This window comes from Pseudomonas sp. S3E12 (genome assembly GCF_001702295.1).
Taxonomy (GTDB): domain Bacteria; phylum Pseudomonadota; class Gammaproteobacteria; order Pseudomonadales; family Pseudomonadaceae; genus Aquipseudomonas; species Aquipseudomonas marginalis.
In genome coordinates this window covers 288,358-346,028 of sequence record NZ_MBDT01000029.1, presented here as the reverse complement: position 1 = coordinate 346,028, position 57,671 = coordinate 288,358, and the positions used below count along the sequence as shown (strand labels likewise).

50 protein-coding genes (2 of these 50 only partly in view) are annotated in these 57,671 nt (G+C 62.3%); 26 read left to right on the top strand and 24 right to left on the bottom strand.

Annotated elements, in window-relative coordinates; genetic code table 11:
• Positions 1-936, top strand: the 3' portion of a protein-coding gene (locus tag BB029_RS23115) for an iron ABC transporter permease (RefSeq protein ID WP_065940912.1). It extends 75 nt beyond the left edge of the window; 936 of the gene's 1,011 nt are visible here — the last part of the coding sequence; its start codon lies beyond the left edge, outside the window; its stop codon occupies positions 934-936.
• Positions 937-939: 3 nt separating this feature from the next.
• On the opposite strand, the gene BB029_RS23110 is transcribed toward BB029_RS23115, so the two are convergent.
• Complete coding sequence (locus tag BB029_RS23110; RefSeq protein WP_168166833.1) at positions 940-7,500, bottom strand: DUF4329 domain-containing protein; 6,561 nt, start codon at positions 7,498-7,500, stop codon at positions 940-942.
• 312 nt (positions 7,501-7,812) lie between these two features.
• Between BB029_RS23110 and urtA the strand changes: the two genes are divergently transcribed.
• From urtA to ureC, 11 genes are all read left to right on the top strand, one after another.
• The gene (gene urtA / locus BB029_RS23105) at positions 7,813-9,078 is read left to right on the top strand and encodes an urea ABC transporter substrate-binding protein (RefSeq protein WP_027607732.1); all 1,266 of its coding nucleotides are present in this window, start codon (positions 7,813-7,815) and stop codon (positions 9,076-9,078) included.
• Between the two features lie 139 nt (positions 9,079-9,217).
• On the top strand, positions 9,218-10,720 hold the full coding sequence (gene urtB, locus BB029_RS23100; RefSeq protein WP_065940910.1) for an urea ABC transporter permease subunit UrtB: 1,503 nt from the start codon (positions 9,218-9,220) through the stop codon (positions 10,718-10,720).
• Positions 10,720-11,787 (top strand): urea ABC transporter permease subunit UrtC, encoded by a 1,068-nt coding sequence (urtC, locus tag BB029_RS23095; RefSeq protein ID WP_065940909.1) that lies wholly within the window; start codon positions 10,720-10,722, stop codon positions 11,785-11,787. The genes urtB and urtC overlap by 1 nt, the downstream gene beginning before the upstream one ends.
• Positions 11,784-12,617: an urea ABC transporter ATP-binding protein UrtD gene (gene urtD, locus BB029_RS23090; protein ID WP_043293781.1), complete on the top strand. Its 834-nt coding sequence runs from the start codon at positions 11,784-11,786 to the stop codon at positions 12,615-12,617. The genes urtC and urtD overlap by 4 nt, the downstream gene beginning before the upstream one ends.
• A 12-nt stretch (positions 12,618-12,629) precedes the next feature.
• The gene (gene urtE / locus BB029_RS23085; protein ID WP_065940908.1) at positions 12,630-13,328 is read left to right on the top strand and encodes an urea ABC transporter ATP-binding subunit UrtE; all 699 of its coding nucleotides are present in this window, start codon (positions 12,630-12,632) and stop codon (positions 13,326-13,328) included.
• A 33-nt stretch (positions 13,329-13,361) separates the two neighbouring features.
• A complete protein-coding gene (locus BB029_RS23080; protein ID WP_027607727.1) occupies positions 13,362-14,201 on the top strand; it encodes an urease accessory protein UreD in 840 nt (279 codons plus the stop codon).
• A 146-nt stretch (positions 14,202-14,347) separates the two neighbouring features.
• On the top strand, positions 14,348-14,650 hold the full coding sequence (ureA, locus tag BB029_RS23075) for an urease subunit gamma (protein WP_003171437.1): 303 nt from the start codon (positions 14,348-14,350) through the stop codon (positions 14,648-14,650).
• A gap of 9 nt (positions 14,651-14,659) precedes the next feature.
• Positions 14,660-15,172 carry a GNAT family N-acetyltransferase gene (locus BB029_RS23070; protein ID WP_065940907.1) on the top strand — a complete coding sequence of 171 codons (513 nt, stop codon included), beginning with the start codon at positions 14,660-14,662 and terminating at the stop codon, positions 15,170-15,172.
• A 5-nt stretch (positions 15,173-15,177) separates the two neighbouring features.
• Entirely contained in the window at positions 15,178-15,711 is a 534-nt protein-coding gene (locus BB029_RS23065; protein ID WP_065940906.1) for a GNAT family N-acetyltransferase, read from the top strand.
• A complete protein-coding gene (locus BB029_RS23060) occupies positions 15,708-16,013 on the top strand; it encodes an urease subunit beta (protein ID WP_027607724.1) in 306 nt (101 codons plus the stop codon). The genes BB029_RS23065 and BB029_RS23060 overlap by 4 nt, the downstream gene beginning before the upstream one ends.
• A gap of 111 nt (positions 16,014-16,124) precedes the next feature.
• Positions 16,125-17,825, top strand: a complete 1,701-nt coding sequence (gene ureC / locus BB029_RS23055) for an urease subunit alpha (RefSeq protein ID WP_065940905.1) — start codon at positions 16,125-16,127, stop codon at positions 17,823-17,825.
• A 46-nt stretch (positions 17,826-17,871) separates the two neighbouring features.
• On the opposite strand, the gene BB029_RS23050 is transcribed toward ureC, so the two are convergent.
• On the bottom strand, positions 17,872-18,810 hold the full coding sequence (locus BB029_RS23050) for a DnaJ C-terminal domain-containing protein (protein WP_027607722.1): 939 nt from the start codon (positions 18,808-18,810) through the stop codon (positions 17,872-17,874).
• A 238-nt stretch (positions 18,811-19,048) separates the two neighbouring features.
• Between BB029_RS23050 and BB029_RS23045 the strand changes: the two genes are divergently transcribed.
• Positions 19,049-20,317 carry an Hsp70 family protein gene (locus BB029_RS23045; protein WP_065940904.1) on the top strand — a complete coding sequence of 423 codons (1,269 nt, stop codon included), beginning with the start codon at positions 19,049-19,051 and terminating at the stop codon, positions 20,315-20,317.
• 141 nt (positions 20,318-20,458) lie between these two features.
• On the opposite strand, the gene BB029_RS23040 is transcribed toward BB029_RS23045, so the two are convergent.
• From BB029_RS23040 to BB029_RS23030, 3 genes are all read right to left on the bottom strand, one after another.
• Positions 20,459-21,472 carry an AI-2E family transporter gene (locus BB029_RS23040; RefSeq protein ID WP_027607720.1) on the bottom strand — a complete coding sequence of 338 codons (1,014 nt, stop codon included), beginning with the start codon at positions 21,470-21,472 and terminating at the stop codon, positions 20,459-20,461.
• A 176-nt stretch (positions 21,473-21,648) separates the two neighbouring features.
• Positions 21,649-21,948 (bottom strand): PsiF family protein, encoded by a 300-nt coding sequence (locus BB029_RS23035; protein WP_027607719.1) that lies wholly within the window; start codon positions 21,946-21,948, stop codon positions 21,649-21,651.
• 71 nt (positions 21,949-22,019) lie between these two features.
• Positions 22,020-22,808, bottom strand: a complete 789-nt coding sequence (locus BB029_RS23030; RefSeq protein WP_065940903.1) for a helix-turn-helix transcriptional regulator — start codon at positions 22,806-22,808, stop codon at positions 22,020-22,022.
• Positions 22,809-22,905: 97 nt separating this feature from the next.
• On the opposite strand from BB029_RS23030, the gene BB029_RS23025 reads away from it, so the two are divergent.
• Positions 22,906-23,784, top strand: coding sequence for a DMT family transporter (locus tag BB029_RS23025; RefSeq protein WP_065940902.1), 879 nt, complete (start codon positions 22,906-22,908; stop codon positions 23,782-23,784).
• Here the strand turns inward: BB029_RS23025 and BB029_RS23020 are convergent.
• Positions 23,781-24,671, bottom strand: coding sequence for a triacylglycerol lipase (locus BB029_RS23020; RefSeq protein WP_065940901.1), 891 nt, complete (start codon positions 24,669-24,671; stop codon positions 23,781-23,783). The two genes, BB029_RS23025 and BB029_RS23020, sit on opposite strands and share 4 nt — an antisense overlap.
• Positions 24,672-24,847: 176 nt before the next feature.
• Between BB029_RS23020 and BB029_RS23015 the strand changes: the two genes are divergently transcribed.
• Positions 24,848-25,378 (top strand): bacterioferritin, encoded by a 531-nt coding sequence (locus BB029_RS23015; protein ID WP_065940900.1) that lies wholly within the window; start codon positions 24,848-24,850, stop codon positions 25,376-25,378.
• A 126-nt stretch (positions 25,379-25,504) separates the two neighbouring features.
• Here BB029_RS23015 and BB029_RS23010 read toward each other — a convergent pair whose 3' ends face one another.
• Positions 25,505-27,574, bottom strand: coding sequence for an AsmA family protein (locus BB029_RS23010; RefSeq protein WP_065940899.1), 2,070 nt, complete (start codon positions 27,572-27,574; stop codon positions 25,505-25,507).
• A 358-nt stretch (positions 27,575-27,932) separates the two neighbouring features.
• On the opposite strand from BB029_RS23010, the gene BB029_RS23005 reads away from it, so the two are divergent.
• Positions 27,933-28,304, top strand: coding sequence for a hypothetical protein (locus BB029_RS23005; protein ID WP_065940898.1), 372 nt, complete (start codon positions 27,933-27,935; stop codon positions 28,302-28,304).
• 162 nt (positions 28,305-28,466) lie between these two features.
• Positions 28,467-29,099, top strand: coding sequence for a TetR family transcriptional regulator (locus BB029_RS23000; RefSeq protein WP_065900186.1), 633 nt, complete (start codon positions 28,467-28,469; stop codon positions 29,097-29,099).
• Between the two features lie 4 nt (positions 29,100-29,103).
• Here the strand turns inward: BB029_RS23000 and BB029_RS22995 are convergent, their stop codons facing one another.
• A complete protein-coding gene (locus BB029_RS22995; RefSeq protein WP_065940897.1) occupies positions 29,104-29,601 on the bottom strand; it encodes a C40 family peptidase in 498 nt (165 codons plus the stop codon).
• Positions 29,602-29,877: 276 nt separating this feature from the next.
• Between BB029_RS22995 and ureE the strand changes: the two genes are divergently transcribed.
• The 5 genes from ureE to BB029_RS22970 all read left to right on the top strand — a co-directional run bounded on the left by ureE (position 29,878) and on the right by BB029_RS22970 (position 33,582).
• Complete coding sequence (gene ureE / locus BB029_RS22990; protein ID WP_065940896.1) at positions 29,878-30,378, top strand: urease accessory protein UreE; 501 nt, start codon at positions 29,878-29,880, stop codon at positions 30,376-30,378.
• Positions 30,375-31,049 carry an urease accessory protein UreF gene (locus BB029_RS22985; RefSeq protein WP_065940895.1) on the top strand — a complete coding sequence of 225 codons (675 nt, stop codon included), beginning with the start codon at positions 30,375-30,377 and terminating at the stop codon, positions 31,047-31,049. Before ureE ends, BB029_RS22985 begins: the two co-directional genes overlap by 4 nt.
• Positions 31,050-31,070: 21 nt before the next feature.
• On the top strand, positions 31,071-31,685 hold the full coding sequence (gene ureG / locus BB029_RS22980; RefSeq protein WP_017849719.1) for an urease accessory protein UreG: 615 nt from the start codon (positions 31,071-31,073) through the stop codon (positions 31,683-31,685).
• A 22-nt stretch (positions 31,686-31,707) separates the two neighbouring features.
• On the top strand, positions 31,708-32,280 hold the full coding sequence (locus BB029_RS22975; RefSeq protein WP_065940894.1) for a HupE/UreJ family protein: 573 nt from the start codon (positions 31,708-31,710) through the stop codon (positions 32,278-32,280).
• 180 nt (positions 32,281-32,460) lie between these two features.
• Positions 32,461-33,582, top strand: a complete 1,122-nt coding sequence (locus BB029_RS22970) for an AGE family epimerase/isomerase (RefSeq protein WP_065940893.1) — start codon at positions 32,461-32,463, stop codon at positions 33,580-33,582.
• Positions 33,583-33,609: 27 nt separating this feature from the next.
• On the opposite strand, the gene BB029_RS22965 is transcribed toward BB029_RS22970, so the two are convergent.
• The 9 genes from BB029_RS22965 to BB029_RS22925 form a co-directional block, all read right to left on the bottom strand.
• Entirely contained in the window at positions 33,610-34,515 is a 906-nt protein-coding gene (locus BB029_RS22965) for a cation diffusion facilitator family transporter (protein WP_065940892.1), read from the bottom strand.
• A gap of 150 nt (positions 34,516-34,665) precedes the next feature.
• Entirely contained in the window at positions 34,666-35,430 is a 765-nt protein-coding gene (locus tag BB029_RS22960; protein WP_065940985.1) for an SDR family oxidoreductase, read from the bottom strand.
• Between the two features lie 787 nt (positions 35,431-36,217).
• Positions 36,218-36,934, bottom strand: coding sequence for an ABC transporter ATP-binding protein (locus tag BB029_RS22955; protein WP_027607704.1), 717 nt, complete (start codon positions 36,932-36,934; stop codon positions 36,218-36,220).
• Positions 36,931-37,806 carry an ABC transporter ATP-binding protein gene (locus BB029_RS22950; RefSeq protein ID WP_027607703.1) on the bottom strand — a complete coding sequence of 292 codons (876 nt, stop codon included), beginning with the start codon at positions 37,804-37,806 and terminating at the stop codon, positions 36,931-36,933. The genes BB029_RS22955 and BB029_RS22950 overlap by 4 nt, the downstream gene beginning before the upstream one ends.
• Complete coding sequence (gene livM / locus BB029_RS22945; RefSeq protein ID WP_065940891.1) at positions 37,803-39,080, bottom strand: high-affinity branched-chain amino acid ABC transporter permease LivM; 1,278 nt, start codon at positions 39,078-39,080, stop codon at positions 37,803-37,805. The genes BB029_RS22950 and livM overlap by 4 nt, the downstream gene beginning before the upstream one ends.
• Positions 39,081-39,082: 2 nt before the next feature.
• On the bottom strand, positions 39,083-39,997 hold the full coding sequence (locus BB029_RS22940) for a branched-chain amino acid ABC transporter permease (protein ID WP_003236186.1): 915 nt from the start codon (positions 39,995-39,997) through the stop codon (positions 39,083-39,085).
• A 183-nt stretch (positions 39,998-40,180) separates the two neighbouring features.
• Positions 40,181-41,317 carry a branched-chain amino acid ABC transporter substrate-binding protein gene (locus BB029_RS22935; RefSeq protein ID WP_027607701.1) on the bottom strand — a complete coding sequence of 379 codons (1,137 nt, stop codon included), beginning with the start codon at positions 41,315-41,317 and terminating at the stop codon, positions 40,181-40,183.
• Between the two features lie 374 nt (positions 41,318-41,691).
• Entirely contained in the window at positions 41,692-42,975 is a 1,284-nt protein-coding gene (locus BB029_RS22930; protein WP_065940890.1) for an FAD-binding oxidoreductase, read from the bottom strand.
• Positions 42,976-43,146: 171 nt separating this feature from the next.
• Positions 43,147-44,637, bottom strand: coding sequence for an aldehyde dehydrogenase family protein (locus BB029_RS22925; RefSeq protein WP_065940889.1), 1,491 nt, complete (start codon positions 44,635-44,637; stop codon positions 43,147-43,149).
• 153 nt (positions 44,638-44,790) lie between these two features.
• Between BB029_RS22925 and BB029_RS22920 the strand changes: the two genes are divergently transcribed.
• The 3 genes from BB029_RS22920 (at position 44,791) to nadE (ending at position 47,872) form a co-directional block, all read left to right on the top strand.
• Complete coding sequence (locus BB029_RS22920; RefSeq protein ID WP_065925611.1) at positions 44,791-45,681, top strand: LysR family transcriptional regulator; 891 nt, start codon at positions 44,791-44,793, stop codon at positions 45,679-45,681.
• A gap of 145 nt (positions 45,682-45,826) precedes the next feature.
• Entirely contained in the window at positions 45,827-47,041 is a 1,215-nt protein-coding gene (gene pncB, locus BB029_RS22915) for a nicotinate phosphoribosyltransferase (protein ID WP_053134484.1), read from the top strand.
• A gap of 3 nt (positions 47,042-47,044) precedes the next feature.
• Entirely contained in the window at positions 47,045-47,872 is an 828-nt protein-coding gene (gene nadE, locus BB029_RS22910; protein WP_065940888.1) for an ammonia-dependent NAD(+) synthetase, read from the top strand.
• A gap of 74 nt (positions 47,873-47,946) precedes the next feature.
• On the opposite strand, the gene azu is transcribed toward nadE, so the two are convergent.
• Entirely contained in the window at positions 47,947-48,393 is a 447-nt protein-coding gene (gene azu, locus BB029_RS22905; RefSeq protein WP_065940887.1) for an azurin, read from the bottom strand.
• Between the two features lie 332 nt (positions 48,394-48,725).
• Between azu and BB029_RS22900 the strand changes: the two genes are divergently transcribed.
• A complete protein-coding gene (locus tag BB029_RS22900) occupies positions 48,726-48,908 on the top strand; it encodes a hypothetical protein (RefSeq protein WP_027607695.1) in 183 nt (60 codons plus the stop codon).
• Between the two features lie 103 nt (positions 48,909-49,011).
• Here the strand turns inward: BB029_RS22900 and BB029_RS22895 are convergent, their stop codons facing one another.
• The 6 genes from BB029_RS22895 to BB029_RS22870 form a co-directional block, all read right to left on the bottom strand.
• Positions 49,012-49,902, bottom strand: a complete 891-nt coding sequence (locus tag BB029_RS22895) for a transglutaminase family protein (RefSeq protein WP_065940886.1) — start codon at positions 49,900-49,902, stop codon at positions 49,012-49,014.
• Complete coding sequence (locus BB029_RS22890; RefSeq protein WP_065940885.1) at positions 49,902-52,388, bottom strand: circularly permuted type 2 ATP-grasp protein; 2,487 nt, start codon at positions 52,386-52,388, stop codon at positions 49,902-49,904. Before BB029_RS22890 ends, BB029_RS22895 begins: the two co-directional genes overlap by 1 nt.
• 96 nt (positions 52,389-52,484) lie before the next feature.
• Positions 52,485-55,775 carry a DUF2126 domain-containing protein gene (locus tag BB029_RS22885; protein ID WP_065940884.1) on the bottom strand — a complete coding sequence of 1,097 codons (3,291 nt, stop codon included), beginning with the start codon at positions 55,773-55,775 and terminating at the stop codon, positions 52,485-52,487.
• Between the two features lie 187 nt (positions 55,776-55,962).
• Positions 55,963-56,424, bottom strand: a complete 462-nt coding sequence (locus BB029_RS22880; protein WP_065940883.1) for a hypothetical protein — start codon at positions 56,422-56,424, stop codon at positions 55,963-55,965.
• Positions 56,421-57,341 (bottom strand): hypothetical protein, encoded by a 921-nt coding sequence (locus BB029_RS22875; RefSeq protein ID WP_027607691.1) that lies wholly within the window; start codon positions 57,339-57,341, stop codon positions 56,421-56,423. The genes BB029_RS22880 and BB029_RS22875 overlap by 4 nt, the downstream gene beginning before the upstream one ends.
• A gap of 207 nt (positions 57,342-57,548) precedes the next feature.
• A protein-coding gene (locus tag BB029_RS22870; protein WP_065940882.1) for a YgiQ family radical SAM protein crosses the window boundary here: on the bottom strand, positions 57,549-57,671 show its final stretch. 2,181 nt of this gene lie beyond the right edge of the window; only the last 123 of its 2,304 coding nucleotides appear in the window; the start codon falls outside the window, past its right edge; the stop codon is at positions 57,549-57,551.

Sequence of the window (57,671 nt, the reverse complement as noted above, 5' to 3'; positions counted from 1 at the left end):
GGCTTCGGCCCCGCGCGGGTACCGGCGGACGTGGTGTGGCGCATCCTGCTGTACAAGGTCTTCGGCATCGGCGAAGTGAGTTGGTCGGCCGGGCAGGTACCTATCGTCTGGCTGATCCGCGTGCCGCGCATGCTGCTGGGGGCATTGGTGGGGGCCGGGCTGGCGTTGATCGGTGCGGTGTTGCAGGCGGTCACGCGTAATCCGCTGGCCGATCCGCACCTGCTGGGTGTCACTTCCGGCGCGACCCTGGGCGCGGTGATCGTGGTGCTGCATGTGGGCGAGATCATCGGTCTGCTGACCTTGCCCATCGCCGCCTTTATCGGCGCCCTGTCGAGCATGATCGTGGTGCTCGCGGTAGCCAGTCGCAATGGCCGGCTGGAGAGTGATCGTCTGTTGCTGTGCGGCGTGGCAGTGTCGTTCGTGATGATGGCGGCGGCCAATCTGCTGCTGTTCATGGGCGACCATCGCGCCGCCTCGGCGGTGATGTTCTGGATGCTCGGCGGCCTCGGCCTGGCACGCTGGGAACTGCTGGCGATTCCGGGCGCCAGTGTAGTGCTCGGTCTGCTGGTGCTGGTGGGCATGGCCCGCCCGTTGAACGCGCTGATGGCCGGCGAACAGACCGCCGTGACCCTTGGCCTGAACGCCCGCAATGTACGGCTGAAGGTGTTCCTGGTCGCCTCGTTGATGACCGGCGTACTGGTGTCCATCAGCGGCTCCATCGGCTTTGTCGGGCTGATGGTGCCGCACATCGCCCGGCGCCTGGTGGGCGCCGAGCATCGTCGGTTGCTGCCGGTATGCGCATTGCTGGGCAGCCTGTTCCTGGTCTGGGTCGATGTGGCGGCGCGCACCTTGATCGCCCCCGAAGACCTGCCGATCGGCGTGGCCACGGCGGCGATCGGCGGCCTGTTCTTCATCGGCCTGATGCGCAAGCGCTGACGCTTACAGCTCGTCGCGGTCGCGCAGGCTCAGCGGTTCGTCGACCTCGGGCACGGCGATTTCCAGTCCATTGGAGCGCTCCACTTGCTGTTCGGACAGTAGCCCCTCGTTCATCCAGAAGCCGTCCTTGTCCAGCACAAACAGCTTGCCGGTCCTGGCCACGCCCTTCAGGAACACGGTGGGATACACCTCGGGGCCGCCCACCAGGACCAGGCTTTCCTGCGCCGAATAACTGGGCAGGTACTTCAACAACGCACCGGCCTGGCTCGACAGATAAAGACCCGGCGACGGCCGCGACAGCCCGCGCAACACCCTGATGAAATAGCTCAGGAAGGTCGGCGCCACGAAATGACGCGTCAGGGCGATATCCTTCGGCGCCCGGCTGTCGGTGGCCGGCATGCTGTTGTAGAGCAGATGGACACCCGCAACCGCATATTGCTGCGGAAAGTCCGGCAGGGGCGCTGGCGGCACCGCCGGTTGTACAGGGCCCAGCGGCCCGCTGTAGAACAGGCGCAGAATCAGCGACTGGTCGGCCCCGGCCGCTACCGGCAAGGTGGCCAGGAACGACGTGCCCGCCGCGTTGGCGAGTATCGCCGAGAGGTACTGTTTGCCCTGATACGGCGAAAGCTGGCGCCGGAGATAGCGCGCGGCATCATCCCCATCGGAAAAAACCGGACCGCAGGCCGCACGCCAAGGCGGCACAAACACCTCATTGACACCGGGCTGCCAGAACGTATCGACACGATTGCGCGTGGTCCAGACCTCGCCTCGGACCAACGTATCCAGGACCCCTTTGTCGAGCAGGCGATGGACGTAACTGAGCAGGGCCATCCGGCCCGCGCGTAACTGCTGCCGTGTTTCAAGCAGCGTGCCCCACGAATCCAGCTGCGCATCCGTGCCCAGGTATTGATACCTGAGCAGGGCACCGTCCGCGCATGACAGGTAAAACGTGAGTTGCTTGCCCCTGATGCCATGAATCGAGAAGCGGATGCCGATGTCCATGTCCGTGGGCGAAAAAAATGCCTGGTGCAGCGGGTCCGTGACCGGCGTGACGCTGTCGCTGCTGGCACACAGGTAGAAGCCTTCCAGCCCATAGCCCTGGGGGAAAAGACCGTCGGGAAAGACTTGTGTAAAATCACGATAGCTCTGGCGCACCAGCGGCATGCTGACCATGTAGTGCCCGTTTTTCTGCGATTTGAACACGTAGCCGAACTGCAGGTGTTCGCCATGCCGACGATGCTGATGGGCATACCGCACCGCGTCCTGCTCCTGGGTGAACAGCGGGCTGAACGCCGGGTCTGCCAGTGCGTTCCGGATCGCCAATGGCGCGGGGCGGTCACTATTGACGATGAAGGCGCCAGTGATCCGGCGTGGCGTGCCCCATGTCGGGCTGCCCTCCACCACCCGCAAGACACCCGCATTGGCCAGGCGCGTGACAAATTCGCCAGGCGCCAGCGCGGCATTGCGAATCTGACGTTCGAGCAGGTTTTCCAGGCGATCGAGTCGTGTCTCATCCAGGGGCAAAAGCTGTTTTCTCAGCGCTTCCTCCAGCGCGGAGCGGCTACGTGTGTAGCTCACCACACAGCCATCGGAACCCAGCAGGTACTCGCGGTTCAGGCGGGCGTCCTGGCCTGCGAGGGCCGATGAAATCACGCGGGTGGACAGCATGTTGCGATAGAGGCCGGCCTGCGCCAGTTCAAGTACGAAGGGCAACTCCCGGGCCGGGCTGGAGCGGTAACGTGCAACCACCGTATGGGCCGCCGGGAAGCCACCGGTACTGACCACCTCATCCGGGAAAATCCACTTGGGGTCGAAGTCTTCCTGGGGCACCTTGAGCGGTTCGGTGGCGACAAACAGGCCATCGGGACGCTGCAGAATCAACCCGCCCAGCAGACCATTGCCCTGCAGCAGCGAACGGACGTGCCGGGCCGCATCGTCCTGGGAGTGAAAGGCCGGGCCCAGGCGACGGCGGATGAAGTTGGCGTAGGGTCGCCAGGCCACGCCACCCTGGCCCACCACTCCCCGGCGGTCCCAGCACTGGCTGGTGTAGAGCACCCGCAGGTCCGCAGGCCGGGCGACCTGTGACACATAGCGCTGGACGTCCAGCGTCCCGTTGTGCAGGTTCATCCCGGCGATGATCACGCCCGTGCCGTCGGTGGTTTCCTTGAGCAGGGAAGATGCCGGAGGTTGGTAGCGCAACAAGGCGCCATCGTGTGTCGACACATACACCGGCAGTATCGCAGTGGCTGCCGGGCGCGGCAGATGCCGGGCATCCTGTTCGGCGCGCAGCAGCACCTCGGGGGTGATGAAGAACCGCGCCAGCCAGGCCTCGGTGGTGGGCAATCCCGCCGGCACCCATTGCTGCGAAAACAGCAGGCCGGCCAGCTCGAACCCCTTGGCGAATTCGCCACCGGCCAGATAACCGACGCCCCTGGAGGAGTCACTCAACCAACGCCCGCCGGAGGTGATCGCCAGCAGTTCACTGACCACAAACTCATCGCGCTGCGGATGCTTGAGGATGTACGCCGTGCAGCGTTGCGCATCCAGGTTCCTGCCGTACCAGCGCACATGGGCATTGAGTGCCGCGGCATCGAGACTGTCGAAGATCGCGCCGAACGCCGGTGCCTGCAGATCGACTTCGGCGTAGTCGAAGTTGGGCGTCCAGTCGCTGTAGACCCGGCCACGCGGCCCCCACAACGCGCTGCGCACCAGCACGCTCAAGGTGCCGGCATCGGCCAGCCGGGCGACGATGTCCACCGGTTTGAGCTGGCCGCTCTCCAGCCGTTCGAAATAGCCATGCTGGCCGGGCTCGCGCTGGGTATTGCTCAGTACCAGCAGCTCATTGGCAGAACCACTGGGGCGATAGCTGATCAGGTTATTCGGCGAACCGCTCAGATAGGCCGGCAGCCGCGATTCGATCACCGACCGGATTTCCACATCGGAGAACAGTGTGGCATTGACTTCCAGGTCGGCCAGCGTCCAGCCAAGACGCCGTTGGCGTTCCAGGTCAGCCACGGATAACGCGGTATGCGAACTGTAGCGCGCATAGAGCTGATGGTCCGCAGGCGGCACCAGATAAGCGCTGCCGTTGGCAGGGCGCAGCAGGTCGGAGGCGAAGCCGTCGTCGGAAATGGCCACCGGTTCAGTGAACACGAATCGCCCATCGTCCCGCTTGAGGACATACCCGGCATAGGCATTGCTGCGGCGAACGCCGATGCGTTCATGGGCATGCCGCGCGGCGTCGTCCGCGGTCAGGAACATCCCGCTCAAGGGCAGCGCGCCTGAGCCGAGCGGCAAGTGCTCGCTGTCATACAACGGCCCGAGGGTGTTCCACAGGCCGCCTTGCTGGACCACCGACAACTCCCCCGCGCGCATCACGCGGCGCACGAAATCCCGCGGCGACAATGTGCCGTCGAGCAAGGCCGCTTCATTGCCGTTGTCGGTCACGGTTTGTCCGTCGACGACAAACAGCTCGTTGGCAGACGAGGCACTCGGCACCTGCCAGTGCAGCAAAGCGTTATCAGCGGTGCGCAGATACAGCTTGAGACCGAGCGCGGCGATCTGCATACCGGCGCTGGCGATCGACTGTCTCATGGCATCCACCAGCACCGCCGGCGTAGCGAAACGCTTATAGAGCCATGCGTCCATGGGTGGCAGCCTCTGCGGCGCCTGTGCTGATTGGGCGTGATAGAGGCCCACCAGGCGATAGTTCGGCACCAGCCTTGGCTCACCGCGGTCCCCCACGGGAAACAGACTGTCCAGGGTCGTCCCCAACGGCGCCGGCAGCGTAGCGATGTAATTCGACGTGGTGCGGTGTTTCAGCACCACGCCCACCGCCGCCTGCCCCAGCAAGTCGACGCTGCTCAGGGCGACCAGCACCGCGCTGTGCCCCATCGACAGCAGCGGGGTAAAAAACGGCAGGTCCTGCACCGAGGTGACAGGGCTGCCCAGGGTCCAGCCGTGCAGCACACGCCCCCGCACCCCACCCCAGACCTTGCTGCCCACCACGACCCGCAAGTCCCCGGCCTGCGCCAGGTTCCACACCGCCCCCTCGAACGCGGTGAGAGGCTGCGCTGGCTCGACCCCCGTCAACTGCCGCAACAGGGACTGTTCCTGCTGGGAACCGCTGCTCGTGTACTTGAGCAATGCGCCGTCAGGACCGGACAGATAATGCACCGGGGTGAAATCACGGTGGGACAGGGCAAACACCTGATCGGCATTCGAGAAGAAGCTGCCGGTCAGCGCCACCTGGTCCGGGTTGAAGCCCGGGTTGTAGCGCTCCACCTCGCCAGGCTCGGCCGGATAGGAACGGTAGAAGCCCTGGCATTCATAAGAGGGCGGAGCAATGAACTGGGCGCGATCATCCGTGGCCAGGAGGGTGAGGAAGTCGAACCGCGCGCCGGTGCTGACTTGCGGCTCGGTGGCAAAGAAATGCCCGCCAGGCTTTTTCAGGATAACTCCACCGAACTCGCGCGCGCGTCGCGCCCCGATACGCCGGTGAGCCCACAGTGCCGCATCATCCGCAGACACAAACGCCGGGCTCAAGGCCGGCAGAGTGGCCACGGCGGTCGCGCCGCTCGGCAGGGACGGCGCGGCGGCAAACGCTCGCCAGTGCCGGTCAATCACGCCAGGCGGCCCCCATAGCGCATTGCCCAGGACCACCCGCAGGCGACTGACCCCAGCCAATTTGCGCACGCCTTCGGCAGGCGTATAGGTACCGTCCGCCAGGTCTCTGGCAATCAGGCTGCCGCCCGGCGCCGGCGCGAACAATCGCGTGAATGCGGCCTGGTCCGCCCCTTCCGGCTCCAGCACAAGCAGGCTGTCTGCCGCGCCGGAGAGGTAGCCCGGCACGCGCAGTTGATGAATCCTGTGGGCCTCCACGTCAGTAAAGCCCTGGAAGTAGACGCTGGCATCGTCGCGAGTCCACTTCGTCTTGAAGTCGGCATCGAGGTTCCCCCATGACAACGCCATGTGCGAGCCGAACCAGGCGTGCAGTTGATAACCACCGGGCAACGCCAACTGTTTGCTGTAAGCGTCCCACGGATAGAACCCCTGGAACCCATAAGGGTTGGTGCCCGCCTGCAGCAATTGCGTCAGTACAAAGTGCTGGTCGGGGTGCTTCAGAATCAGCGCCACATAAGCGCGGTCACGGCGCTCGCCCACCTGCGCATGGGCAAACTGTGCGGCCTTGTCGGCCGACGAAAACGCCTGGCCGAGGGTGGCCTGCTTGAACGGGAAGCGTGCATAGGGCGTCCAGTTGTTCTCGACCACGCCTTCCACGTCCCACAGCGGGCTGGTCTGTTCGACGCTCAACTCACCGGCTTCGGCCACCTGTTTCACAAACTGGCGCGGGGTCAGGGTTCCCGCCGCGAGGGCCAGGTCAAGGCCGGGCTCATCGGTGGTAAACAATCGCGTTTCCGCCGGTGAGCCGCTGAACCGGTAGCGCAGCAAGGCATTGTCCTTGGTGCGCAGGTACAGCGAGATGCCCAGCACGGAGGGCGCCGTATGCATGTAGCGGCGGGCCTTGCCGATGTAGGCCGCCAGCTCCCTGGGGCTGAAGAACTGTTGGTACAGCCACGGTTCCACCGTCGGAAACTGCGCCGGCACCGGCCGCGACAGATAGAAGAACCCCTGCAGGTGAAAGCCCTCCGGCAAGAGTGGCCCGCCCGCCAGCAAAGGCAGGTGGTTGTCGGTGGGCAACTGCTCTGCACTGCTGAGTACGAAGGGCTGGGTGGCGGCGAATTCATCGCGCAGCTCATGCTTGAGCAGCAGGGCCATCTGGCTGACATTGGGCATGCGCCGCATGCGCGCCTGCACGGCGTTGAGCGCCTGGGTGACCTCGGGATACACCGCCCCGCAGGCGATGGTGGGCTGGCCGCTGTTCAGTGGCAGATAGGGCCGCCAGTGCTGATCGATGACACCGGGCACCCCGCCCCAGTCATCGCTGGCGACCAGCAACGACAAGCGGCCTACCGACGCCACTTTCTTGATAAAGCCTTCGAGCGTGCCATCGTGACCATCGGCGGGCACGGCCGTGCTGACGTCGTCGATCCAGTCGACAAACTTGCGCTCGGCCTCGGAAAAACCCGGCTGGTACTTGAGCAGTACGCCCTGGGGGCCCGACAAGTAGGCGGTGCCGAACGCACGCCCTTCGTAGTGGTTGAAGACCACATCGCGGGTGGAAAAAAAGCTGTTGAAGATACGCACCTGGCGATCCCGATAACCGGGGTTGAGCGCCTTGATCTGGGCAAACTGGTCAGGGTGGGAATGCACCCCGCCCACCAGTTTGTAGCCCGCAGGATCGAGGAACTCGTTCTGCGCCCCGCGCTCCAGCAACAGCGAAAAGTCGAACGTCGCCGCCTTGCCGGGAATCGGCTCGGTGGCAAACACTTTGCTATCGGCCAGGCGCTGGAGAATGACACTGCCGTACTCGCGGTCGCGCTTGTCGCCAATGCGCTCGTGCACATAGCGTGCAGCATCGTCGGCACTGATAAACCCAGGGCTGAGGGTGTATCGAAGGCCCCTCGCTGCCGCGCGCTCCTCTCTGGATAAATGCTCTTGCATGACACTCCCTTGATCATGTTCGTCGTCGGTGCCCATGGGCACCGGGCTCGCACAACGCTTGCCATGCAGAAGCGTCCTCGCTTGAACCGCCCACAGGGCGCTGCATAGTTATCGAGGCCCCCAGGCACTCTTTAGGCGCATCCCCTGCACCGCCAACGCCCGCACGCTCCGCATTGGTGCGCCAGCGCCAGGCGCCGGGCTCCGCCCCCCGCAAAACCGGGCGTTTGGCCATCGGGCACAGCCCTTGCTAGTACCCCTTCAGCGTTCACATCGGCCTATCAAAAAAAACTAAACGTTTACGGAGACCGCACCATGAAGCGTCGCAGCTTGATCAAGGCTTTCACCCTGTCCGCCTCCATTGTCGCCATGGGCCTGACCTGGACCGTGCAGGCCGCCGAGACCATCAAGGTCGGCATCCTGCACTCGCTGTCCGGGACCATGGCCATCTCCGAAACGTCCCTCAAAGACATGGCGCTGATGACCATCGACGAGATCAACGCCAAGGGCGGCGTGAACGGCAAGATGCTTGAGCCGGTGGTGGTGGACCCGGCGTCGAACTGGCCGTTGTTCGCGGAAAAGGGCCGGCAGCTGCTGACCCAGGACAAGGTCGCCGTGGTGTTCGGCTGCTGGACCTCGGTGTCGCGCAAGTCGGTATTGCCGGTGTTCGAAGAGCTCAACGGCCTGCTGTTCTACCCGGTGCAATACGAGGGTGAAGAGATGTCGCCGAACGTGTTCTACACCGGTGCGGCGCCGAACCAGCAGGCGATCCCGGCGGTGGAATACCTGATGAGCGAAGAAGGCGGCAGCGCCAAGCGTTTCTTCCTGCTCGGCACCGACTACGTGTACCCGCGCACCACCAACAAGATCCTGCGTTCGTTCCTGCATTCCAAAGGCGTGGCGGACAAGGACATCGAAGAGGTCTACACCCCGTTCGGCCATGCCGATTACCAGACCATCGTCGCCAACATCAAGAAGTTCTCCGCCGGCGGCAAGACGGCGGTGATTTCCACCGTGAACGGCGACTCCAACGTGCCGTTCTACAAGGAGCTGGCCAACCAGGGTTTGAAGGCGACCGACGTACCGGTGGTGGCCTTCTCCGTGGGTGAAGAAGAACTGCGCGGCATCGACACCAAGCCGCTGGTGGGCAACCTCGCGGCCTGGAACTACTTCCAGTCAGTGGAGAACCCGGTGAACAAGAAGTTTGTCGCCGACTGGAAAGCCTACGCGAAGAAACACAACCTGCCGGGCGCGGACAAAGCGGTGACCAACGACCCGATGGAAGCCACCTACGTGGGCATCCACATGTGGGCGCAGGCAGCCGAGAAAGCCAAGTCCACCGACGTCGACAAAGTGCGCGAAGCCCTGGCCGGCCAGACCTTTGCCGCGCCATCGGGCTTTACCCTGACCATGGACAAGACCAACCACCACCTGCACAAGCCGGTGATGATCGGCGAGATCCAGTCCGACGGGCAGTTCTCGGTGGTGTGGCAGACCCAGGAGCCGATCCGGGCACAGCCGTGGAGCCCGTACATTCCTGGCAATGACAAGAAGCCGGACTATGCGGTGAAGAGCAACTAAGTCTCACGACAGATCAAAAATGTGGGAGGGGGCTTGCCCCCGATAGCTGAGTGTCAGGCGCTGCATGTGCTGACTGATGCACCGCAATCGGGGGCAAGCCCCCTCCCACAATTGACCGCGTACGATCAGGACAATTTGTATGCCCACTGCCCTGCACCGTTTCATCCTCACGGCCCTGCTGTTACTGCCTTTGGCAGTACATGCCGGCGACGCCGAAGACTTCCTGGCCGCCAACCCGACGCAACAAGCCAAGCTCCTCCAGGACTGGGCCGCGCAGCCTGACCCGGCGCGCATCGAGTTGGTGGACGCCTTGCAACAGGGCCAGCTCACGCTCAACGGTGAAACCAGGACCGTACGCCTGAACAACCGCCTGCGCGGCTTGATCGACAACGTGCAAGCCAGCCAGCAACTGCTCGCCGCCGACCCCAAGGTGCGCCTGGCCGCGGCACGCACCCTGCAAAAAAGCGCGCAACCGGCGCAACTCAAATTCCTCGACCAGCAGGTCGCCGCCGAGACCAATGAGGACGTGCACACCGCCCTCAGCCTGGCCCTGGCCAACCTGCAACTGGTCGACACCGACCCGGCCGTGCGCCTCGCCGCCGTGCGTTTGCTCGGCAGTACCGGCGACCCGCTGGCCCGCACCCGCCTCGAAGCGCTGCTGGCGCCCGGGGTGGAAACCGACGCCGCCGTGCACACCGCCGCCGAGACCAGCCTGGCCCAGGTCAAACGCAAACTGATGATGGGTGAAATCCTCGGCCAGGCCTTCAGCGGCATGTCCCTGGGCTCGATCCTGCTGCTGGCGGCCCTGGGTCTGGCGATCACCTTCGGCCTGCTCGGCGTGATCAACATGGCCCACGGCGAGATGCTGATGCTCGGCGCCTACTCCACCTATGTGGTGCAGTTGCTGATGCAGCGCTATGTGCCCCAGGCCATCGAGTTCTACCCGTTGATCGCACTGCCGGTGGCGTTCTTCGTCACCGCCGCCATCGGCATGGCCTTGGAGCGTACGGTGATTCGTCACCTGTATGGACGCCCGCTGGAAACCCTGCTCGCCACCTGGGGCATCAGCCTGATGCTGATCCAACTGGTGCGCCTGGTGTTCGGTGCGCAGAACGTCGAGGTCTCGAACCCTGCGTGGCTGTCCGGCGGGATCCAGGTGCTGCCCAACCTGGTGCTGCCCTACAACCGCATCGTGATCATCGCCTTCGCGCTGTTTGTAGTTGTGCTCACCTGGCTGCTGCTGAACAAGACCCGCCTGGGCCTCAACGTGCGCGCCGTGACCCAGAACCGCAACATGGCCGCCTGCTGCGGCGTACCCACCGGGCGGGTGGACATGCTCGCGTTTGGCCTGGGCTCCGGTATCGCGGGCTTGGGCGGCGTGGCGCTGAGCCAGATCGGCAACGTCGGCCCTGATCTCGGCCAGAGCTACATCATCGACTCGTTCCTGGTGGTGGTACTCGGCGGCGTCGGCCAGTTGGCCGGCAGCGTGATGGCAGCGTTCGGCCTGGGTATCGCCAACAAGATCCTGGAACCGCAGATCGGTGCCGTACTCGGCAAGATCCTGATCCTCGCGCTGATCATTCTGTTTATCCAGAAACGCCCGCAGGGACTCTTCGCACTGAAAGGACGGGTGATCGACTGATGAACCAGCCATTGATGCTCACGGCCACGCAAAAGGCCGGCCCCCAGGTGACGATTGCAGTCGGCGCGGTGGTGCTGTTGCTGCTGCTGGCCCTGCCGTTGTGTTCGCTGCTGTCGCCGGAAAACCCGCTGCATGTATCGGCCTACACCCTGACACTGGTGGGCAAGATCCTCTGCTACGCCATCGTCGCCCTGGCTCTGGACCTTGTGTGGGGCTACGCGGGGATGTTGTCCCTGGGCCACGGCCTGTTCTTCGCCCTCGGCGGTTATGCCATGGGCATGTACCTGATGCGCCAGGCCGCAGGCAGTGAGCTGCCGGCGTTCATGACGTTTTTGTCGTGGACCGAATTGCCCTGGTATTGGGTCGGCACCGAGCACTTCCTCTGGGCCCTGTGCCTGGTGGTGTTGGCGCCGGGCGTGCTGGCGCTGGTATTCGGCTTTTTCGCCTTCCGCTCGCGGATCAAGGGCGTGTATTTCTCGATCATGACCCAGGCGCTGACCTTTGCCGGGATGCTGTTGTTCTTTCGCAACGAGACCGGGTTCGGCGGCAATAACGGCTTCACCAACTTCCGCAGCATCCTCGGTTTCGGCATCACCGAACCGGGCACGCGGGCCGTGCTGTTCGTGGCCACGGTGGTGCTGCTGGTGGCGAGCCTGTACATCGGCTGGCGCCTGGCCCGGAGCAAGTTCGGCCGGGTGCTGACCGCCCTGCGCGATGCCGAGAACCGCCTGATGTTCTGCGGCTACGACCCGCGCGGCTTCAAATTGTTCGTGTGGGTGCTGAGCGCGGTGCTGTGCGGCCTGGCAGGCGCGTTGTACGTGCCGCAGGTGGGCATCATCAACCCGAGTGAAATGTCACCGACCAACTCCATCGAAGCCGCCGTGTGGGTGGCCCTGGGCGGGCGTGGCACGCTGATCGGGCCGTTGCTCGGCGCCGGCGTGGTCAACGGCATGAAGAGCTGGTTCACCGTGGCCTTCCCGGAGTACTGGCTGTTCTTCCTCGGGGCGCTGTTCATCATCGTCACCCTGTACCTGCCCAAGGGCGTTATCGGGCTGTTGAAGAAATGAGGAACGTCATGCTCGAACCTATTTTCGATGCGGGCAGCGGCCGCGATGCCATCGGCATCGGCCAGGCCGCAGGCACCGGCCTGAACACCCGCCATGGCACCATCCTGACCCTGGAAGATATCAGCGTCAGCTTCGATGGGTTCAAGGCGCTCAACGACTTGAACCTGTACATCGGCGTCGGTGAATTGCGCTGCATCATCGGCCCCAACGGCGCGGGCAAGACCACCCTGATGGACGTGATCACCGGCAAGACCCGGCCCAGCCACGGCAAGGCCTGGTTTGGCGAAACCCTCGACTTGACCAGCATGAGCGAAGTGCAGATCGCCCAGGCCGGCATCGGCCGCAAGTTCCAGAAGCCCACGGTGTTCGAAGCCCTGAGCGTGTTCGAAAACCTGGAGCTGGCGCAGAAGACCGACAAGTCAGTGTGGGCCAGCCTGCGTGCGCGCCTGAGCGGCGAGCAAAAGGATGGAATCGATGAAGTGCTCGATACCATCCGCCTCACCGCCTCAATGCATCGGCCCGCCGGCTTGCTCTCCCACGGCCAGAAGCAGTTCCTGGAAATCGGCATGCTGCTGATGCAAGACCCGCAACTGTTGCTGCTGGACGAACCGGTGGCGGGCATGACCGACGCCGAAACCGAATTCACCGCCGAACTGTTCAAGCGCCTGGCGGGCAAGCATTCGTTGATGGTGGTGGAACACGACATGGGCTTTGTCGGCTCGATTGCCGACCACGTCACCGTGTTGCACCAGGGCAGCGTGCTGGCCGAGGGATCGCTGGAACAGGTACAGGAAAATGAGCGGGTGATCGAGGTGTACCTCGGTCGCTAAGGAGAACTGAACATGCTGCAAGTCGACAAGCTGCACCAGTACTACGGCGGTAGCCACATCCTGCGCGGGCTGTCCTTTGACGTGAAGATCGGCGAAGTCACCTGCCTGCTCGGCCGTAACGGCGTGGGCAAGACCACCCTGCTCAAATGCCTGATGGGGTTGCTGCCGGCCAAGGAAGGCGTGGTGAACTGGGAGGGCAAGGCCATCACCGGCTTCAAGCCGCACCAGCGCGTGCACGCCGGCATCGCCTACGTGCCCCAGGGCCGGGAGATTTTCGGGCGGCTGACGGTGGAAGAAAACCTGTTGATGGGGCTGTCGCGTTTTCCCGGCGCCGAAGCCAAGGAAGTGCCGGCGTTTATCTATGAACTGTTCCCGGTTTTGCTGCAAATGAAGCACCGACGCGGCGGCGATTTGTCCGGCGGCCAGCAGCAACAGTTGGCCATCGGCCGCGCCCTGGCCAGCCGCCCGCGCCTGTTGATCCTCGATGAGCCCACCGAAGGCATCCAGCCCTCGGTGATCAAGGAGATCGGCGCCGTGATCAAGAAGCTCGCGGCGCGCGGCGATATGGCGATCCTGCTGGTGGAGCAGTTCTACGACTTTGCCGCCGAACTGGCCGACCAGTACCTGGTGATGTCGCGCGGTGAAATCGTGCAGCAGGGCCGTGGTGAAAATATGGAGAGTGAGGGTGTGCGCGGTTTGGTTACCATCTAACCTGTAGCGTCCTGACGATAAGCACAAGAAACCATGAACCTGCCCGTTTCCCCTGCCCTGTTCACTCCCAGCTGGCACGCCGAGCTGGACCTCGGCTACGCGCGTTTCGGCGACACCACGCGCCCGGTGATGCGCCGTCACCTTGGCCCGCTGCGGGTGCAAAAGCACCTGTACGCCGAAGGCCCCGAGGTGTGCCAGCACATCATCGTGCACCCGCCCGGCGGGATTGCCGGCGGCGACCGCCTGGATATCCGCGCCCATGTGGCCGAGGGTGCCTGGGCGCAATTGACTAGCCCCGGCGCGGCGAAGTGGTATCGCGCCAGCGGCCCGGCGTATCAGCAACTTGATCTCACGGTGGAGGCCGGCGCGACCCTGGAATGGCTGCCCCAGGAAACCATTGTGTTCAGCGCCGCCCAGGCCGAACTCAGCACCCGCATCGACCTGCACGGCGATGCCCGGCTGTTCTACTGGGACGTGATCGCCCTGGGGCGTCCGGCCAGTGGCGAGCGCTTCGACCTGGGCCACTTTCAATCGCACCTGGATATCCGCCGCGACGGCCAGTTGCTCTGGCACGAGCGCCAGCGCATTGTGGGCGCCGATGGCCTGCTCGACTCGCCCATCGGCCTGGACGGCCAACCGGTGTTCGCCACCCTGCTGGTGACCGGCGATATCGAGCCCGAATTACTCGAACACTGCCGCGCCCTGCCCCACGCCGTGCGCGGCGACCTGACCCAACTGCCCGGCTTGCTGGTCGCCCGCTGCCTGGCCAGTGAAGCGCTGCTGGCGCGGGGGTGGTTAATTGATTTATGGAAACTGTTACGCCCGGCGGTGCTAGGACGGGAAGCAGTCTCACCACGAATATGGAGCACATGAAGATCAAAATGTGGGAGGGGGCTTGCTCCCGATGGCGGTGGGTCAGTGAAAGATGTATTGCCTGACACCCCCCATCGGGGGCAAGCCCCCTCCCACACTTGATCTCTGTTGTATTTAAGAATGCATTCTTTGAAGGACCTTGAACCATGGACCTGACCCCACGGGAAAAAGACAAACTGCTGATCTTCACCGCCGGCTTAGTCGCCGAACGGCGCCTGGCGCGCGGTGTGAAGCTCAACTACCCGGAAACCATCGCCTATATCTCCGCCGCCTTGATGGAAGGCGCCCGCGATGGCCGCACCGTGGCCGACCTGATGCACTACGGCACCACCCTGCTCAGCCGTGAACAAGTGATGGAAGGCATCCCGGAAATGATCCCGGATATCCAGGTGGAAGCCACCTTCCCCGACGGCACCAAGCTGGTGACCGTCCACCAACCCATCGCGTGAGACACGGCCATGATTCGTGATGCAACCGAGCAAGACCTGCCGGCGATCCGCGACATCTACAACGACGCGGTACTCAACACCACGGCGATCTGGAACGAACAACCGGTGGACCTGGCTAACCGCCAGGCCTGGTTCAGTGCACGACAGGCCCAGGGCTATCCGATCCTGGTCGCAGTGGAGAACGATGAAGTCACCGGCTACGCCTCTTTCGGCGACTGGCGCCCGTTCGAGGGCTTTCGCTACAGCGTCGAACACTCGGTGTACGTACGCAACGACCAGCGCGGCAAGGGCCTCGGCCCACGGCTGATGCAAACCCTGATCGAGCGCGCCCGCAGTGGCGGCAAACACGTCATGGTGGCGGCCATCGAAAGCGGCAACCTGGCCTCGATCCGCCTGCACGAGCGCCTGGGTTTCGTCACCACCGGGCAAATGCCTCAGGTGGGCATCAAGTTCAGCCGCTGGCTGGACCTGACCTTTATGCAACTGACATTGAATCCGGGCGCGCAACCGCCCAAGGAGTGAGTTCGATGAACGCCGCGCAACTGCGTCGAGTCAATGCTGAAAGTTTTGCCCACTACCGTCGGGGCCTGATCGAGCTGTTGCTGGATGCGGTCAAGCACGGTGCGTCGGTGGGTTTCATGGCCGACTTCGATGAAGCCCAGGCCCGTGCCTATCTGGACGGGGTACAGGCGAGCATTGAAGACGCCAGCCTGTTGCTGTGGGTGGTGGTGCGCGATGAGCAGGTGATCGCCAGCGTGCAGTTGGCGCTGTGCCAGAAAGCCAACGGCCTGAACCGCGCCGAAGTGCAAAAGCTGCTGGTGCACAGCAACGCGCGGCGCCACGGCCTGGGCCAACAATTGATGAACGCCCTGGAACTCGCCGCGCGCCAGCACAAGCGCGGCCTGCTGTACCTGGACACCGAAGCCGGTTCGCCTGCCGAAGCCTTCTACCAGTCGCTGCGCTACACCAAGATCGGTGAACTGCCCGACTACTGCCAAAGCCCGGACGGGCGCTACAGCCCGACCGCCATCTACTTCAAGACCCTGGGGCAACCTGCATGATTCCTGGCGAATATCAGATCCAGCCTGGCGAGATCGAACTCAACGTCGGCCGACGCACCGTCACCCTCAGCGTGGCCAACAGCGGCGACCGGCCGATCCAGGTGGGTTCGCACTACCATTTTTTCGAGACCAATGACGCGCTGACATTTGACCGCCCATTGAGCCGCGGCATGCGCCTGAATATTCCGGCGGGCACGGCGGTGCGGTTCGAGCCGGGGCAGAGCCGTGAGGTCGAGCTGGTGGATTTGAGCGGCGGTCGGCGGGTGTTCGGGTTTGCCGGGCGGATCATGGGCGACCTTTAGGGCCTCATCGGGGGCAAGCCCCCTCCCACAGGGGAACGCATTCCAAAGGTGGGAGGGGGCTTGCCCCCGATAGCGATTTCACATTCAACACAAATATTTCAGGGCACACACATGAAAATCAGCCGCCAAGCCTACGCCGACATGTACGGCCCCACCGTCGGTGACAAGGTCCGCCTGGCCGACACCGAGCTGTTCGTCGAAGTCGAGCAGGATTTCACCGTCTACGGCGAAGAAGTGAAATTCGGCGGCGGCAAAGTGATCCGCGACGGCCAGGGCCAGAGCCAATTGCTCGCCCATGAAGTCGTCGACACCCTGATCACCAACGCGCTGATCATCGACCACTGGGGCATCGTCAAGGCCGACGTCGGCTTGAAGAACGGCCGCATCTACGCGATCGGCAAGGCCGGTAACCCGGATATCCAGCCCGGCGTGACCATGGCCATCGGCGCCAGCACCGAAGTGATCGCCGGCGAAGGCATGATCCTCACCGCCGGCGGCATCGACTCCCACGTGCATTTCATCTGCCCGCAGCAGATCGAAGAGGCGCTGACCAGCGGTGTCACCACCATGATCGGCGGCGGCACCGGGCCGGCCACCGGCACCAACGCCACCACCTGCACCTCCGGGCCCTGGCACCTGGCGCGCATGCTGCAGGCCAGCGACTCGTTCCCGATGAACATCGGGTTTACCGGCAAGGGCAACGCCAGCTTGCCCGAGCCGTTGATCGAGCAGGTCAAGGCCGGCGCCATCGGCTTGAAGCTGCACGAAGACTGGGGCACCACGCCCGCCAGCATCGACAACTGCCTGAGCGTCGCCGACCAGTACGACGTGCAGGTGGCGATCCACAGTGACACCCTCAACGAATCCGGCTTTGTCGAAACCACCCTGGCCGCGCTCAAGGGCCGCACCATCCACACCTACCACACCGAAGGTGCCGGTGGCGGCCACGCGCCGGACATCATCAAGGCCTGCGGCTTTCCCAACGTGCTGCCCAGCTCCACCAACCCGACGCGGCCGTTCACGCGCAACACCATCGACGAACACCTGGACATGTTGATGGTCTGCCATCACCTGGACCCGAGTATTGCCGAAGACGTGGCCTTCGCCGAAAGCCGCATCCGCCGCGAGACCATCGCTGCCGAAGACATCCTGCACGACCTCGGCGCGTTCTCGATGATCAGCTCCGACAGCCAGGCCATGGGCCGCGTCGGTGAAGTGATCACGCGCACCTGGCAGACCGCCGACAAGATGAAGAAACAGCGCGGCGCCCTGCCCGGTGACGGCCCGGGCAACGATAACTTCCGCGCCAAGCGCTACATCGCCAAGTACACCATCAACCCGGCGATCACCCATGGCATCAGCCATATCGTCGGCTCCATCGAAGTGGGCAAGTGGGCTGACCTGGTGCTGTGGCGCCCGGCGTTCTTCGGCATCAAGCCGACCCTGATCCTCAAGGGCGGCGCGATTGCTTCCAGCCTGATGGGCGATGCCAATGCGTCGATCCCCACCCCGCAGCCGGTGCACTACCGCCCGATGTTCGCCAGTTTCGGCAGCTCATTGCATGCCACCAGCCTGACCTTTATCAGCCAGGCAGCCCTGGACGCAGGCTTGCCGCAAGCCCTGGGCCTGAAGAAACAGATTGGGGTGGTGAAAGGGTGTCGCGATGTGCAGAAAACCGACCTGATCCACAACGATTACCTGCCGGATATCGAAGTGGACCCACAGACCTATCAGGTCAAGGCCGACGGGGTGCTGCTGTGGTGTGAGCCGGCGGATGTGTTGCCGATGGCGCAGCGGTATTTCCTGTTCTGACTTGAAACCTGTGGTGAGGGAGCTTGTGCCCTCACCACAAATCCCCTTAGAACTGCTCGCGCGGATTGAACGCGGCTTTTTTTGCCAGCTCCTGCCACAACGCTTTCACGTCGTCATCGCCTGCCGGCGGCATCACCGCCTTGAGCTGCACGTACAGGAAGCCACGCTGCCCGGCCTTGTTCAGCAAGCCGTGGCCCTTGGCGCGCATGCGCTGCCCGTTCTGGCTGCCGGCCGGCACCTTGAGGTTGATCTTGCCGGTCAGGGTCGGCACGGCCACTTCCGCGCCCAGCGCCAATTCCCATGGTGCCAGCGGCAGGTTGATGATCAGGTTTTCGCCGTCCACTTCGAACTTGGGGTGCGGCGCAAACTTGACGATCAGGTACAGATCGCCGTTGGCCCCACCGCCAACACCCGGTGCGCCCTGGCCCTTGAGGCGAATACGCTCACCGTCGGCGACACCGGCGGGGATCTTCACGTTCAGGCTCTTGGTGGTGTTGCTGACATGCCGGCCCGAGGCGTCGTATTGCGGCACCTGGAAGCTGATCTGCTTGGACTCGGTGGACAGTGTCTCTTCGAGGAACACCGACAGCTGCATCTCCACGTCCTGGCCCTTGCGCCCGGTTGGACGGCGCTGGCCGCCACCGAAGGCATCGCCACGCCCGCCAAAGATCGAGCTGAAGAAGTCGGAGAAATCCTCGGTGCCCTGGCCACCGCCAAACCCGCCACGGCTCTGCCAACCCGGCGGGCCCTGGAACGGTTGGCCATGCTGGCCGTATTTGCGCAGTTCGTCGTATTCGGCGCGCTTGTCGGCGCTTTTAAGCGCTTCATAGGCTTCGGACGCGTCCTTGAACTTGGCTTCGGCGTCTTTTTCCTTGCTCACGTCCGGGTGATATTTGCGCGCGAGCTTGCGATAGGCAGCCTTGATTTCCTTGTCATCGGCGCTCGGCTCGACACCCAGAATCTTGTAGTAGTCTTTGAAATCCATCGGCGGTTCACCATCCTTAATCGAGATCGCACAGCCCGGGGCACAACGTGCGCTGGTTTGCACCTGTTGAGTCTTGTGGCCTGGGGGTGCGTCAAAGTGTTATCGGCGCTTGCCGTATGCACCAGATGTGGGGGCGAATGCCGAACTTTCAAGCACGATTTAACGGATGGTCGGCCTACGCATCCGCCCTCGACTGGCATACACTGCGCGGCCGTTTTTCAACCGGAACCCGATAGACATGAAAAACCCATCCCCAGCCCGTGCCTGCGGTATCGACTTCGGCACGTCCAACTCCACCGTCGGCTGGATCCGCCCCGGCATGGAAACGCTTATCGCGCTGGAGGACGACAAGATCACCCTGCCGTCGGTGGTGTTCTTCAACTTCGAGGAGCGCCGCCCGGTCTACGGTCGCCTGGCCCTGCACGAATACCTGGAGAACTACGAAGGCCGGCTGATGCGCTCCCTCAAGAGCCTGCTGGGTTCCAAGTTGATCAAGCACGACACCAGCGTATTGGGCACGGCGATGCCGTTCACCGACCTGCTGGCGCTGTTTATCGGCCAGCTCAAGAGCCGCGCCGAAACCACCGCCGGCCGCGAGTTCGAAGAAGTGGTGCTGGGCCGCCCGGTGTTTTTCGTCGATGACGACCCGATGGCCGACCAGGAAGCCGAAAACACCCTGGTCGACGTAGCGCGCAAGATCGGTTTCAAGGACATTTCGTTCCAGTACGAACCGATTGCCGCCGCGTTCGACTACGAGTCCACCATCGAGAAGGAAGAACTGGTACTGATCGTCGACATCGGCGGGGGTACGTCAGACTTTTCGCTGGTGCGCCTGTCCCCGGACCGCCGCCACAACGACAACCGCCAGGACGACATCCTCGCCACCGGCGGCGTGCACATCGGCGGGACCGACTTCGACAAGCAACTGTCCCTGGCCGGCATCATGCCGCTGTTCGGCTACGGCAGCCGCATGAAAAGCGGCGCCTACATGCCCACCAGCCACCACATGAACCTGGCGACCTGGCACACCATCAACTCGGTGTACTCGCAGAAATCCCAGCTGGCCCTGGGCAGCATGCGCTATGACATCGAAGACACCGGCGGCATCGATCGCCTGTTCAAGCTGATCGAACAGCGCGCCGGGCACTGGCTGGCCATGGAAGTGGAAGAGACCAAGATCCAGCTCACCCACGAAGACAACCGCCACGTGCTGCTGGACCGGGTTGAGCCGGGGTTGAGCGTGGACCTGAGCCGCGCACTGTTCGAGTCGGCCATCGATGGCTTGCTGGAGCGCGTGCGCAACAGCGTAACGCAGTTGCTCACCGATGCTTCGGTGGCAGTGGCCCAGGTGGACACGGTGTTCTTTACCGGCGGTTCCAGCGGCATCCCGGCGCTGCGCCACAGCATCTCGGCCATGCTGCCGAATGCCCGGCATGTGGAAGGCAATATCTTCGGCAGTATCGGCAGCGGCTTGGCGATTGAGGCGAGCAAGCGCTACGGCTGCTGAATTTCACCTGAAATACCGTGGCGACTTCATCGGGGGCAAGCCCCCTCCCACACTGACCGTGTTCACAAGTCGACCTGTGTAGACACAGTAAATGTGGGAGGGGGCTTGCCCCCGATGGGGCCCGCCCAGGCAACACACGCCTTAAACCATCCCGCCGAGCTTCAGCTCACTCTTCAGATACGCATAGTAAATCGGCCCCGCCACCACCCCCGGCAAACCAAACGCCGCTTCAAACACCAGCATCGCCAGGAGCAACTCCCACGACTTGGCACTGATCTGCCCGCCGACAATGCGCGCGTTGAGGAAGTACTCGACCTTGTGGATCACGATCAGATACCCCAGCGCCGCCACCGCCACCCAGATCGACAGCGACAGCGCGACGATGGTGATCAGGGTGTTGGACATCAGGTTGCCGATCACCGGCAACAGGCCGAGCAGGAAGGTCAGCACGATCAGGGTCTTGGTCAGCGGCAGGTGGATGCCGCACAGCGGAAGCACCACGGCGAGGAACACGGCGGTGAAGGCGGTGTTGAGCGCGGCAATCTTGATCTGTGCGAAGACGATGTTGCGAAAGGCCTGGACCAGCAGGTGCAGGCGGTCGAACAGCGCCGCGGCCAGGGGCTTGCGTTTGGTCAGGTCGGGCACCCGCTGCAGGGCGATGATCGCACCGAGCACCATGCCGATCAGCAGGGTAACGAACATGTGGGCGGCGTCTTTGCCGACCAGTTGCAGTTCGCTCAGGTGCTTGCTCAGCCAGTCGCCGATGGCCACGCGGAATTCGGCCGCGCTGGCGGGCAGGTAGGCATCGAGGAACGGCGGCAGTTGACCACGCGCGCGGTCGACCACGCCCATGAATTTATCCAGGGAGGCGCCGGGGTTTTCCGCTTCATGAAGCAGGAAGCTGATGGCGCCGGCGAAGATCAGGGCCAGCACGCTGACGATCAGGGTGCCGAGCAAGGCCACCGCCAGCCAGCGCGCGCGGCGCCCTTCGATCAGCCGTTGCAGTTGGGGGGTGAGCATGTTGACCAGTTCATAGACCAACAGGCCGGCCAGCAGGCTGGGCAGCAACTTCAGCGGCAATACCAGCAGCAACCCGCCGAAAATGATGATGTAGCTGGCCAGCAATAACACGTGACGCTGAGAAAACGTTGGCATACAGCCTCAAAACGAACGGCGTTAAAGGATGTGTAGGAGCGAGCTTGCTCGCGAAGGCCGCCAACGATAACGCGTTTATTCTGAATAAACGCGGGGTAATTGCGTTCTTCGCGAGCAAGCTCGCTCCTACAGAGGGGCTGTGTGCGAGTGTCGCAGCCTTCTGGGGCCTGGGGCTATCAATTCTTCAGGCAGGTGCTCATGAACGTCTTGCGCGCATCGCCGGTCAACGCCTTGGTTTTCGCCGACGCATTGCAATCCTTCATCTTCTGCTGTTGCGGGGTGAGCGTCTTCGCATCATTGGCCGCCGGCGCCGACAGGCAGGTTTTCATGAAAGCCTTGCGCTCGTCGCCCTTGAGCGTCTTGGTGGTGGCTTCGGCATTGCAGGTGGTCATCTTGTTTTGCTGGGCGGTGGCGGCAAAGCCCTGGGAACACAGCAGCAGGCCCATCATCAACAGCGGAATACGCAGCATCTTCATGGAGTTTTCTCCCTGTTACCGTGCCGGGAGGCACGGCCTACCCAGCAGTGTAGCCAAACCTTGTTACATCTTCATCGGCTGCGAATATTCGTCCGCCGGTACTGCTCCGGGGTGCAGCCGGCCTGGCGCTGGAACATCGCGATAAACGCCGAGGCGCTGCTGTAGCCGAGGTCAAACGCCACATTTTGCACACTGCGCTCACTGTCGAGGGCTTCGATGGCGGCGAGGTAGCGCAAGCGCTGGCGCCATTCGCCGAAGCTCATGCCCAGCTCGCGCACAAATTGTCGCGCCAGGGTGCGCTCGCTCACATGCACCTGCTCGGCCCAGTGGGCCAGGGGGCGGTTGTCAGCGGGGTCGGCCTGCATGCCTTCCAACACGCCGAGCAGCCCGGGGTGGCGGGCGTAGGGCAAAAAACCCTCGTGGATCGGCGCCTGCCTGAGCTGATCGACCAGCACCTGGGCCAGGCGGATGTCGGCCTCGGTGTGCGGGATGTTGACGTCACGCTGGGCGAAGTCGCTGAGGATGGCCTTGAGGATGTCGCTGATGGCCAGGGTGCAAGGCTGCTTGGGCAAGTGCTCGCAGAGCGGCGGCGAAAGGCCCACCGAACGGTAGACAATCGCCTCGGCGTTGTAGGAGCTGTGTTCGGTATTGGGTGGGACCCACACCGCGTACTGCGGCGGCGATATAAAGCGGTTGCCGGCCACTTCCATGCGCATCACGCCGCTGGCGGAGTAGTCCAGCGAGCCCCAGACATGCTGGTGCGGGGTGCACTCAGTGTCGGGGGCAAAGTCGGAGTAACGGAAGTACACGGGGCTTGGCAGGCGGGCAAAGTCCGCGAGGCGTACGGTGTGTCGGGCCATATTGTCTGGATACAGAGGTCGTTTGTCTGGATCGCAGTATAGGCTTCGATCCAGACAAGGGATAATCCGGCCTTATCAACACACTTGGTTTCTTTCGATGCAATACGCGTATCCCCTGCTGGCCATTTTTATCTGGGCCGGCAATACCGTGGTCAATAAACTGGCCGTGGGTTCGATCTTCCCCGCTGAAATCGGCTTTTACCGCTGGTTACTGGCTGCATTGCTGTTTACACCGTTCATGCTCAAGCCGGTCATCGCCCACTGGCCGCTGATCCGCCCGAACCTGGGTAAGATCGGCATCCTTGGGGTGCTGGGCATGGCGGTGTACCAGAGCCTGGCGTACTACGCCGCTTCGCTGACCAGCGCCACCAATATGGGCATCATCCTGTCGTTGATGCCGTTGATGGCCTTGACGGCGGCCATCATCAGCCTGGGCCAGCGCCTGACCTTTGGCGCACTGACGGGTGCGGTGCTGTCATTCGCAGGGGTAGTGGTGGTGGTGTCGGCCGGCAGCCTCGGCGCGTTGCTGCAGCACGGCGTGAACCTGGGCGATGCGATGATGCTGGTCGCGACCCTGGCGTACGCGGTCTACAGCACCCTGTTGAAAAAATGGCAGCTGCGCCTGCCGCCGCTGGTGCTCCTGTATTTGCAGGTGCTGGTGGCGGTGGTGGTGCTGTTTCCGCTGTTTCTGTTCTCGGCAAAAGCCGGCCTGGGCTGGACGAATATTCCGCTGGTGCTCTATGCATGCTTGCTGGCTTCGATGCTGGCGCCACTGGCGTGGATGCACTCGGTGAAGACCCTGGGCCCAAGTCGCACCACGCTGTTTTTCAACCTGCTGCCGTTGATCACTGCATTGATTGCCGCCGTGGTGTTGAAGGAAGAGCTGGCGTTGTATCACCTGGTGGGCGGCTTGCTGACCTTGGGCGGGGTGATTTTGTCAGAGCGCTGGACCACGCCGGTGCGCCGCCAGGCTTAAACCCCGGCCGCCTTCAGGCGCTGGGCATGCTCGACGAACAGGCGGATCGGCTCGGCGCCCTTGCCGACCAGGCCCATGGATTGGTTGACGATGTCGAAGTGGTCCAGGGCGTAGTCATCGCCGATCACCCGCCCCAGGTGCGAGCTGCAGCGCCCGACCATGCCGTCGCACTGGCCCTTCTCGCGCACGAAGCTGCGGGCGAACAATCGGCAGCTGCGATTCGTCCCGTCCAGCAGGTTGCGCCCACGGTCGGTCTTGCCCGGTTGCAAGGTGCCGGACCATGAGTAGTAGCGCACGCCATTGTCCACCTCCGCCCCGTGCCCGCCCCAGGTGTGCGGCAACCCTTGGGGATACTTGCAGTTGAACAGCGCCACACCTGCGCTGGTCAGGGAATGGTGGGACGCCTGCAAGTCCGCCTTGAAGCGCGGGCCGCGATAGCCGGTTTCCAGCAGGCTCATCACCGTTGCAACCAGATGAAACAGCGCGCTCATCAGCCGCCCCTTCACGCTGTCGGCCGGATAATGGGCGTGGATATGGTCCGCCAGCTCCGAACCGTGGTTGGGCCCGGCCACCGACGTCACCGACGCCACCCACTCCGGGCGCGTGGCCGCCGCATAACGGGCGGTCAGCGCGCCCTGGCTATGGCCGATCAGGTTGACCTTGTCGGCGCCGGTCTCAAGGCGAATCCGCTCGATCTGCGCCAGCAGCTGCTCGCCACGCACCTCGCTGGAGTCCAGCGGCGCCACCTGGATGGGAAACACCTGCGCCCCACCCGCCCGCAGTGCCGGGACAATGCCATACCAGTAGGGGAAGAACCCCAGGCGCACGAACCCCAGCATGCCGGGCACCAGCACCAAGGGATAACGCGTGGCTAACGACTGCGACATGAAGCGAACGTCCTTGATCAAGAGAGGATGATGGCAGGCTAGCCCAATTCCGGCGACGCGCTGATGACACGCCTGGCAAATCCAATAAAACTTTTTGCTGCGCCCGTGACTCACAACTGGGAGCGATCACGCCGACAGAGCGTGGCGTAAAACCGGATTAGCCCCAGGAGATTGAGATGAGTGAAGCAAACTTGACTGACGTTGCGACCCTGCGCAGCCGCGCCCGCCAGAACGTCGAAAACGGTGCCGTGACCGAGGGCTATGACGCCGACCGCGAAGAGATCATCCGCCTGCTCAACGGCTCCCTGGCCACTGAACTGGTGTGTGTGCTGCGCTACAAGCGTCACTACTTCATGGCCAGCGGCGTTAAAGCTGCCGTCGCCGCGCAGGAATTCCTCGAACACGCCACCCAGGAAGCCGAGCACGCCGACAAACTCGCCGAACGCATCGTGCAACTGGGCGGCGAGCCGGAGTTCAACCCGGACCTGCTGTCGAAAAACTCCCACGCCCAATACGTGGCCGGTAACAGCTTGAAGGAAATGGTCTACGAAGACCTGGTGGCCGAGCGGATCGCGGTGGACAGCTACCGCGAAATCATCCAGTACATCGGTGATAAGGATCCAACCACGCGCCGTCTGTTCGAAGAGATCCTGGCTCAGGAAGAAGAGCATGCGGACGATATGGCCGACATCCTAGAAAGCCTGTAAATAGCGCAAAACCAATGTGGGAGGGGGCTTGCTCCCGATAGCGGAGTGTCAGTTTCAGCGGTACTGACTGACACTCCGCTATCGGGAGCAAGCCCCCTCCCACATTTTTGAGTTGCGTTCTGTCCGTCAGCCTTTCACCGTCTTCGGCGCCTTGCCTTCCTTCATCTGCTGCAACAACGGTGCGCACTGGTTCGGCGCATCGGCGCTCGGTGCCACCAGCGCCAACAGACCCGCTGCCGGGCCGGCGATCACGCCCAGTGCCACCATGCCCGCGCCACGCAAGGCCAGGGGGATGGCTTTTACACCCGCATTGGGCTTGATGAACGGGCCGTTGACGTACAACGGCGAACGCAGGGAAAACAGGCGGAAGCCCTTGGATTCGGGGGTGATGGTCAGGTCGAGCTGTTCGGTGGCCATGTTGGCGGTGCCATCGATATAGATGATCGCGTTCTCGGTATCGAACACAAACAAGCGTGTGGTTGCCAGGCCGGTCTTGATCCCGAAGTCCGCCGCCGCGCAGTTGATCTTCACTTCCTTGTCGCCGAACAGGCGACCCACCACGTAGTTGCCCACGTTGAGCCCGGCAATTTCCATCAGGCCACGGCTGATGGCGCCGTCGTTGATCAGCATCTTCAAGTCACCGTTGGAAGTGCCCAGCAGCGCCGCGACGGAGTTGCCACGCCCGGAAAGATCGGCATCGCCGTTGAGTTCACCGAAGCTGGTTTTCATCGGCTCGAAGGTCGGGAACAACTGCTTGAGCTTGAAGTTGCGTGCAGTCAGTTTGGCGCGGCCTTCCATCGGCGTGGTGCGGCCGTTCAAGCGGATCTGCGCATCCAGCTTGCCGCCGGCGACGCCGAATCGCAGCGGTTCCAGGCTCAGTTCGCCGTCGTTGAGCACCAGGTGGGTGTACAGGTCGGTGAAGGGCAACTCGGCACTGTGCACGATGCGTTTGCCGGTGAATTCCACATCGGCATCCATGTCGCGCCAACGCTCGGTGCGGAACTCTTCCACCGGCAGCACTTTGGTCGCCGGCTGTTTGCTCTCACCGCCACGCGCTTTTTGCTTGGCGTTGGAGTCGGCACCGATCAGGGGGGCGAGGTCGCTCATCAGCAATTGGTTGGACACCAACGCACCGCTGAGCTTGGGACGTGGCTGGCTGGCGACATAGGCGAGGTTGCCGTGGATATCGCTGTTGCCGATCTTGCCGTTGAAGTTTTCGTAACTGAATGACGCGCCGCTGGCCTCGTGCAACTTGGCGATCAAGTGGCCGTCAGTGGAGTAGGCAGGCGAATCCGGCAAGGTGACGCCGGTCAGCGGGTAGAGGTTACCCAGGCTGCTGCCGGACAGTTTCAGGCGCAGGTCCAGGGCGCCGAGGTTCAACGGGTCGGTCAAGGTGCCCGCCAATGCGATGCTGGTATCGGCAATCTTGACCTGGGCTTGCAGCGGAAACGGCTTTGCCGCGTCCTGCAAGGCCAGCAGGCCGCCGATCTTGCCGCTGCCGTCGAGCTTCTGGCCGTGGTACTGGCCCTTGACCTTGAGGGCGAACGCATAGTCCTGGGGCGCGGAACCTTTTTCCAGGGCCTTCCTGGCATCGGCGTCACCGACGATTTCACCGAACGGGATCGGCTTGCCCAGGGGGTCGATGATCACATCCAACTGAGTCTTGAGGGTCTGGTCGTTGAGGGTCACGTGGCCCTTGTCGAACCCGATGGCGCCGATGTCCACCACCCAGTTGGAAGGCTCGGCGTCGGGGTCCTTGGGGTCGAACGTGAACGTCCAGTTGGCGCGGCCATCGGCCAGGCGCTGCAACTCGGCACTCGGTTCGGTGAGGTCGATACGCGGGATCACCACGCGCTGCACCAGCAACGCCAGCGGCGAAATGCGCAGCTCGACCTTTTTCAGCGTGACCATCTGCGGTTTTTTCGACCAGTCGGGGTTGCCCAGGGTCAGGTCCTCGGCAATCACATGGGGCCACGGCACCCAGGCGCGCCAGCCGCCTTCATCGGGCTCACGCGCCCACACCACCGCCAGGTTGCCGTTGATGGCAAACGGGCGATGCAGCTCTTCAGAAACTTTGGCATTGAGCGGGGGCTTGATGCGGTTCCAGTCGAAGAACACCAGGACAAGTACCACCACAGCGATTAACACAACGAAGCTGGCGCAGCTCCACATGACGATTTTACGAGTGCGCGTCATTGCACAGGACTCCTGAATACGACCGGCTGAACCAACACCTGTAGGACAGCTTATAAAACTACGACTGGCAAACCGCTCGTGGGTTTAACCCAATCTCCGATTTACCCTTGAAAACCTGCTTTCCTGACCATTTCGACAGATTCGATCATCTACGGCGCACCATTGTTACCCATGTTCGTGTCGAAAATACCCACCTCGGTGCAAAACCGCGTGCTTGAGAGGCCCGATCTAGAGCCTCCCTGACGAACAATCAATTCTGTTGATTATTACCATTGTGTTTATGAACTTTTATATCGACTTATCGAGAGTAGCATTAGCCCTGTACCCACTTTATCGCCCTCCCAAGGAGCAACCCATCATGAAACGCCAAGTACTCGCTACCGTCCTGTTATCCATCCTGGCTTCCAGCGCCTTTGCCCTGCCAGCCGCCGAACAGGTTACCCCACAAGCCAAGGCCGACGCCGTTCACTTCAACCAGACCCTGGCCCGCAGCGGTTCGCAAGAAGACGAGAACCGTGACTACGCCAAAGGTGCTGTCGCTGAAAACGGTTCGGAACACGCCAACAAGCGTGCCTACGCTGAAGGTGTTGCCGAAGGTGGCCGTGATCGCCTGGAACAGAAAGGTCTGGTTGAAGGTGGTGCGGAACAAGCCAACGAGCGTGCCTACGCCGAAGGTGTTGCCGAAGGTGGTGCTGATCGCCTGCAAGAACTGCATCAAGCTCAGAGCTGACCCCGTGGTGGCCCAGAAAAAAGCCCGATCTGCCGACCGGGCTTTTGACTTTTTGTAGAGCCTGTCACGCAACATCCTCACCTATCCCCCGCCAAGTTCGACGTCAATGAAGCTGTTTTGCTAGAGTGCGTCGCTGTACTTGCCGACAAAGCCCGCCCGCCCATGCTGCCCCGCGCCGAACAGAAGCAACAAACCCGCCTCGCCCTGATGGACGCTGCCCGCCATCTGATGGAGTGTGGCCGTGGGTTTGGCAGCCTGAGCCTGCGTGAAGTGGCCAAGACCGCAGGCATTGTCCCCACCGGGTTCTATCGCCACTTTGCCGATATGGACCAGCTTGGACTTGTATTGGTGAGTGAGGTGGGCCAGACCTTTCGCGCCACCATTCGCCTGGTGCGTCACAACGAATTCGTGATGGGCGGCATTATCGATGCCTCAGTGCGGATTTTTCTCGATGTGGTCTCGGCCAACCGCTCGCAATTCCTGTTCCTGGCCCGCGAGCAATACGGCGGTTGCCTGGCGGTGCGCCAAGCTATCGGTGCCCTGCGTGAAGACATCACCCGCGACCTGGCGGCCGACCTGACGCTGATGCCCAAGTTGCAGCACCTGGACGCAGAAGGGTTGCACGTGATGGCCGACCTGATCGTCAAAAGCGTGTTTGCCACCCTCCCCGACATCATCGACCCGCCCGCCCAGGCCTTGCCTGCCCACCTCACGCCCCAGGCGAAAATCACCCAGCAACTGCGCTTTATTTTTATCGGCCTCAAGCACTGGCAAGGCCTGGGCAGCACCGAATAGGCCGTCAACCCGCGGTGTGAAAACGCTTGGCGGTGGTGTAGTGCTTGTTCCAGTAGCTGTTGCTCAGTGAATCGATGCGGATGCTTTTGCCGGTGCGCGGTGAATGAATGAATTTACCCCCGCCGATATACAGGCCGACATGGCTGACCTGGCCGCGCCCATTGCCTTTGAAAAACACCGCATCCCCTGGCTTTAAAGCCGTGCGTTGGATCGTCGGGGCCGTTGAGCGGTGCATCGCCACCGTGGTGCGCGGTATCTGGATATTAGCTTGGGTCTTGAACAGGTAAACCAGGAAGCTGCTGCAATCGAACCCCTGCTCTGCTGAAGAACCACCCCATTTGTAGGGGGTGCCCAGCAGCTCGTGAGCGCGGTCGATCACATCATTGATAGAGGCCTCCTTAACCGAAACTGTAAAGGTCGAACGCGGCTGCAGATTGGCCGAGGCCGATGAAATGGCCAAAGACAGACTGACAATAGCCAAGCAAAAAAATGACTTGAACATGATAAACGTCGCAGTGGATTAAACACGGCGCATAGCCTAAAGACACGGCACGTAACGTTTTGAACGCCAATTCCTGATCGAGCGTAGGACAAATCCGAAAACGCTCGATAGCAGTGCACGCATAAGTTAATCGCACCATTTTCGACCACTCGTAAACCCTTCCCACGCCCCGTTCAGTAGCACAGCCCTGTCTGCCGACAGGTAATTCCTACGCCTGACCGGATTGGCAAGCCCCTTGCTCTAGCACTTCCATCGCTCATAGCTGGAAGCTTCCTGATGCTGGTGATCCACCGCCGAATCGCCCCCCAAACCCTCTGGGCCGCTGAGCTGCTGCTAAATTTCGAAGCACGCAGCAAAAGCCGCCTGCGCTGTTTCAGTGCCGACGGCGAAGACGTCGGCCTGTTTCTGGAGCGCGGCCAGCCGCCGTTGCACGATGGCGAATTCCTACAAGCCGAAGACGGACGTGTCGTACGCGTGTGCGCCCGCCCTGAACACCTGTTGCACGTCACCTGCAGCAACGCCTTTGAACTGACCCGCGCCGCCTACCACCTCGGCAACCGCCATGTGGCCTTGCAAGTGGGGGATGGCTGGTTGCGCCTGCTCGACGACTACGTGCTCAAGGCCATGCTTGAGCAACTGGGCGCCCACACCGAAACCATCGAGGCGCCGTTCCAACCGGAACACGGCGCCTATGGCGGCGGCCACCACCACTCCCGGCATGGCGATGAGGATTTCAACTACCCGCCCAAGCTTCATCAGTTCGGCGTACGTCTATGAACCCAGCCTGGGCGCTGTTGCGTCTGGCCAGTCCGCAATTGCCGATTGGCGGCTACAGCTATTCCCAGGGTTTGGAAATGGCCGTGGAGAACGGACGCGTCAACGATGCCGCCAGCGCTCGCCGCTGGATCAGCGACCAATTGCTGCTCAACCTCGCGCGCTTCGAAGCCCCGTTGTTGCTCGCCCATTGCCGCGCCGCCGCAGAGCAGGACTGGCCAGCGTTGGCGCAGCTGTGCGAAGCGCATCAAGCCAGCCGCGAAACCCGGGAGCTGTATCAGGAAAGTCGGCAGATGGGTTATTCCCTGCAGCAGTTGCTCAATGGCCTGCCGGAACTGGACAGCGACGCCCGCAGCTTCCTGGAGCAACGCCGCGAACCGCACTTGGCCCTCGGCTGGGCACTGGCCGCGCGCGCCTGGGCGATCAGCGCCGACGACGCCCTCGCCGCCTGGCTCTGGAGCTGGCTGGAAAACCAATTGGCCGTGCTGATGAAAACCCTGCCGCTGGGCCAGCAAGCCGCGCAACGCCTGACCAGCGAGCTGCTGCCCCTGCTGCAACAGGCCCAGCAGGACGCCGCCCGCATCGACCCCCAGCATTTCGGCAGCGCCGCCTTCGGCCTGTCCCTGGCGAGCATGGCCCACGAGCGCCAGTACAGCCGCCTGTTCCGTTCCTAAGGCTTTTTTGGAGAATCAAACATGAATACACAACCCCTGCGTGTCGGTATCGGCGGCCCGGTCGGCTCCGGCAAGACCGCCCTGACCCTGGCCCTGTGCCTCGCGCTGCGCGATCGCTACAACCTGGCGGTGGTCACCAACGACATCTACACCCGCGAAGACGCCGACTTCCTGGTGCGCAACCAGGCCCTGGCGCCGGAGCGCATCATCGGCGTGGAAACCGGCGGCTGCCCGCACACGGCGATTCGCGAGGACGCCTCGATCAATCTGGAAGCGGTGGACCAACTCAACCGCCGCTTTCCCGGCCTGGACCTGATCCTGGTGGAGTCCGGCGGCGATAACCTGTCGGCCACCTTCAGCCCGGAGCTGTCGGACCTGACCATCTATGTGATCGATGTGTCCGCCGGCGACAAGCTGCCGCGCAAGGGCGGGCCGGGTATCTGCAAATCCGACCTGCTGGTGATCAACAAGATCGACCTGGCGCCGCTGGTGGGCGCGTCGCTGGAGCTGATGAACAGCGACACCCAGCGCATGCGCAATGGCAAGCCCTTTGTGTTCAGCAACCAGAAAACCGGAGTCGGCCTGGATGAAATCGTCGCCTTTATCGAACGCCAAGGCCTGCTGACCGCCGCCTGATCAACCCATAAGGAACCTGCTCATGAGCCTCAATAAACTTCTCGCCGCAGCGGCCCTGCTGCTCACACCCGCCCTGGCTTTCGCTCACCCTGGCCACGGCGATAACGGCCTGGTGGCCGGTATCAGCCACCCGCTGGGTGGCCTCGACCATCTGCTGGCCATGCTTGCGGTGGGTCTGTGGGCCGCTCAGCAAAAAGGCACCGCGCGCTGGGCCCTGCCGTGCACCTTTGTCGGCACCATGCTGATCGGTGGCATGCTGGGTTTTGAAGGCCTGCAATTGCCCGCGCTGGAAAGCGGGATCGCCGCCTCGGTGCTGGCCCTGGGCCTGGCCGTGGCACTGGCGGTGCGTCCGCCGTTGTTCATGGCCATGGGTGCGACGGCGGTGTTTGCGCTGTTCCATGGTGTGGCCCATGGCTTGGAGTTGCCGGATATGTCGAGCCCTTGGGCGTATGCCGCCGGGTTTGTCGGCGCGACCGCTGCACTGCACGCGGCCGGGTATGCGCTGGTGCGCTGGTTGCCGGCCGCAGCGGCGCCGCTGGTGCGGATTGCCGGAGCGGCTTCGGCGGCGACTGGGGTGTGGTTGCTGGCAGGCTAAGATTTGCAGCGCTTATAAGGCCCTTATCGGGGCAAGTCCCCTCACATTCGACCGAGTTCCACCTGTGGAATGCAGTCAAAGGTGGGAGGGGGCTTGCCCCCGATAGCGGTGGCGCAGACACCACAGTTCCCAAGCCTGCTACCATGCGCGCCTACACCCCTGCCGTGACGACGCCAGCCGATGCCCATCGCTCCAAGCTCCGCCCCCCAGCCTTCGTTGAATGCCGTGCTCACGCACTTCCACACCCTGATCGTGCCGCTCTGGCAGGGCCCTGGCTGGAATGCCGAATTGGCGTTGCCCTATGAGGCGCTGGACGCCGATCACCACCCACTGCCGCCGCAACGCTACCGCGCCATGGCCTGCGCGCGACAGTTGTACCTGTTCGCCAGCCTGATCGGCGAGCCAGGGGCGGCCTTCGCAGAAGAGCGCGCGGCGGTGCTGTTCCGCTCCCTGCAACGGCATTTCCACGATGCCGAACACGGCGGCTGGTTCTACAGCGTCGACCCCGCCGGCCAGCCGCTGGACAAGCGCAAAGACCTCTACACCCACGCCTTCATCATCTTTGCCTGCGCCCATTACTGGGCCAAGGTGCGTGAGCCGTTGGTGGAATCGGTGCTGAACGCCGCCCTCGAAGTCGTCGCCCAGCGCTTCGCCACCGAGGACGGCCTGTACGAGGCGGTGCTGGAACGCAACTGGTCGTCCCTCCAGTCCGGCCCGCTGCAAAACCCGTTGATGCACCTGGCCGAAGGTTTCCTCGCCACCCTTGCGGTGCGCGAGGATGCCCCTGTGCAAGCGGCCCTGCTGGCCTTGGCGACGGCCATGCAGCAGCGTTTCATCGACCGCCGGCACGGCGTGATGATGGAAAAGCCGCTGGGCGCTGTGGATAACTGGTTTGAGCCGGGGCACCAGTTCGAGTGGTTCTTTTTGCTCGAGTCGTCGCCCGTGCTGCGCGGCACGCCGCTGCATGCGTCACTGACGCGGGCGTTTGCCTACGCTGAGCACAAGGGTGTGGACGGCGCGACCGGAGCGGTCAGCGGCATGTTGGCGCTCGACGGCAGCGTGCGCGACGGCACCCAGCGTATCTGGGCCCAGGCCGAGTACCTGCGGGCACTGACCTTGCGCCCTGGCAGTGAAGCGGTGCTGCAGCGCCAACTGCTGGCGCTGCAACAGCATTTCCTGCATGAGAAAGGCTGGCATGAATGCCTGGATGCCAACGGCGCGGTGAGCCGACGGGATATGCCATCGACCACACCTTATCATTTGGCAACCTGCTACCAGGGGCTGATCCAGCATCTCGGGTGACCTGCAGGGCCTCGGTCTAACGACCCATCACGCAATCCACTTGCGATCCCCGGTAAAGCTGATCGTCAGCCAGCGCGCCGCATCCGGTTTGCCCAGCCCTGTGGATATCTCTTCACGCAGCCCATCCAGGGTCGCGACGTTATCCACCGGGTAATCCGCCGGCAGCACCACATGGATTTCGATAAACCGCGCCCGACCGTGCTTTTGCACGTAGGACACGTAGTCATCGAACCCATGCCTGGCCTGCGCCGCGTCCATCACCTCGCGCACTTTGTCATCCAGGTGATCCGGCGCGATCCCCAGCACCTCGCGCAACGCCGGGCGCAGGATCTTGAACGCCGGTGCCAGCATGCTCAGGGCCAACAGGATCAGGATCAATGGGTCGACATACACGGCCCACTCGCCATAGCCCTGGGACTTGAGCAACAGCGCGGCGAGAAAGCTGACCAGCAGGCCCACCGAGAGCATCGCGTCCACCAGCCAACTGATGTTGTCGAACTGGATCAGCGAGGATTTCAGCCTGCGGTTGCGATAGCGCACATAGAAGAAGTAGGCGAACTCGACCACGGTAAACACCGCCGCGTAGATGATCACCAGGCCCAACTCGATCTCGCGCCCGCCATTGATAATGCCGAACACACCGTTCAGGAACGCATAGATGGCGATCAGCAGCAGGAAGCTGCCTTCGATCAGCAGCACCATGGGCTCCAGGTGCCAATAGCCGAACTGGAAACGCTCGTTGCTTTTCTTGGCGATCAGCTTGGCCGTGATCAGCATCAACACCTTGATGGCGGTGGCGATCAGCGAGAAAAAGCCGTCGAACAGAATGGATTGGGCGCCAGATATCACACCCGTGACAATCCCGGCGATCGCTACCGCGAACATCAGGATCGTCGATTGTTTGAGCAGTGACTGCTCACCTCGGTTACTCACATTTCCTCCCGTCAAAACCTTTAAACCGCAGGGTGCGGTGGGGTTTTCAGGGGGGGAGTGTACCTTATGGCCTGTTTTGGCCGATTTGACGCCATCGGGGCGGTGCGACGATTCGCCAAGCCCCCGATGGCAGCAACGCGGTCTAGAGCCTTACTTGGCCCCCCGCTCAATCGCAAACCCAGCCCAGGTCTGGCTCACCGGCATCAGTTCCAGGCGGTTGATGTTGACGTGCGCCGGCGTGTTCAGCACCCAGAAGATGGTGTCGGCAATGTCCTGCGGCTGGATCGGCTCGGCACCGGCGTAGGTGGCGTCGTAGCGCGCCTGGTCACCGCCGAAGCGCACCAGGGAGAACTCGCTTTCGCACAGGCCCGGCTCGATGTTGGTCACACGCACGCCGGTACCCTGCAGGTCACAGCGCAGGTTCAGGGAGAACTGCTTCACGAACGCCTTGGAACCGCCATACACATGGCTACCCGGGTACGGGTAGCTGCCGGCGATGGAGCCCAGGTTGATGATCCCGGCGCCACGGCCATGGGCGATCAGGCGCGGCAGCAGCAGGCTGGTGGTGGTCAGCAGGCCTTTGATGTTGGTATCGACCATGGTTTCCCAATCGTCGAGGTCGCACTTGGGCGCCGGGTCGGTGCCCACGGCCAGGCCGGCGTTGTTGATCAGCCCGCGCAGGGTGGCGAACGATGGCGGCAGGTTGGCGATCGCCTCTTCCATGCCTTTGCGATCCCGCACGTCCACCACCAGGCCGTGCACTTCGGTCTGCTTGGAAAGCTCTTCGACCAGCGCATTCAAACGCTCGGCACGACGGCCGGTAAGCACCAGTTTCCAGCCGGCCTCGGCAAACCGACGGGCGCAGGCTTCGCCAAAACCTGAGGTGGCGCCAGTAATAAACAGCGTGTTGGACATGGTGTTCTCCTTGCGGGCATCGGGAAAAAAATCAGCCAGCAGAATGCCCTTACGCCGCGGTTGCGGCAACCGCCATGCACAGAACTTCATGCACGACTGGTCATTTTTTAATCATTCAGACCAAAGCCTTATGAAACGTGGCTTGCAGCCATATGCGCGCAGGTTATCCACAGCTGCGCCCACAGTCTCTGGGGGCAAGTGCAAAACCCTTCAGGCCGCTGTGTACAAGGCTTCCAGGCGATTTTAGAAAGTTTTTTGCTTGACCTGGACGAAGGCGTATGTAGACCCATGGGCATCGGTGGAAAACGAGCGATGGCTCCAGGCCAGTCATTCCGGCCTCTGCGGCCGTCTTTCCAGAGTTTAGTCACAGACTTATCCACAGGCCGGCGGGACATATTTCAGTCATATACCTGTGTCTTTAAACAGGTTGACAAACCCCTCGATCGGCCGCGAAAAAGCCACTGATCAAAAAACAGCCACGCCGCTGAAAGCCACGGTTTTAAAGGCGTTCAGCCAGCTACTCCCACGTTACCCACAGCCGGTTCCACAGTGGATGGGGACAAGTCAAAAGTGTGACAAAACAGGGATTTGCGGCGGCTATATGTCGCGCTTTGGAGGGGGGCTGGATTTGTTTTCCACAATTTGGGATCGGGCTTGCAGGCGACACAAAACAAATGTGGGAGGGGGCTTGCCCCCGATAGCGATTTGTCAGTCAGTACTTCTGAAACTGACACTCCGCCATCGGGGGCAAGCCCCCTCCCACAGGGGTACTGCGTCGTTATTTAGATCAGTGACCACCGAGGTAGGCGTTGCGCACTTCCTCGTTCACCAGCAATTCCTTGCCGGTGCCGGTAAGGCGAATCTCACCGTTGACCATCACATACGCCCGATCCGACAAACGCAGTGCATGGTTGGCGTTCTGCTCCACCAGGAAGATGGTCATCCCGGTGGAGGCCAGTTCGCGCAGGGTGGAAAAGATCTGCTTCACCACAATCGGCGCCAGGCCCAGGCTCGGTTCGTCCAGCAGCAACAGCTTGGGCCGGCTCATCAGCGCGCGGGCGATGGCGAGCATTTGCTGCTCACCACCGGACATGGTCATGGCGCGTTGGTTACGTCGTTCCTTGAGCCGTGGGAACAGCTCGAACATGCGTTGCATATCGTCCTGGGCGAACTTGTCGCCAATGGGGATGGTGCCCATCAGCAGGTTTTCCTCGACGGTCATGTCGGGGAACACCCGCCGCCCTTCCGGCGACTGCGCAATGCCGTTGGAGGCGATGTAGTGGGACGACTTGTGGGTAATATCGACGCCATTGTAGAGGATCTGCCCCGACTCGGCCCGTGGCTGGCCGAAGATCGACATCAGCAGCGTGGATTTACCCGCGCCGTTGGAGCCGATCAGGCTCACGGTTTCGCCTTCGTTGATGTGCAGCGAGACTTTTTTCAGGGCCTGGATCGGGCCGTAGAACACGTCCAGGTCCTTCATTTCGAGGATAGGTGCACTCATACCAGCTCCTCTTCGTCAGCGCCCAGGTAAGCGGCAATCACTTTCGGGTCGTTGCGGATCGCTTCCGGCCCGCCTTCGGCAATCACGTTGCCGTGGTCCAGCACCACAATGTGGTCGGAAATACTCATCACCATGCCCATGTCGTGTTCGATCAGCACCACCGTCAGGTCGTGTTCGTCGCGCAACAGGCGAATCATCGCGCTGAGGGCTTCGGTTTCCTGGGGGTTGAGGCCCGCTGCCGGTTCGTCCAGGCAGATGATCTGCGGCCGGGTGCACATGGCGCGGGCGATTTCCAGGCGGCGCTGCTGGCCGTAGGAAAGCTCACCGGCCAGGCGGTTGGCGCAGTCCACCAGGTCCACGACTTCGAGCCAGTAGAACGCGTGGTCGAGGGCATCGCTTTCGGCCTTGCGGTAGCCCTTGGTGTTGAGGATGCCCGCCAGCATGTTGCGGTTGACCCACATGTGCTGGGCCACCAGCAGGTTTTCCAGCACCGACATTTCCTTGAACAGGCGAATGTTCTGGAAGGTCCGGGCCAGGCCGGCGCGGTTGACCAGGTGGGTGCCGCCGAACATCTTGTAGTACACCCGGCTCAAGAAGCTTTTCGGCGATACGAAGTCGACGGCCTTGAAGCGCTCGCCGAGCAGCTGGATCACATTGGTCTGCTTGCCACGGATGTTCAGTTCGATCTTGCCGCCGCTGGCTTTGTAGAAGCCGGTGAGGCAGTTGAACACGGTGGTCTTGCCGGCACCGTTGGGGCCGATCAGGGCGAAGATCGAGTTGCGTTCGACCTTGAGGCTCACATCGCTCAAGGCCTTGATGCCACCGAAGTGCATCATCAGGTGTTCCACGGAGAGGACGACTTCCTTGCTCATGGCGCTACCCCCTTGCGTGGCGTCACACCGGTGCGGCTGATCCGGATCAGGCCGCGCGGTCGCCAGATCATCATCACCACCATCAGCACGCCAAACAGCAGCACGCGGTATTCGCTGAAGCTGCGCAGCAGTTCAGGCGCGACGGTCAACACGAACGCCGCGATCACCACGCCGACCGTCGAGCCCATACCGCCCAGTACCACGATGGCCAGGATCAGCGCCGACTCGAAGAAGGTGAACGACGACGGGTTGACGAAGCCTTGGTAGCTGGCGAAGAACACCCCGGCCAAACCGGCAGTGGACGCGCCGATGGTGAAGGCCGAGAGCTTGACCAGCACGTGGTTCAGGCCCATGGAGCGGCAGGCGATCTCATCTTCGCGCAAGGCTTCCCAGGCGCGACCGACTGGCATGCGGGTCAGGCGGTGCTTGATGTACAGCACGGCCAGCACCACCAGGAACAGCACGATGTAGATGAACATGAACTTGATGTTGGGGTTGTAATCGATGCCGAAGAACTCGTGGAACGGAACCCCGCCCTCCTTGGCCTTGCGCCCGAACTCCAGGCCCAGGAAGGTCGGCGAAGGCACCGGCATACCGTTGGGGCCGCCGGTGAACGACAGCCAGTTGTTGAGCACCAGGCGAATGATTTCACCGAAGCCCAGGGTCACGATGGCCAGGTAGTCACCGTGCATTCGCAGCACCGGGAAGCCGAGTATGCACCCCGCTAAAGCCGCTGCGATGGCTGCCAGCGGCAACACGCTCCAGAAGCCCAGGCCGAGGTATTGATAACCCAGCGCCAGGCCGTAGGCGCCGATGGCGTAGAACGCCACGTAACCCAGGTCGAGCAGCCCGGCCAGGCCGACCACGATGTTCAGGCCCAGGCCCAGCAACACGTAGATCAGCCCGAGGATCACCACGGTCAGCAGGTACTTGTTGGCGAAGATCGGGAACACGATGGCGATCACGATCAGCGCCGGGATGATCCAGCGCAGCCGCGACTTGTAGTCCGGTGGCAGTACATGCACGCCGGAGCCGCTGCTCTCGAAGCCCTGCAGAATCTTCAGGCCCTTGGGGGTTTGCAGGAACAGGCTGAGGGCAAAGCGCCCGGCCATGACGATGGCGACCAGGGTAGTCACACGGGCCGGTTCCAGGTTGAAGCTGTAGCCGTCGAGGACCACGCCGACGATCGGACCGAACACGATCAACGAAATCAGCCCGGCAAGTACCGTGTCGACCACACTTTTCTTGATATCGATGGGTTTGGCAGCAGACATGTTTACACCTTAGCCACGAGTGGGCGACCAAGCAGGCCCTGGGGACGGAAAATCAGAATCACCACCAGCAGGGAGAAACTGAACACGTCTTTGTAGTCGGAGTTGATCAACCCCGAGAACAACGACTCGGAAATACCCAGGATGATCCCGCCCAGCATCGCCCCAGGCAGGGAACCGATGCCGCCGAGTACCGCTGCGGTAAACGCCTTGATGCCGATGATGAAGCCGGCGTAGAAGTCGAACGTGCCGTAGTTGAGGGTGATCAGCACGCCGGCCAGGGCCGCCATGGCGGCACCGATGACAAACACGTAGGAGATCACGCGGTCGGTATTGATCCCCAGGATCGAGGCCATCTTGCGGTCTTGCTGGGTGGCGCGGCACATGCGGCCGAGCTTGGTGTACTTGATGATGTAGGTGAGCAACGCCATGCCGGCAAACGCCGCCACGAGGATGAAGACCTTGGTGTACGTGAGTTGGACGAACCCGCTGCCGATGTCGACGCGCCAGGCGCCGGCCAGCAGGGTTGGAATGCCTTGTTGTTTCGCGCCCTGGGCGATCTGCGCGTAGTTCTGCAGGATCAGGGAGATGCCGATGGCGCTGATCAGCGGAGCCAGGCGGGTGGAGTTGCGCAGCGGTTTGTAGGCGACCCGTTCGATGACCCAACCGTACACGCCGGTGACGACCACGGTGAAGATCAGGGTGCCGAGAATGAGCAGCGGGAAGGATTCGATGCCGAAGTAAGCCAGCAGTGCCAGACTGATCGCCGCGAGGTAAGCAGAAATCATATAAACCTCGCCGTGGGCGAAGTTGATCATGCCAATGATGCCATAGACCATTGTGTAGCCGATGGCGATCAGGCCATAGACCGACCCGAGGGTCAGGCCGTTGACCAGTTGCTGCAGGAAAATACCATCCATAACGCAATCTCACGCGGTGAGCACCTGCACACCAGTCGGTGTGCGGCGCTTCTGGAGGAAAAGACAGATCTCAATAACAACGCTGTCCCAATGTGGGAGGGGGCTTGCTCCCGATAGCGGTGTGTCAGTCAACAATTGTTCATCTGACCCACCGCATCGGGGGCAAGCCCCCTCCCACATGGATTACTTCTGCTTTTCCAGCTGGTGGTATTTGCCGTCTTTATCCCACTGGTAAACCACGTAATCGGAGACTTTCAGGTCGCCCTTCGCGTCCCAGGTCTTCTCGCCCATCACGGTTTTGACCGGGTGCGCTTTCAGCCATTTGGCCGCGTCTTCGCCCTTGTTGGACTTGGCGCCATTGAAGCCGGCGGCCAGGGCCTGCAACGAAGCGTAGGCGTACAGGGTGTAGCCCTCAGGCTCGTAGCCGGCCTTGCGGAACTCCTCCACCACGGCCTTGCTGTCTGGCAGCAGGCGCGGGTCGGCGCCAAAGGTCATGTACACGCCATCGACGTATTGCGCGCCGCCAGCGGTGGCCACCAGTTCATCGGTCACTACGCCGTCATCGGACATGAACTTGACGTCCTTCAGGCCCGCTTCACGAATCTGGCGAACCAATGGACCGGCTTCCGGGTGCAGGCCACCGAAGTACACGACGTCAGCGCCCAGGGAGCGGATCTTGGTGACCAGCGCACTGAAGTCCTTCTCGCCACGGGTCAGGCCTTCTTCCAGCACCGGCTTGACGCCGCGCTTGGTCAACTGGGCAGCGGTGGCGTCGGCCAGGCCTTTGCCGTAGGTGTCCTTGTCGTTGATGACGGCGACTTTCTTGCCCTTGAGCACGTCGACGATGTAGTCGCCGGCGACGATGCCTTGCTGGTCGTCACGCCCGCACATGCGGAACATGGCGCCCAGGCCGCGCTCGGTCACTTGTGGGTTGGTAGAACCTGGGGTGATCGCGATGATGCCCGCTTCGTCGTAGACCTCGGAGGCCGGGATGGTGTTCGACGAGCAGAAGTGCCCGACTACGCCAATCACTTTGTCCTGGTCAGCCAGGCGGTTGGCCACGGCAACGGCCTGTTTCGGCTCACAGGCATCGTCGCCTGCCACCAGCACGACTTTCTCGCCATTGATGCCACCGGCCTTGTTGATCACCTCGGCTGCCGCCTGGGCACCCTTCATGTACTGCTCACCGAACGAGGCGTTGGCGCCGGTCATCGGCCCCGCAACGCCAATCTTCACATCAGCTTGAACAAACGTAGAAACACCCAGCGCCGCTGCAACGGCGAGGGCCAGAAAACCTTTCTTGTAAAACGTCTGGGACATGAGTGGTGCTCCGATATTTTTGATTTTTGGCACGACAACTTGCGTTCAAACTTTTCACTGAAAGCCCAGAGCAAGCCTCGTGCCATTACGTTTTTATTCTTCAAAAAGACACGGTGTCATTGTTATTGCAGGCGTTTCGGCTCCGCTCGCCAGGACGTGCAACCCTCTAGCATCGATAGGTGCAACCCATGAGCCGAAAAAGTACAACCCTGACGGGTCGCACCTGCAACCAAAGCAATAAACGACAGTTCCTACAGCTGTAACAGCCTGCGTAACGGAACTGCACATTTACAGTGCGCAACTGCTACGACCTGCACCAATACAGATTAGTAGCCGGCTAAGAAAATGCAGGCTTCTGAGCGGTATTTCGCTGATCAGATCACGATCCTCAGGCATTGCCCGGCGTGATACAGCGAGAATCCGGCTTCATATAGGCAACTGCGCAGCCCAACCCCGGCCAGCGGTTGCATGGGTGCAAACGGAATCGGCAACGCCTGGGGATCCTGGTGACACAAATAGTCGGCGAACGCCTTGCCGACCACGCTGCCGGTGGTCACGCCGCGCCCGTTATAGCCGGTTACCGCCAACAGGCCGGGGGCTGGCTCGAACAGGCGCATCAGGTGATCGGGGGTGAAGGCGATGCAGCCGGTCCAGGTGAATTCCCATTGCACCGATTTGAGGTACGGGAAGTAATGTTGCTGCACCCGATCAGCCCACGCCTTGAGGAACCAGGCCGGTTTCTGGTTACCGTTGCCCAGGCTGCCGAGCAACAGGCGGCCATCGGCATCGCGGCGGATGCTGCTCAGTACCTGGCGCGTGTCCCATGAGCCTTGGCCGCCGGGCAGAATCTGCTCGGCGGCGGCGTCGGTCAGCGGCGCGGAGGCGACCTGATAGTAGTAGCCGGGGAAAAAATTGCGTCGCAGCTCGGTCCATTCACCTTCGGTGTAGGCGTTGGAAGCGATGACCACTTGTGCAGCCTGCACCGAACCGCTGGCGGTCTGAACGGACCAGCTCGCACCTTGGCGCTCCAACCGGGTGACCGGCGAATGGTCGAACAACTGCCCGCCAAGCCCCACGGCGGCATTCGCCAAACCGCTGGTGTAGGCCATCGGGTTCAAGGTACCGGCACGCCGATCCAGCAAGGCGGCGGCGATTTTCTTGGTGCCGGTGGCATGTTCACAGGCCTGGCCGGTGAGCAATTCCACCGGCGCGCCACGGCGCTTCCACTGCTCTTCACGACTGCGCAAATCCGCCTCGCCACGGGCGTTATGTGCCATGTGCAAAGTGCCCTCGCGGCGCAATTGGCAATCGATGTTGTATTTGTCGATCAGGCTGAACACCAGCGACGGTGCCGCGCCGAGCATGCGGTTGAGCTGGCTGCCAACCGCTTCGCCGAAACCGGCTTCGATCTCGTCCGGAGGGATCCACAGGCCGGCATTCACCAGCCCGACGTTGCGCCCCGAACCGCCGTGGCCAGTGCGATGGGCCTCCAGCACGGCGACGCGTTTACCCTGTTCCAGCAAATGAATGGCGGCGGACAAACCGGTGATGCCGGCGCCGATCACGCACACATCGACCTTGACCTCGCCCGCCAGCGCCGCACGCTCCGGTCGGCCGGGGGTCAGGTGTTCCCACAAACATGTTTCGCGTAGTGCCATTGCCAGACTCCGGTGAGACCCAACAAACAACAATCTTGATGTGCAATGCGGTCAAATGTGGGAGGGGGCTTGCCCCCGATCGCAGTGTGTCAATCAACAGATGTGCAGCTGATCCACCGCTTTCGGGGGCAAGCCCCCTCCCACACGTGACCGCATTCCGTCTTGAGGAGGTCAGTCGAAGGTGATGCCCTGGGCCAGCGGCAACTCCAGCGAATAGTTCACGGTGTTGGTCTGGCGACGCATATACCCGCGCCATGCATCCGAACCCGACTCACGCCCGCCACCGGTCTCTTTCTCACCGCCAAACGCGCCGCCAATCTCCGCGCCGCTCGGGCCGATGTTGACGTTGGCGATCCCGCAGTCGCTGCCTACTGCCGACATGAATTGCTCGGCCTCGCGCACGTCAGTGGTGAAGATGCACGACGACAGGCCTTGGGGCACGGCGTTGTTCAGGCGCAGGGCTTCGGCAAAATCCTTGTAGCCGACCACGTACAGAATCGGTGCGAAAGTTTCGGTGCACACCACATCGCTCTGCTCAGGCATTTCCACAATCGCCGGTGACACGTAGTAGGCGTTGGGGAATGTGTCTTCCAGCTGGCGCTTGCCGCCGAACACCTTGCCGCCTTCGCTCAAGGCCTGCTCCAGAGCGTCCTGCATGTTGTCGAAGCCGTGCTTGTCGATCAGCGGGCCGATCAGGTTGCCTTCCAGCGGGTGGCCGATGCGCACTTTGGAATAGGCGGCCTTGAGGCGGGTGACGATTTCGTCCTTGACCGACTCGTGGGCAATCAGACGCCGCAAGGTGGTGCAGCGCTGGCCGGCGGTGCCGACCGCACTGAACAGGATGGCGCGTACGGCCATGTCCAGGTCGGCGCTTGGACCGAGGATCATCGCGTTGTTGCCGCCCAGTTCGAGGATGCTGCGGGCAAACCGCGCGGCAACTTTCGGCGCCACTTCGCGGCCCATGCGGGTGCTGCCGGTGGCGCTGATCAGCGCCACGCGCGGGTCATCCACCAGCGCAGCGCCGGCATCGCGGCCGCCGATGATGACCTGGCTCAGGTACTGCGGCGCGTCCTTGAAATTCTTTAGCACACGCTCGAACAGCGCCTGGCACGCCAGGGCGGTGAGCGGGGTCTTTTCCGACGGTTTCCAGATCACTGCGTTACCGCACACCAGCGCCAGTGTGGTGTTCCACGCCCACACGGCCACCGGGAAGTTGAAGGCGCTGATCACCCCGACCACGCCCAGCGGGTGCCAGGTTTCACGCATATGGTGGCCTGGGCGCTCGGAGGCGATGGTCAAGCCGTACAACTGGCGCGACAGGCCCACGGCGAAGTCGCAGATGTCGATCATTTCCTGCACTTCACCCAGGCCTTCCTGGGTGATCTTGCCGGCTTCCCAGGACACCAGCTCGCCCAGATCGGCCTTGTATTGACGCAGGACATCGCCGAACTGGCGCACCAACTCGCCGCGACGGGGGGCCGGCACGTTGCGCCAGGCCTCGAATGCATGCTCGGCGCGACTGACCTGTTGCTCCACCTCGGCGGCACCCTCCCAGTGCACACTGCCGATACGGCTGCCATCAATCGGCGAATGCACGGGTTGTTTACCCGCCTGGTACAGCGCCGGGTTTACCCCGAGACGATCAAGCAATGCGGCAACCATGGGTCACTCCTTCAATCTTCGAACAAAAAATCGCACCGCGGCACGCACGGCGATCCAGGCCTTATTTGTAGCTGGCCCAAGACTTGCCAACAAACGACGATTAGGCGAGATATCATTCCGTTTATTCATGCAAAGAATAAAAAGAGGCATGCCGTGCTGAACAAAAGACATTTGCCCTCGATCACCGCCCTGCAGTGTTTCGAGGCCGCCACCCGCCACTTGAGCTTCACCCGCGCCGCCGAGGAGCTGAACCTCACGCAAAGCGCAGTGAGCAAACAGGTCGCGCAGTTGGAGGAATTACTCCAGCACCTGCTGTTCCGCCGCGTACGCCGCCGCTTGCAGATGACTCCGGCAGGTGACCTGTACCTGGTGGAAGTACGCAAGATCCTCACGCAGGTGGAGATGTCCACCCACTACCTGCGCTCCTATGGCGGCGAGACCGAAGTGTTGCGCGTGTCCACGCCCTACACGTTTGGCGCGCGCTGGCTGGTGCCGCGCCTCAAGGGCTGGCGCCTGCGCCACCCGCAGATCCACCTGGACCTGTGCAACGAACAGGAGCCGGACGAACTGCTGCAAGGCAAGGCCGACATGGCCTTCTACTTCGGCCAGGGCTCGCGCCCCGGCACCGAAAGCCTGAAACTGTTCAGCGAAGAGTTGGTACCGGTGTGCGCCCCGGAAAGCCTGCCGGCGCAGCCGTTCACCGATCCCACGCAACTGAGCGACCTGGTGCTGCTGCAAAACGCCTCGCGCCCCCAGGGCTGGCATGACTGGTTTGCCGACCAGGGTTATCACACCGAACACAGCTACCACGGGCCGCGTTTCGACACCTTTTATATGTGCATTCGTGCGGCGCAGGTCGGTTGCGGCGTGGCGTTGTTGCCGCGCTTTCTGGTGGAAGAAGAACTGGCCGACGGCAAGCTGGTGATCCCCTGGCAGCATGCAATGCCCAGCCAGGACGCTTACTACCTGGCCTTCCCGGAACACGCGGCGGAGGTGCCCAAGGTGCGGGAGTTTGTGAAGTGGATGATGGAGCAGGTTGTTTAGTGCCTGGAATATCGCCATCGGGGGCAAGTGACCTTGGCAAAAAAATCACTGGCAAACCTACCCGCGTCTATGCGCCACTAGCCCCCTTCCTTAATTGTGCGTAAAGGTCGGCGCCCATCGCCCGACCTGTCTGGAGATTCCCGTTATGAGCGAGAGTGTGTTTGCCGATCGCATCGTGCAGAACTTGCTCGACACCGACTTCTACAAGCTGACCATGATGCAGGCGGTGCTGCACAACTACCCCAATGTGGAAGTTGAATGGGAGTTTCGTTGCCGTAACAGCGAGGACCTGCGCCCGTACCTGGCCGAGATCCGCTACCAGATCGAGCGCCTTGCCGAGCTAAGCCTGAGCCCGGACCAACTGGGGTTCCTGGAGCGCATCAGCTTTATGAAGCCGGATTTTTTGCGTTTCCTCGGCTTGTTTCGTTTCAACCTGCGCTATGTGCAGACCGGCATCGAGAACGGCGAGTTGTTTATCCGCCTGCGCGGGCCGTGGCTGCATGTGATCCTGTTTGAAGTGCCGATGCTGGCGATCGTCAGCGAGGTGCGTAACCGCTACCGCTACCAGACCGTGATCCTCGAACAGGCCCGCGAGCAGCTTTACCGCAAGTTCGACTGGCTGACGGCCAACGCCAGCAGCGAAGAGCTGTCCGAGCTGCAAGTGGCCGACTTCGGCACGCGCCGGCGCTTCTCTTACCGCGTGCAGGAAGAAGTGGTCAGCGTGCTCAAGCATGACTTCCCTGGGCGTTTCGTCGGCACCAGCAACGTGCACTTGGCGCGCGAGTTCGATATGAAGCCGCTGGGCACCATGGCCCATGAATGGATCATGGCTCACCAACAACTCGGCCCGCGCCTGATCGACAGCCAGATCGCCGCCCTCGACTGTTGGGTGCGTGAGTACCGTGGCCTGTTGGGTATCGCCCTGACCGATTGCATCACCACCGACGCCTTCCTCGGCGACTTCGACTTGTATTTCGCCAAGCTGTTCGACGGCCTGCGCCACGACTCCGGCGACCCGGTGCAGTGGGCCGAAAAAGCCATCGCCCACTACCACAAGCTGGGTATCGAGCCGATGAGCAAGACCTTGGTGTTCTCCGACAGCCTGTCGTTGCCCAAGGCCCTGGAAATATTCCGGGCGCTGCGTGGTCGCATTAATGTGAGCTTCGGCATCGGCACCAACCTGACCTGCGATATTCCAGGGGTGGAACCGATGAGCATCGTGCTTAAAATGACCGCCTGCAATGGCCAGCCCGTCGCGAAGATCTCCGATGAAGCGGGCAAGACCCACTGCACCGACCCGAATTTTGTCGCCTATTTGCGTCACGTTTTCAAAGTACCTGCCATCTCTAGCAAGGAGTGAATCATGCAAGCCGTACAGCGTGAGATTGCTGAACAGCTCAAGGTCCAAGCGCCATTCAAGGACCAGGCCGCCCTCGAGGCCGAGGTTGCCCGGCGCGTGGCGTTTATCCAGGACTGCCTGCGCAATTCCGGGCTCAAGACGTTGGTGCTGGGCATCAGCGGCGGCGTCGACTCCCTGACCGCCGGCCTCCTGGCCCAACGTGCGATGCAGGAACTGCGCTCCAGCACCGGTGACGAGGCTTACCGGTTTATCGCCGTGCGCCTGCCCTACGAAACCCAGTTCGATGAAATCGATGCCCAGGCGTCGGTGGACTTTATCGAACCGGACGAGCGCCACACCGTGAACATCGGGCCGGCGGTGAAAGCCCTGGCCAATGAAGTGGCGGCATTTGAAGGCAAGGCGGCGGTGTCCCGCGACTTCGTGCTCGGCAACACCAAGGCGCGCATGCGCATGGTGGCGCAGTACACCATCGCCGGCGCGGCCAGCGGCCTGGTGATCGGTACCGACCATGCGGCGGAAGCGGTGATGGGCTTTTTCACCAAGTTTGGTGATGGCGCCTGCGACCTGGCGCCGTTGAGCGGCCTGGTGAAAAACCAGGTACGCGCAATTGCGCGGTTCTTTGGTGCGCCGGAGTCGTTGGTGGAGAAGGTGCCGACGGCCGATCTGGAAGACCTGTCGCCAGGTAAACCGGATGAAGCGTCACATGGCGTGACCTATGCCGAGATCGATGCGTTCCTGCACGGTGAGCCGGTGCGGGAGGAAGCGTTCCGGATCATCTGCGAGACGTACCGCAAGACCGAGCACAAGCGGGTGATGCCGTTTGCGCCGTGAGGTGAGCCAGATAGTGGTGTGTTGATTGGCAGGCAGTCATCGGGGGCAAGCCCCCGATGAACGATAACGCGGTCTTACTTCAGGACCACAGTGCCCTTCATCATCGAGATGTGGCCCGGGAACGAGCAGAAGAACGCGTAATCCGTACCGGCCGCCAGTTTCGAGACATCGAAGGTCACCGAATCCTTCTCGCCGGCACCAATGATCTTGGTGTGGGCGATGATGCGAGTGTCACCTTCCTTCAAGTAGTTCTTGTCGATGCCGGCGGCCATGCCGTCGCTGGCGACGCCAGGCATATCGGCGGCAGAACTCAGCACCCAGTTATGCCCCATGACGTTTTTCGGCAGGTTACCGGAGTGAGTCAACTCAACGGTAAACGTCTTGCAGCTCTTGTCGATCGTGATTTCCTTGGTGTTGAAGGACATCTGGTCAGTGGAGTCGACGGTGACCTTGCACTCTGCAGCAAGCAACTGGCCGCTGGCCAGAGTCAGCAGGGAAACAGCAACGAGTTTGGCAAACATGTGAATCTCCAAGGCAGGGTTTAAACAACGCGTAATGCGACAAGGGTGCCTGAGGCAGGCAAAAATTCTTATGACCTGAATCAACAGATTGTATACAACTTTAGGCTATCAGACTTATCGACACAATCAACCAGCCAAAGTGCCGCAGGCTGTCTATGATCGGCCCATCACCCACTGGAGCCCGAGCCATGCACCTCAACCAACTGTTCAATGGCCTCCTGGCCGCGTACGCCTGCGGTAAGTGAAGGCCAAGCGCCCCTTGAAGCTGCTACCATGTCGTCCCAAGGCAGCTGCGCGCCGCCACCCTCACCTTCGACCCTAGAGGATCGCCCATGGCCAAACCTAATTACTCCTTCGCCAAACGTCAGAGAGACTTGGCCAAGGAACAGAAGAAAGAGGAAAAGCTGCAACGCAAGAAAGCCGCGGTAGATGAAGAAGCCGGCGCACTCAACCCGGATGCTGATGGTGAAGTAACGAACGACGAGACTGAAACACCAAAAGATCCAGCTGAATAATTATTTACTGTAGGAGCGAGCTTGCTCGCGAAGAACGTCAACGATAACGCGGGAAGCCAGGATCAACGCGGCGCCCTCAGGTTCTTCGCGAGCAAGCTCGCTCCTACACCAGCGGCATCACCGTCACCCGCACCTCCGGGTCATGGCTCCCTCCCCCCAGAATCACCCCACGCAACGGCGACACATCGGAGAAGTCCCGGCCCCAGGCCAGGGTGATGTGCTCCAATGCCGGCTGCACATTGTTCGTCGGATCGAAATCCACCCAGCCCGATACCGGGCAATACACCGAGACCCATGCGTGGGAGGCATCGGCGCCGATCAGGCGTGGCTGGCCGGGCGGTGGCTGGGTGAGCAGGTAGCCGCTGATGTAACGCGCCGCCAGGCCGCGCGAGCGCAGGCAGGCGAGCATCAGGTGGGCGAAGTCCTGGCACACGCCGCGGCGGCGCTCCAGCACTTCCACCAGTGGCGTGGCGACCTGGGTGGCTTCGGCATCGAAGGTGAATTCGCTGAAGATCTTTTCCATCAGCGCCTGTGCACCCAGCAGCAACGGCTTGCCAGGGGGAAAACAGCTTTCGGAAAATTCGACGAAGGTTTTCTTCAAGTGCACGTAGGGCGATTCGAAGCGATAGCGACAGGCTTCGATCAACTCGAGCGACAGCGGCTGGCTGCTGTAGGTCAGGCTGTCGCGGGTCTGGTCCCAGGCGGGCGAGTGCTGGAAATCCAGCACCGGCCGCGCCAGCACTTCCACGGTCAGCCCGGCGTTCACCAGTAATTCATCATGGGGCCGCTCGAACGCCAGGCGGGTGATCGGGTTGCCGAACACGTCCAGCTCATCACGGCGTGCGGACGGCGGCGGGCTGATATCCAGTTGCTGGGCGCTGCAACGCTGCCAGTCGCACGGCCTCGGCCATAAATGCGCAAGCTGCTGGGCCAGGGATACCGGGCTGTCGTAGTGGTAATGGGTATCGTGGAAAATCTGGTAGCGCGCACTCATCACACCGACACCGTTTGCTGGCTGACATCATCCACATGGGCAAAGTGGCGCAAGGCCAAACGATCCGACACTTGCCCGCTCTCATCGGCGACCGCTTGCAGCAGGTCGGCCAGGCCTTCCAGCGCGGCACGCACACTGGACTCGCCAAACAACGGGTTCTCCAGGCAACCCAGGTCGAAACGCGCCAGGCGCTCCACCAACGGCGCCAGCCCGGTCTCCCGTGGCACGCCAAAATCATCGTTAAGACGGCGCAGAGTGCGGCTCACCAGTTTCAGTTGGAACACCACAGCGTGGGGGTTCTGCTCGTCCAGCAACAACAAATCCAGGACCGGGATCAGCTGCGGCACCGCCAGGTAGCGCGAGCGGTAGGTGATACTGCTGTTGCCCAGTTCCAGCAACCACTCCAGCCCCGCTTGGTCGAACACCGCCACGCCGCGCAGGAATGCCGCCAGGCTGCTGCTGAGAAATTGCAGACGCTCGATGCGCCGGCCCATCATCAGGAAGCGCCAGCCTTCGTCGCGGGTCATGTCGTCGAGGGCAAACCCAGACAGCGCCGCCAGGGACATCACCAGGCGGTTGAGGAAATCCAGCAACTCACCAAAATCCGGGCTTTCGCTTTCCAGCTCCAAGGCTTCGCGCTGCAACTCCACCAGGGCCTGCCAGTTCTCACGGGACAACTTGCCGCGCACCTGGGACGCCGCCCACTGCAAGCGTTGCAGGTTGGCGCGCAGGCTCGACGGCCAATCATCGCCGAGCAAGGCCGCCTGCAAACGCTCGGGCAATTCGCCCTCCTCCGGCAGCAGGCGCAGGTTTTCACCCAACTCGACCGCCGCCTGCAAGGCCAGGGGGTCGTCGCCGTCGACATAGCGCGCCAGCACGATGCGCAGCCAGCGTGCACTGTCGTCGCAGCGTTCGCAGTAACGGCCGAACCAGAACAGGTTTTCCACTACGCGGGACGGTAGATAAGGGTCGCGGCGCACCAGGTCATGTGCACCAATTGCGCGTTGGGCGCGCCAATGCTCGCCACCGGTGGCGCGTTCGCCCAGCACCCAGGTGTCCTTGCTGGCGCCGCCGCGTTGCATCGATACCACTTCGGCATCGGCGTCGGCCGCCACGCGGGTCAGGCCGCCGGGCAGTACGCGGTAGCCCTCCACGCTGGCCACGGCATACACGCGCATGCCGATGGCGCGGTGTTGCAGGTGATCCTCCACGGTGTGCCATACCGGTGCCTGGGACAGTTGCGCCAGCTCCTGGGCGACGTAGGCGTAAGGCCGCGCAAGCATGCGTTCGGCCAGGGCCTGGCGTTGCTCGTCGTTCAAGTCGCGACCGAATACCGGGGTGAAACTTTGCGACGGAAACGCTGGTTTGATCAGCAGTTCCGGCAGTTTCTCCAGGGCTTCGGCGAGCACCGGCGCCTCACCGCACCACCAGGTGGCGATGGACGGCAGGATCAACTCTTCGCCGAACAGGAACTGGTTGATCCTGGGCAGAAAACCGAGCAAACCGGGGGATTCCAGCACGCCGCTGCCCAGGGCATTGGCCACCAGCACATTGCCCTGGCGCGCGGCGTCGAGCAGGCCGGGTACGCCGAGGGCGGAGTCGGTGCGCAGCTCCAGCGGGTCGCAGAAGTCGTCGTCGAGGCGACGCATGATCGCGTGCACCCGGCGCAGGCCACTGAGGGTTTTCAGGAACACCGTGCTGTCGCGCACCGTGAGGTCGCCGCCTTCCACCAGCGGGTAGCCGAGCTGGCGCGCGAGGTACAGGTGTTCGAAATAGCTCTCGTTGAAACGCCCAGGGGTGAGCAGCACGATCAGCGGAGGCTGGTCGTCACTCGGCGCCTGGCGGGCCAGGGTTTCCTGGAGCGTGCGGAAGAAACCGGTGAGGTGCTGCACCTGCAAATCCCGGTACAGGTCCGGGAAGGCGCGGGACACGATGGTGCGGTTTTCCAGCGCATAACCGGCGCCCGAAGGCGCCTGGGTACGGTCGGCAGTGACCCACCAGCGACCATCCGGGGTACGCGCCAGGTCCACAGCATACAGGTGCAGAAACGCACCATCAGGCGGTTGGATGCCCTGGCACGGCCACAGGAAATTGTTATGCCCGAACACCAGCTCGGCCGGTAGCAGGCCTTCCTTGATCAAACGTTGCGGCCCGTAGAGGTCCGCCAGTACGGCGTTGAGCAAGCGCGCACGCTGGGCGATACCGGCTGACAGCTGCTGCCATTCATCGGCCGCCAGCACATGGGGCAGCAGGTCCAGTTCCCACGGGCGGTCGGCGCCCTTGGGGTCGGCGTAGACGTTATAGGTCACGCCGTTTTCCTGGATCTGCCGGGTCAGCAGCGCCTGGCGCTGGGCCAACTGCGCGGGTGTGCTGCGTTGCAGGTGATCAAGCAAGCGCTGCCAATGGGCGCGCACTGCGCCACTGTCGTCCAGCAGTTCATGATAAGTACCTGCGGTCAGCGGGTATTGGTCGAGCAAGTCGGGCATGGAACGCTCGGCAGAGGCAAAGGGGCTCAGTTTAATTCAAATTCACTGCAATCCCATGTGGAAGGGAGCTTGCTCCCTCCCACATTTTGATCGCATTTAGTCATTCTTATTGGGGTGACGCCGCAGATCCAAGGTCATCGGGAATTCATCATTGATCACAACACTGGGCACGGTGAGCTTCCCAGGCGTGTGGCCGAGACGGAAAAACCGCGCCATGCGCCGGCTCTCCGCCTCATTGGCGTTTACCGGCAAGCTGTCGTAGTTACGCCCGCCCGGATGCGCAACATGGTACTGGCAGCCGCCCAGGGAGCGTTGCATCCAGGTGTCCAGCAGGTCGAACACCAGCGGCGCATGGACCGGGATGGTCGGTTGCAGGCAGTTGGCCGGTTGCCAGGCGCGGTAACGCACGCCGGCGACGAACTCGCCAATGCGCCCGGTCGGTTGCAGCGGCACCGGGATGCCATTGCAGGTCAGCAGGTAGCGTTGCGGCGGCAGCCCGCTCACCTTCACCTGCAAGCGCTCCAGGGACGAATCCACATAGCGCACCGTGCCGCCCACCGCGCCCTCTTCGCCCAGTACATGCCAAGGCTCCAGGGCCTGGCGCAGTTCCAGCTCGATCCCGCTGACGGCGTAATCGCCCACCTTGGGGAAGCGGAACTCCAGGTGCGCGGCGAACCATTCGGCCCGCAATGGGTAACCGGCGGCGTTCAACTCGACGATCACGTCGGCAAAATCCTGCTCGATAAAGTGCGGCAACAGGAAGCGGTCATGCAATTCGGTGCCCCAGCGCGCCAGTTTCGGCGGCGCATAGGGCTCACGCCAGAAGCGCGCGACCAAGGCCCGCAGCAGCAGTTGCTGGGTCAGGCTCATGCGTGCGTGGGGCGGCATTTCAAAGGCACGCAACTCCAGCAGGCCCAAGCGGCCGGTGGCGCCATCCGGCGAATAGAGTTTGTCGATACAGAATTCGGCGCGGTGGGTATTGCCCGTCACGTCGATCAACAGGTTGCGCAGCAGGCGATCCACTAACCACGGCGGGCATTCTTCACCCGGCTGCGGCATTTGGGCAAAGGCGATTTCCAGCTCATACAGCGCGTCGTTGCGGGCTTCGTCCACCCGCGGGGCCTGGGAGGTCGGGCCGATAAACAGGCCGGAAAACAGGTACGACAGCGACGGGTGGTTATGCCAATAGCTGATCAGGCTGCGCAGCAGGTCGGGCCGGCGCAGGAATGGCGAATCCTTGGGCGTCGCGCCCCCCAGCACAAAGTGGTTACCGCCGCCGGTGCCGGTGTGGCGGCCGTCGATCATGAACTTCTCGGTGGTCAGCCGGGTTTGCCGCGCCTCCTCGTAGAGGAATTCGGTGCGCTCCACCAACTCGTCCCAGGTCGCGGACGGCTGTACGTTGACCTCGATCACCCCCGGATCCGGCGTGACGCGGAAGTTGCTCAGGCGCATATCGAACGGTGGTTCGTAGCCTTCCAGCAGCACCGGGCAGTGCAGTTCCTCGGCGGTGGCTTCGATGGCGGCCACCAGTTCCAGGTAATCCTCGACGCGTTCCAGGGGCGGCATAAACAGGTACAGGCGCCCTTCCCGCGCTTCGGCACACAGGGCGGTGCGGGTCAGCCAGTCGGCGGACTCGTCGACCTCGGGCACTCGCTCGTCGCTCGGCGCGGGTTCGCCATGGCTTTGCAGTTGCGCACTGGTCGGCAGTTCCGGCTGATCCTGGTTAGGGTCGGTGGGGTGCACGAACGGATATTCCGCCGCCGTCACCCACGGCTGCGAGGCCAACGGCAGGCGATAGCCCAGCGGTGAATCCCCCGGCACCAGGCGGCAATGGTTATCGCGCAGGTACCAGCGCCCGCTCTGCCAGCGGTCATTGGCCGCCGTGCGCGCCAGCGGCAGTACCTGGCCGATGACTTTATCCAGGCCCTGGCTGAACACTTTGCGCAAGCGCTCGCGCTCCAGCTCGTCGCTCAAGCGCGGGTCCTGGGCCGTGACGTTTTGCGGCAACGCACCTTCGCGCCACAGGTAGTAGAAGTTGTCTTCGAAGGCCGGGAATACAAAGCGCGCCGGCAACTTCAGGCGCTCGGCGACGCTGGCCAGGAAGCGCCCGGCCATTACGCCATCGGCGCCGTAGTCCTGTTGTTCATCGGCGATCAGCGCGCTGTTGTGCCAGATGGGCACGCCGTCACGGCGCCAGTAGCAATTAAGCGACCAGCGCGGCAATTGCTCGCCGGGGTACCACTTGCCCTGGCCGAAGTGCACCAGGCCCTTGGGTGCGTAGTGCTTGCGCATGCGCTGGAACAGCTCGGCGGACAAGCGCCGCTTGTCCGGCCCGAGGGCTGCGGTGTTCCACTCGGCGCCGTCAGGGTCGTCGATGGAGACGAAGGTCGGCTCGCCGCCCATGGTCAGGCGCACATCATCCTTGAGCAAGTCGCCATCTATTTGCCGGCCCAGGGCCTGGATCGCCAGCCATTGCTCTTCAGTGTAGGGCTTGGTCACCCGTGGTGCTTCCCAGATGCGCTCCACCGACATCTCGTGGGTAAATTCGCACTCGCAGGGTTCCACCAGCCCACTGATCGGCGCGGCGGACGATGGATCGGGACTACAGGCCAACGGGATATGCCCTTCACCGGCGAACAGCCCGGAGGTGGCATCCAGGCCGATCCAGCCGGCACCGGGCAAATACACTTCGCACCAGGCGTGCAGGTCGGTGAAGTCGACTTCGGTGCCGGAGGGGCCGTCGAGGGCTTTGACGTCGGCGGTCAGCTGGATCAGATAGCCGGACACAAACCGCGCCGCCAACCCGAGATTGCGCAGCAATTGCACCAGCAGCCAGGCCGAATCACGGCAGGAACCGGAAGCGTTTTCCAGGGTGAATTCCGGGGTTTGCACCCCCGGTTCCATGCGGATCAGGTAGCCGATGTCGGCGGCCAGACGCTGGTTGAGGCCCACCAGGAAATCCACGGCCGGCAACGGCGTGCGGTCGATACCCGCCAGGTAGGCGGCAAACCTCGGCGTCAGCGGCAGGGTTTCCAGGTACGGCGCCAGCTCGCGCTGTTCATCGGCGGCGTAGCTGAAGGGGATTTTTTCGGCGTAGGGCTCAAGGAAAAAATCGAACGGGTTGAACACCGCCATCTCGGCGACCAGATCGACTTCGATGCGCAGTTCATCGGTCTTTTCCGGGAACACCAGACGCGCCAGGTAATTGCCCTGAGGGTCCTGCTGCCAATTGATGAAGTGCTGCTCGGGCAGCACTTTGAGTGCATAGGACAAAATCCGCGTGCGGCTATGGGCCGCCGGGCGCAGACGCACGATCTGTGGGCCGAGTTCGACCGCGCGGTCGTAGCGGTAATGCGTAACGTGGTGCAACGCGACATGAATCGACACGGCGGCCTCCTGCGAGCCAGGGCATGGACACAACGCGCGCAAGACTTATGCCAGAGCGGCGGTCATTGCGCTTTATCGTAAGACCCGGTGCAGTACAGCACCAAAACGGCGCCGACGGTGGTGTCGTGGTGCAGGCGCCGCACATATTTGTGGCGTTAATGTGAGGATGGGTGGCGAATCTACCCAATCAACGGGTTTTGCGCTTTGCGATTACGGCTGGTTTAACCGCCTGCCGAATGCGACGGATTCCCACGAGTTTCGTGCGCATCTCTCGTTGAACCTTGCTGTTAAGTGTCAATAATCCGAGCAATGGGAATAACAGCGCCAACCCATAAAGGACTTTGTGAGGCTGGAATTGAACCATCGGAACTACAAACAGTAGACAGGCGACATAGATACCGACCATTACCCACACCCAGGAGGGTCGGCCCCGCAAAATCATAAAGTTGCTATGGACCGTCAACAGAATGAGCAGCGCCCCGGCAGACATGATCTTGAGCCCCACTTGAGCCATCGGCGCATCACGAAAATAGGTGATGAACGCCAGCGCCACAGCCAACGCCAAAGAAAAACACGCAGCAAATACGCCGCCCATAAACGTCAGAAAGTATTGTCTGAAAAAGTCGCGTAGCGTCATCAATTCGCTCATTCGCTTACCTCCTCGTACAGTCCAATCGCGATGGTGTTGACGTTTCCGGAGTAGGCACTCCCGCCAAACCCAACGCTTGCGCCCAGGACGTCTTTGATCTGGGTAGTGGTGCTGTGCTTGAGCTGCGTAGGGGTGAAACGCTTGGTGAGTTCGCCCGACGCCTGCCTCAATTTGATCATCTTCGCGGTCAAGCTGGGATGGTTGATGCTCAGCAGCTCTTTCGTCAGCTTGGCTCTTTCCTGGCGATTCAAACCGCGAAGCACATCACGCAGGCTCTTGCCCGTCGATGCTTTGGCGGCCCTGACCAGCTTGACCGTCGTCAGGGCCGAAGCGCCCACGCCTGCCAGTGATACGGCGTCCAGCACGATGGACGCATTCTGGTACCAGCCTTCACTGTCGAGCGAATCCTTGACCTCAGGTTTGGCGACTTCCAGCGCTGTTCGGGCAATGCCGTTGAAACACTGAAGCGTACTTGCGCCGGCAGCCGCATACCCCACTACAACGATGACGGAACTGGCGCCAGCGCTGAAAGGCACCAGAATTGTTCCACTGGCGATCGCAGCCCAACTGATGACCGCCCCCAAGCAGGAGATTCCGGTATTCACGGCTTCGCCAATCAGTCGCGATTCTCGAGGATTGCTCACGACATGTTGAGCAAACTGTGTTGGCGCAATGTACTTCTGCGCTTCACGCAAAATGATGCGCTTGGGCTTGATGCTGCAGATGGGCTTGAATTCGCGCAGGGTAATGACGTTGAAGTCGGCGTCGATATACACCACCCCCGCGCCGACGATGCTGGGGTCGGCGTCGATGGCCGCGAACAGCCGTGGCAGGTTGATCTGGCTTTCGATGCGCTGGCGCGCCATGAACTGGGAGCGGTTGGAGTCCATGCCGATGCCGGCCAGGGGGTTGCCCATGGGGTGTTCTTCCTTGAAGGGTGGAGACTGGACTGACGCTATCGGGGGCAAGCCCCCTCCCACATTGGATTGCGAATACGGTCAAGTGTGGGAGGGGGCTTGCTCCCGATAGCGATTTAATGGGCGCCACCTTACCAAACAGCCTCACCCGCGACCAGAAAGCAAAACGCCAGCACGAGGCTGGCGTTTTGCATATTCAGGCTACGATCAACGTGGCACGACCGGCTTGCGGGCCGGCTTGCCGCCCTTGCCCTTGGCCGCATCGCTGCGTTCCTTGGCCGCCTGCTTGTTACGCGCCTGGGCCGCAGCCTTGGCTTGTTCGCGTTTGTC

What these genes read in the sequence shown, in the direction of transcription:
- BB029_RS23110 (WP_168166833.1), bottom strand. Translation starts at nt 7,500, where the DNA reads ATGCAAGAGCATTTATCCAGAGAGGAGCGCGCGGCAGCGAGGGGCCTT.
- urtA (WP_027607732.1), top strand. Translation starts at nt 7,813, where the DNA reads ATGAAGCGTCGCAGCTTGATCAAGGCTTTCACCCTGTCCGCCTCCATT.
- urtB (WP_065940910.1), top strand. Translation starts at nt 9,218, where the DNA reads ATGCCCACTGCCCTGCACCGTTTCATCCTCACGGCCCTGCTGTTACTG.
- urtC (WP_065940909.1), top strand. Translation starts at nt 10,720, where the DNA reads ATGAACCAGCCATTGATGCTCACGGCCACGCAAAAGGCCGGCCCCCAG.
- urtD (WP_043293781.1), top strand. Translation starts at nt 11,784, where the DNA reads ATGAGGAACGTCATGCTCGAACCTATTTTCGATGCGGGCAGCGGCCGC.
- urtE (WP_065940908.1), top strand. Translation starts at nt 12,630, where the DNA reads ATGCTGCAAGTCGACAAGCTGCACCAGTACTACGGCGGTAGCCACATC.
- BB029_RS23080 (WP_027607727.1), top strand. Translation starts at nt 13,362, where the DNA reads ATGAACCTGCCCGTTTCCCCTGCCCTGTTCACTCCCAGCTGGCACGCC.
- ureA (WP_003171437.1), top strand. Translation starts at nt 14,348, where the DNA reads ATGGACCTGACCCCACGGGAAAAAGACAAACTGCTGATCTTCACCGCC.
- BB029_RS23070 (WP_065940907.1), top strand. Translation starts at nt 14,660, where the DNA reads ATGATTCGTGATGCAACCGAGCAAGACCTGCCGGCGATCCGCGACATC.
- BB029_RS23065 (WP_065940906.1), top strand. Translation starts at nt 15,178, where the DNA reads ATGAACGCCGCGCAACTGCGTCGAGTCAATGCTGAAAGTTTTGCCCAC.
- BB029_RS23060 (WP_027607724.1), top strand. Translation starts at nt 15,708, where the DNA reads ATGATTCCTGGCGAATATCAGATCCAGCCTGGCGAGATCGAACTCAAC.
- ureC (WP_065940905.1), top strand. Translation starts at nt 16,125, where the DNA reads ATGAAAATCAGCCGCCAAGCCTACGCCGACATGTACGGCCCCACCGTC.
- BB029_RS23050 (WP_027607722.1), bottom strand. Translation starts at nt 18,810, where the DNA reads ATGGATTTCAAAGACTACTACAAGATTCTGGGTGTCGAGCCGAGCGCC.
- BB029_RS23045 (WP_065940904.1), top strand. Translation starts at nt 19,049, where the DNA reads ATGAAAAACCCATCCCCAGCCCGTGCCTGCGGTATCGACTTCGGCACG.
- BB029_RS23040 (WP_027607720.1), bottom strand. Translation starts at nt 21,472, where the DNA reads ATGCCAACGTTTTCTCAGCGTCACGTGTTATTGCTGGCCAGCTACATC.
- BB029_RS23035 (WP_027607719.1), bottom strand. Translation starts at nt 21,948, where the DNA reads ATGAAGATGCTGCGTATTCCGCTGTTGATGATGGGCCTGCTGCTGTGT.
- BB029_RS23030 (WP_065940903.1), bottom strand. Translation starts at nt 22,808, where the DNA reads ATGGCCCGACACACCGTACGCCTCGCGGACTTTGCCCGCCTGCCAAGC.
- BB029_RS23025 (WP_065940902.1), top strand. Translation starts at nt 22,906, where the DNA reads ATGCAATACGCGTATCCCCTGCTGGCCATTTTTATCTGGGCCGGCAAT.
- BB029_RS23020 (WP_065940901.1), bottom strand. Translation starts at nt 24,671, where the DNA reads ATGTCGCAGTCGTTAGCCACGCGTTATCCCTTGGTGCTGGTGCCCGGC.
- BB029_RS23015 (WP_065940900.1), top strand. Translation starts at nt 24,848, where the DNA reads ATGAGTGAAGCAAACTTGACTGACGTTGCGACCCTGCGCAGCCGCGCC.
- BB029_RS23010 (WP_065940899.1), bottom strand. Translation starts at nt 27,574, where the DNA reads ATGACGCGCACTCGTAAAATCGTCATGTGGAGCTGCGCCAGCTTCGTT.
- BB029_RS23005 (WP_065940898.1), top strand. Translation starts at nt 27,933, where the DNA reads ATGAAACGCCAAGTACTCGCTACCGTCCTGTTATCCATCCTGGCTTCC.
- BB029_RS23000 (WP_065900186.1), top strand. Translation starts at nt 28,467, where the DNA reads ATGCTGCCCCGCGCCGAACAGAAGCAACAAACCCGCCTCGCCCTGATG.
- BB029_RS22995 (WP_065940897.1), bottom strand. Translation starts at nt 29,601, where the DNA reads ATGTTCAAGTCATTTTTTTGCTTGGCTATTGTCAGTCTGTCTTTGGCC.
- ureE (WP_065940896.1), top strand. Translation starts at nt 29,878, where the DNA reads ATGCTGGTGATCCACCGCCGAATCGCCCCCCAAACCCTCTGGGCCGCT.
- BB029_RS22985 (WP_065940895.1), top strand. Translation starts at nt 30,375, where the DNA reads ATGAACCCAGCCTGGGCGCTGTTGCGTCTGGCCAGTCCGCAATTGCCG.
- ureG (WP_017849719.1), top strand. Translation starts at nt 31,071, where the DNA reads ATGAATACACAACCCCTGCGTGTCGGTATCGGCGGCCCGGTCGGCTCC.
- BB029_RS22975 (WP_065940894.1), top strand. Translation starts at nt 31,708, where the DNA reads ATGAGCCTCAATAAACTTCTCGCCGCAGCGGCCCTGCTGCTCACACCC.
- BB029_RS22970 (WP_065940893.1), top strand. Translation starts at nt 32,461, where the DNA reads ATGCCCATCGCTCCAAGCTCCGCCCCCCAGCCTTCGTTGAATGCCGTG.
- BB029_RS22960 (WP_065940985.1), bottom strand. Translation starts at nt 35,430, where the DNA reads ATGTCCAACACGCTGTTTATTACTGGCGCCACCTCAGGTTTTGGCGAA.
- BB029_RS22955 (WP_027607704.1), bottom strand. Translation starts at nt 36,934, where the DNA reads ATGAGTGCACCTATCCTCGAAATGAAGGACCTGGACGTGTTCTACGGC.
- BB029_RS22950 (WP_027607703.1), bottom strand. Translation starts at nt 37,806, where the DNA reads ATGAGCAAGGAAGTCGTCCTCTCCGTGGAACACCTGATGATGCACTTC.
- livM (WP_065940891.1), bottom strand. Translation starts at nt 39,080, where the DNA reads ATGTCTGCTGCCAAACCCATCGATATCAAGAAAAGTGTGGTCGACACG.
- BB029_RS22940 (WP_003236186.1), bottom strand. Translation starts at nt 39,997, where the DNA reads ATGGATGGTATTTTCCTGCAGCAACTGGTCAACGGCCTGACCCTCGGG.
- BB029_RS22935 (WP_027607701.1), bottom strand. Translation starts at nt 41,317, where the DNA reads ATGTCCCAGACGTTTTACAAGAAAGGTTTTCTGGCCCTCGCCGTTGCA.
- BB029_RS22930 (WP_065940890.1), bottom strand. Translation starts at nt 42,975, where the DNA reads ATGGCACTACGCGAAACATGTTTGTGGGAACACCTGACCCCCGGCCGA.
- BB029_RS22925 (WP_065940889.1), bottom strand. Translation starts at nt 44,637, where the DNA reads ATGGTTGCCGCATTGCTTGATCGTCTCGGGGTAAACCCGGCGCTGTAC.
- pncB (WP_053134484.1), top strand. Translation starts at nt 45,827, where the DNA reads ATGAGCGAGAGTGTGTTTGCCGATCGCATCGTGCAGAACTTGCTCGAC.
- nadE (WP_065940888.1), top strand. Translation starts at nt 47,045, where the DNA reads ATGCAAGCCGTACAGCGTGAGATTGCTGAACAGCTCAAGGTCCAAGCG.
- azu (WP_065940887.1), bottom strand. Translation starts at nt 48,393, where the DNA reads ATGTTTGCCAAACTCGTTGCTGTTTCCCTGCTGACTCTGGCCAGCGGC.
- BB029_RS22900 (WP_027607695.1), top strand. Translation starts at nt 48,726, where the DNA reads ATGGCCAAACCTAATTACTCCTTCGCCAAACGTCAGAGAGACTTGGCC.
- BB029_RS22895 (WP_065940886.1), bottom strand. Translation starts at nt 49,902, where the DNA reads ATGAGTGCGCGCTACCAGATTTTCCACGATACCCATTACCACTACGAC.
- BB029_RS22890 (WP_065940885.1), bottom strand. Translation starts at nt 52,388, where the DNA reads ATGCCCGACTTGCTCGACCAATACCCGCTGACCGCAGGTACTTATCAT.
- BB029_RS22880 (WP_065940883.1), bottom strand. Translation starts at nt 56,424, where the DNA reads ATGAGCGAATTGATGACGCTACGCGACTTTTTCAGACAATACTTTCTG.
- BB029_RS22875 (WP_027607691.1), bottom strand. Translation starts at nt 57,341, where the DNA reads ATGGGCAACCCCCTGGCCGGCATCGGCATGGACTCCAACCGCTCCCAG.